At 55.0% G+C, this 57,671-nt stretch carries 44 protein-coding genes and 5 tRNA genes (2 of these 49 running past the window's edge); 16 read left to right on the forward strand and 33 right to left on the reverse strand.

Going from position 1 to position 57,671, the window contains the following annotated elements; all coding sequences use genetic code 11:
• A protein-coding gene (gene topA / locus GNX18_RS05820) for a type I DNA topoisomerase (protein WP_166216118.1) crosses the window boundary here: on the reverse strand, window positions 1-2,190 show its 5' portion. Its footprint begins 552 nt before the window's first position; only the first 2,190 of its 2,742 coding nucleotides appear in the window; it begins with the start codon at window positions 2,188-2,190; its stop codon lies beyond the left edge, outside the window.
• A gap of 293 nt (window positions 2,191-2,483) precedes the next feature.
• On the reverse strand, window positions 2,484-3,053 hold the full coding sequence (locus GNX18_RS05825) for a hypothetical protein (RefSeq protein ID WP_181954058.1): 570 nt from the start codon (window positions 3,051-3,053) through the stop codon (window positions 2,484-2,486).
• Between the two features lie 210 nt (window positions 3,054-3,263).
• On the opposite strand from GNX18_RS05825, the gene GNX18_RS05830 reads away from it, so the two are divergent.
• On the forward strand, window positions 3,264-3,713 hold the full coding sequence (locus tag GNX18_RS05830; protein WP_138234666.1) for a universal stress protein: 450 nt from the start codon (window positions 3,264-3,266) through the stop codon (window positions 3,711-3,713).
• 64 nt (window positions 3,714-3,777) lie between these two features.
• On the opposite strand, the gene GNX18_RS05835 is transcribed toward GNX18_RS05830, so the two are convergent.
• Window positions 3,778-5,682 (reverse strand): ATP-binding cassette domain-containing protein, encoded by a 1,905-nt coding sequence (locus GNX18_RS05835; RefSeq protein WP_166216121.1) that lies wholly within the window; start codon window positions 5,680-5,682, stop codon window positions 3,778-3,780.
• Between the two features lie 170 nt (window positions 5,683-5,852).
• On the opposite strand from GNX18_RS05835, the gene GNX18_RS05840 reads away from it, so the two are divergent.
• Window positions 5,853-7,877, forward strand: coding sequence for a transglycosylase SLT domain-containing protein (locus GNX18_RS05840; RefSeq protein ID WP_138234668.1), 2,025 nt, complete (start codon window positions 5,853-5,855; stop codon window positions 7,875-7,877).
• 86 nt (window positions 7,878-7,963) lie between these two features.
• Here GNX18_RS05840 and GNX18_RS05845 read toward each other — a convergent pair whose 3' ends face one another.
• Both GNX18_RS05845 and GNX18_RS05850 read right to left on the reverse strand, forming a co-directional pair.
• Window positions 7,964-8,218: a glutaredoxin family protein gene (locus tag GNX18_RS05845; RefSeq protein WP_138234806.1), complete on the reverse strand. Its 255-nt coding sequence runs from the start codon at window positions 8,216-8,218 to the stop codon at window positions 7,964-7,966.
• Between the two features lie 2 nt (window positions 8,219-8,220).
• Window positions 8,221-9,096, reverse strand: a complete 876-nt coding sequence (locus tag GNX18_RS05850) for an FHA domain-containing protein (protein WP_138234669.1) — start codon at window positions 9,094-9,096, stop codon at window positions 8,221-8,223.
• Between the two features lie 289 nt (window positions 9,097-9,385).
• On the opposite strand from GNX18_RS05850, the gene GNX18_RS05855 reads away from it, so the two are divergent.
• Both GNX18_RS05855 and GNX18_RS05860 read left to right on the forward strand, forming a co-directional pair.
• Window positions 9,386-10,384, forward strand: coding sequence for a PP2C family serine/threonine-protein phosphatase (locus GNX18_RS05855; protein ID WP_166216124.1), 999 nt, complete (start codon window positions 9,386-9,388; stop codon window positions 10,382-10,384).
• A gap of 21 nt (window positions 10,385-10,405) precedes the next feature.
• On the forward strand, window positions 10,406-12,760 hold the full coding sequence (locus tag GNX18_RS05860) for a bifunctional serine/threonine-protein kinase/formylglycine-generating enzyme family protein (RefSeq protein WP_166216138.1): 2,355 nt from the start codon (window positions 10,406-10,408) through the stop codon (window positions 12,758-12,760).
• Between the two features lie 22 nt (window positions 12,761-12,782).
• Here GNX18_RS05860 and rlmKL read toward each other — a convergent pair whose 3' ends face one another.
• Complete coding sequence (rlmKL, locus tag GNX18_RS05865; protein ID WP_166216140.1) at window positions 12,783-14,999, reverse strand: bifunctional 23S rRNA (guanine(2069)-N(7))-methyltransferase RlmK/23S rRNA (guanine(2445)-N(2))-methyltransferase RlmL; 2,217 nt, start codon at window positions 14,997-14,999, stop codon at window positions 12,783-12,785.
• Between the two features lie 359 nt (window positions 15,000-15,358).
• On the opposite strand from rlmKL, the gene rmf reads away from it, so the two are divergent.
• The gene (rmf, locus tag GNX18_RS05870; protein WP_138234673.1) at window positions 15,359-15,562 is read left to right on the forward strand and encodes a ribosome modulation factor; all 204 of its coding nucleotides are present in this window, start codon (window positions 15,359-15,361) and stop codon (window positions 15,560-15,562) included.
• A 133-nt stretch (window positions 15,563-15,695) separates the two neighbouring features.
• On the opposite strand, the gene GNX18_RS05875 is transcribed toward rmf, so the two are convergent.
• Both GNX18_RS05875 and GNX18_RS05880 read right to left on the reverse strand, forming a co-directional pair.
• Complete coding sequence (locus GNX18_RS05875) at window positions 15,696-16,736, reverse strand: quinone-dependent dihydroorotate dehydrogenase (RefSeq protein ID WP_166216143.1); 1,041 nt, start codon at window positions 16,734-16,736, stop codon at window positions 15,696-15,698.
• Between the two features lie 119 nt (window positions 16,737-16,855).
• Window positions 16,856-21,742, reverse strand: a complete 4,887-nt coding sequence (locus GNX18_RS05880) for an NAD-glutamate dehydrogenase (protein WP_166220398.1) — start codon at window positions 21,740-21,742, stop codon at window positions 16,856-16,858.
• Between the two features lie 276 nt (window positions 21,743-22,018).
• Between GNX18_RS05880 and GNX18_RS05885 the strand changes: the two genes are divergently transcribed.
• From GNX18_RS05885 to GNX18_RS05910, 6 genes are all read left to right on the forward strand, one after another.
• A complete protein-coding gene (locus GNX18_RS05885) occupies window positions 22,019-22,978 on the forward strand; it encodes a MoxR family ATPase (RefSeq protein ID WP_138234675.1) in 960 nt (319 codons plus the stop codon).
• Between the two features lie 12 nt (window positions 22,979-22,990).
• A complete protein-coding gene (locus GNX18_RS05890; RefSeq protein WP_138234676.1) occupies window positions 22,991-23,956 on the forward strand; it encodes a DUF58 domain-containing protein in 966 nt (321 codons plus the stop codon).
• A gap of 2 nt (window positions 23,957-23,958) precedes the next feature.
• Window positions 23,959-24,543: a DUF4381 domain-containing protein gene (locus tag GNX18_RS05895; RefSeq protein WP_240914343.1), complete on the forward strand. Its 585-nt coding sequence runs from the start codon at window positions 23,959-23,961 to the stop codon at window positions 24,541-24,543.
• On the forward strand, window positions 24,536-25,594 hold the full coding sequence (locus tag GNX18_RS05900; RefSeq protein ID WP_166216147.1) for a VWA domain-containing protein: 1,059 nt from the start codon (window positions 24,536-24,538) through the stop codon (window positions 25,592-25,594). The genes GNX18_RS05895 and GNX18_RS05900 overlap by 8 nt, the downstream gene beginning before the upstream one ends.
• Window positions 25,591-27,459, forward strand: coding sequence for a VWA domain-containing protein (locus GNX18_RS05905; RefSeq protein WP_166216149.1), 1,869 nt, complete (start codon window positions 25,591-25,593; stop codon window positions 27,457-27,459). The genes GNX18_RS05900 and GNX18_RS05905 overlap by 4 nt, the downstream gene beginning before the upstream one ends.
• Window positions 27,460-27,521: 62 nt before the next feature.
• Window positions 27,522-29,177, forward strand: a complete 1,656-nt coding sequence (locus GNX18_RS05910) for a BatD family protein (RefSeq protein ID WP_166216151.1) — start codon at window positions 27,522-27,524, stop codon at window positions 29,175-29,177.
• A 38-nt stretch (window positions 29,178-29,215) separates the two neighbouring features.
• Here GNX18_RS05910 and GNX18_RS05915 read toward each other — a convergent pair whose 3' ends face one another.
• Together GNX18_RS05915 and GNX18_RS05920 are read right to left on the reverse strand one after the other, a co-directional pair.
• Window positions 29,216-30,310: a glycosyltransferase family 1 protein gene (locus tag GNX18_RS05915; protein ID WP_166216153.1), complete on the reverse strand. Its 1,095-nt coding sequence runs from the start codon at window positions 30,308-30,310 to the stop codon at window positions 29,216-29,218.
• Complete coding sequence (locus tag GNX18_RS05920) at window positions 30,310-31,458, reverse strand: glycosyltransferase (protein WP_205828073.1); 1,149 nt, start codon at window positions 31,456-31,458, stop codon at window positions 30,310-30,312. Before GNX18_RS05920 ends, GNX18_RS05915 begins: the two co-directional genes overlap by 1 nt.
• A gap of 68 nt (window positions 31,459-31,526) precedes the next feature.
• On the opposite strand from GNX18_RS05920, the gene GNX18_RS05925 reads away from it, so the two are divergent.
• Window positions 31,527-32,774 (forward strand): glycosyltransferase, encoded by a 1,248-nt coding sequence (locus GNX18_RS05925; protein WP_166216155.1) that lies wholly within the window; start codon window positions 31,527-31,529, stop codon window positions 32,772-32,774.
• A gap of 76 nt (window positions 32,775-32,850) precedes the next feature.
• Here GNX18_RS05925 and GNX18_RS05930 read toward each other — a convergent pair whose 3' ends face one another.
• From GNX18_RS05930 to GNX18_RS06015, 18 genes are all read right to left on the reverse strand, one after another.
• Entirely contained in the window at window positions 32,851-33,594 is a 744-nt protein-coding gene (locus GNX18_RS05930; RefSeq protein ID WP_138234683.1) for an ABC transporter ATP-binding protein, read from the reverse strand.
• Window positions 33,595-33,606: 12 nt separating this feature from the next.
• Window positions 33,607-34,401, reverse strand: a complete 795-nt coding sequence (locus GNX18_RS05935; RefSeq protein WP_205828074.1) for an ABC transporter permease — start codon at window positions 34,399-34,401, stop codon at window positions 33,607-33,609.
• A 120-nt stretch (window positions 34,402-34,521) separates the two neighbouring features.
• Window positions 34,522-37,188 carry an LTA synthase family protein gene (locus GNX18_RS05940; RefSeq protein WP_166216157.1) on the reverse strand — a complete coding sequence of 889 codons (2,667 nt, stop codon included), beginning with the start codon at window positions 37,186-37,188 and terminating at the stop codon, window positions 34,522-34,524.
• Window positions 37,189-37,267: 79 nt separating this feature from the next.
• Window positions 37,268-39,007 (reverse strand): hypothetical protein, encoded by a 1,740-nt coding sequence (locus GNX18_RS05945; RefSeq protein WP_166216159.1) that lies wholly within the window; start codon window positions 39,005-39,007, stop codon window positions 37,268-37,270.
• Between the two features lies 1 nt (window position 39,008).
• On the reverse strand, window positions 39,009-41,174 hold the full coding sequence (locus tag GNX18_RS05950; RefSeq protein ID WP_166216161.1) for a glycosyltransferase: 2,166 nt from the start codon (window positions 41,172-41,174) through the stop codon (window positions 39,009-39,011).
• Window positions 41,164-42,534, reverse strand: a complete 1,371-nt coding sequence (locus GNX18_RS05955) for a glycosyltransferase family 4 protein (protein ID WP_166216163.1) — start codon at window positions 42,532-42,534, stop codon at window positions 41,164-41,166. The genes GNX18_RS05950 and GNX18_RS05955 overlap by 11 nt, the downstream gene beginning before the upstream one ends.
• 158 nt (window positions 42,535-42,692) lie before the next feature.
• Window positions 42,693-43,406 (reverse strand): glycosyltransferase family 2 protein, encoded by a 714-nt coding sequence (locus GNX18_RS05960; RefSeq protein ID WP_166216165.1) that lies wholly within the window; start codon window positions 43,404-43,406, stop codon window positions 42,693-42,695.
• Complete coding sequence (locus GNX18_RS05965) at window positions 43,403-44,278, reverse strand: NAD(+) kinase (RefSeq protein ID WP_166216167.1); 876 nt, start codon at window positions 44,276-44,278, stop codon at window positions 43,403-43,405. The genes GNX18_RS05960 and GNX18_RS05965 overlap by 4 nt, the downstream gene beginning before the upstream one ends.
• A gap of 245 nt (window positions 44,279-44,523) precedes the next feature.
• Entirely contained in the window at window positions 44,524-45,477 is a 954-nt protein-coding gene (locus GNX18_RS05970) for a 1-aminocyclopropane-1-carboxylate deaminase/D-cysteine desulfhydrase (RefSeq protein WP_166216169.1), read from the reverse strand.
• Between the two features lie 31 nt (window positions 45,478-45,508).
• Window positions 45,509-46,291 (reverse strand): RES family NAD+ phosphorylase, encoded by a 783-nt coding sequence (locus tag GNX18_RS05975; protein ID WP_166216171.1) that lies wholly within the window; start codon window positions 46,289-46,291, stop codon window positions 45,509-45,511.
• Window positions 46,288-46,650: an MbcA/ParS/Xre antitoxin family protein gene (locus GNX18_RS05980; protein WP_138234692.1), complete on the reverse strand. Its 363-nt coding sequence runs from the start codon at window positions 46,648-46,650 to the stop codon at window positions 46,288-46,290. Before GNX18_RS05980 ends, GNX18_RS05975 begins: the two co-directional genes overlap by 4 nt.
• Before the next feature lie 201 nt (window positions 46,651-46,851).
• Window positions 46,852-46,928, reverse strand: a tRNA-Asp gene (locus GNX18_RS05985).
• Window positions 46,929-46,977: 49 nt separating this feature from the next.
• Window positions 46,978-47,053, reverse strand: a tRNA-Val gene (locus GNX18_RS05990).
• 208 nt (window positions 47,054-47,261) lie between these two features.
• On the reverse strand, window positions 47,262-49,670 hold the full coding sequence (locus GNX18_RS05995; RefSeq protein WP_166216173.1) for a DUF6351 family protein: 2,409 nt from the start codon (window positions 49,668-49,670) through the stop codon (window positions 47,262-47,264).
• 339 nt (window positions 49,671-50,009) lie between these two features.
• Window positions 50,010-50,633, reverse strand: a complete 624-nt coding sequence (gene cysC / locus GNX18_RS06000; protein WP_138234694.1) for an adenylyl-sulfate kinase — start codon at window positions 50,631-50,633, stop codon at window positions 50,010-50,012.
• Between the two features lie 179 nt (window positions 50,634-50,812).
• Window positions 50,813-50,888: transfer RNA gene (locus GNX18_RS06005), tRNA-His, on the reverse strand.
• A gap of 210 nt (window positions 50,889-51,098) precedes the next feature.
• Window positions 51,099-51,175: transfer RNA gene (locus GNX18_RS06010), tRNA-Arg, on the reverse strand.
• A gap of 17 nt (window positions 51,176-51,192) precedes the next feature.
• Window positions 51,193-51,269: transfer RNA gene (locus GNX18_RS06015), tRNA-Pro, on the reverse strand.
• Between the two features lie 264 nt (window positions 51,270-51,533).
• Here GNX18_RS06015 and folD point away from each other — a divergent pair.
• Genes folD through GNX18_RS06030 form a run of 3 tightly spaced genes read left to right on the forward strand, consistent with a single transcriptional unit; the run spans window position 51,534 to window position 54,207 of the window.
• On the forward strand, window positions 51,534-52,379 hold the full coding sequence (gene folD / locus GNX18_RS06020) for a bifunctional methylenetetrahydrofolate dehydrogenase/methenyltetrahydrofolate cyclohydrolase FolD (protein WP_138234695.1): 846 nt from the start codon (window positions 51,534-51,536) through the stop codon (window positions 52,377-52,379).
• On the forward strand, window positions 52,372-53,112 hold the full coding sequence (rsuA, locus tag GNX18_RS06025) for a 16S rRNA pseudouridine(516) synthase RsuA (protein WP_240914257.1): 741 nt from the start codon (window positions 52,372-52,374) through the stop codon (window positions 53,110-53,112). The genes folD and rsuA overlap by 8 nt, the downstream gene beginning before the upstream one ends.
• Before the next feature lie 27 nt (window positions 53,113-53,139).
• Window positions 53,140-54,207 carry a methyltransferase gene (locus GNX18_RS06030; protein WP_166216177.1) on the forward strand — a complete coding sequence of 356 codons (1,068 nt, stop codon included), beginning with the start codon at window positions 53,140-53,142 and terminating at the stop codon, window positions 54,205-54,207.
• On the opposite strand, the gene GNX18_RS06035 is transcribed toward GNX18_RS06030, so the two are convergent.
• Together GNX18_RS06035 and GNX18_RS06040 are read right to left on the reverse strand one after the other, a co-directional pair.
• Complete coding sequence (locus GNX18_RS06035; RefSeq protein WP_138234697.1) at window positions 54,188-54,643, reverse strand: hypothetical protein; 456 nt, start codon at window positions 54,641-54,643, stop codon at window positions 54,188-54,190. The two genes, GNX18_RS06030 and GNX18_RS06035, sit on opposite strands and share 20 nt — an antisense overlap.
• Before the next feature lie 113 nt (window positions 54,644-54,756).
• A complete protein-coding gene (locus GNX18_RS06040; RefSeq protein ID WP_371808099.1) occupies window positions 54,757-55,272 on the reverse strand; it encodes a hypothetical protein in 516 nt (171 codons plus the stop codon).
• Here GNX18_RS06040 and GNX18_RS19815 point away from each other — a divergent pair.
• Window positions 55,213-55,353, forward strand: a complete 141-nt coding sequence (locus GNX18_RS19815; RefSeq protein WP_371808114.1) for a hypothetical protein — start codon at window positions 55,213-55,215, stop codon at window positions 55,351-55,353. The genes GNX18_RS06040 and GNX18_RS19815 overlap by 60 nt on opposite strands.
• 161 nt (window positions 55,354-55,514) lie before the next feature.
• Here GNX18_RS19815 and GNX18_RS06045 read toward each other — a convergent pair whose 3' ends face one another.
• The 3 genes from GNX18_RS06045 to GNX18_RS06055 form a co-directional block, all read right to left on the reverse strand.
• Window positions 55,515-55,985, reverse strand: a complete 471-nt coding sequence (locus GNX18_RS06045; RefSeq protein WP_138234699.1) for a GAF domain-containing protein — start codon at window positions 55,983-55,985, stop codon at window positions 55,515-55,517.
• A gap of 83 nt (window positions 55,986-56,068) precedes the next feature.
• Complete coding sequence (locus GNX18_RS06050) at window positions 56,069-56,515, reverse strand: hypothetical protein (protein WP_138234700.1); 447 nt, start codon at window positions 56,513-56,515, stop codon at window positions 56,069-56,071.
• 157 nt (window positions 56,516-56,672) lie between these two features.
• Window positions 56,673-57,671, reverse strand: partial view of an ATP-binding protein gene (locus GNX18_RS06055; RefSeq protein WP_166216184.1) — the final stretch only. It continues 2,637 nt past the right edge of the window; 999 of the gene's 3,636 nt are visible here — the last part of the coding sequence; its start codon lies beyond the right edge, outside the window; its stop codon occupies window positions 56,673-56,675.

Here is a 57,671-nt window from a genome sequence, read left to right on the forward strand (position 1 = left end):
CAACTGCATGTCGCTGCCGCACTTGTCGCACTCAATCAATGGGCCGTCATAACCCTTGATCTTGAACGTGCCCTTTTCCACCTCGAAGCCGTTGCAGTCCGGGTTGTTTCCGCAGATATGCAGCTTGCGCTGCTCGTCCACCAGATAACTGTCCATAGCGGTGCCGCATTTGGGGCACCGATGTTTGTCCCGCAGTTGACGGGTTTCGGCTTCGTCATCCTTATCCGCGTCGATAGCCTCTTCGCCGGACACCAGATTCATGGTGTTGGTGCAGCGCTCCTTTGGCGGTAACGCATAGCCGGAACACCCCAGGAAAACGCCGGTGGAACCGGTGCGAATCTGCATATGGCGGCCGCACTGACCGCACTTGATATCGGTATCCGTGGGCGCATTGCGTCGCATGCCACCGTCGGTATCCTGAGCTTGTTCCAGGCGCTTGCTGAAGTCCGTGTAGAACTCATCCAGAAGTGCCTTCCACCCTTTTTTCCCTTCAGCCACGGCATCCAGGGATTCTTCCAGGCTCGCGGTGAAACCGTAGTCCATCAGGTCGGTGAAGCTTTCACTCAGACGGTCGGTGACGATGTCGCCCATTTTTTCCGCGTAGAAACGGCGGTTTTCCAGGCGCACATAGCCGCGATCCTGAATGGTGGAAATAATCGACGCGTAGGTAGACGGCCGGCCGATACCGCGTTTTTCCAGCTCTTTTACCAGGGCTGCCTCGCTGAAGCGCGCCGGCGGCTTGGTGAAATGCTGTTTCGGATCCAGTTTCTTGAGATTGAGTTTTTCCCCAACCTTGATGTCCGGCAATGCCAGATCTTCGTCTTTCTTGCTCTGCGGCGGCGCCACTTTGAGAAAGCCGTCAAAACGGATAACCCGGCCGCGGGTGCGCAACTCAAAGTCTCCGGCACTCACCACCACAGACGTGGACGTGAACTGTGCAGGTGTCATCTGACATGCAACGAACTGTTGCCAGATCAAGGTGTAAAGGCGCTCAGCATCCCGCTCCATACCGGACAACATGTTGGGCTTGACCCGCACATCGGAAGGGCGAATGGCCTCGTGCGCTTCCTGGGCGCCCTCTTTGCTACTGTAGCGGTTCGGATTATCCGGAAGGTACTTCTCGCCGTAACTCTCGCCAATAAACTCCCGCACCGAGGCCACAGCCTCCGCACTCAGGTTGGTGGAGTCGGTACGCATATAGGTGATGTAGCCGGCTTCGTACAGACGCTGGGCCATCATCATGGTTTTCTTCACGCTAAAGCCGAGACGATTGCTCGCCGCCTGCTGCAGGGTGGAGGTGATAAAGGGGGCGCCCGGCTTCGAAGTGGTGGGCTTGTCTTCGCGCGCGGTAACTTCAAAGTTGCTGGACTGCAGTGCCTGCACTGCGGCCATGGCCTGTGTTTCGTTGACCGGGCGGAAATTCTCGCCGCCCTGCTTTTTGACTTCCAGACGCAGCGCGTCGGATTTGACCGTTTCGGTGTCCGCGAACAGCGTCCAGTACTCTTCGGGGATAAACGCGCGGATTTCCCGCTCGCGTTCAACCACCAGGCGCACCGCCACAGACTGCACACGACCGGCTGACAGGCCGCGGGCAACCTTTTCCCACAGCAATGGCGACACCATGTAACCCACGATGCGATCGAGGAAACGGCGGGCCTGCTGGGCGTTCACACGGTCGATATCCAGCGGGCCGGGGCTCTTGAATGCCTCCTGGATCGCGGACTTGGTGATCTCATTGAAAACCACACGGCGAAAGCGCTGTTCATTGCCGCCGATGGCCTCGCGCAAATGCCACGCAATGGCCTCCCCCTCGCGATCCAAGTCCGTCGCGAGATACACGGTGTCGGCGTTGGCGGCGAGCTTGCGCAGCTCGTCAACCACTTTTTCCTTACCAGGCAGGATCTCGTAGTGCGCTTCCCAATTGTGATCCGGGTCGATCCCCATACGCTTGATCAGCTGCTCATGGCTTTTCTTGCGCTTGTAGACCTCTTTGTCTTCTTTGGACAGCTTGCGGGTTTCCGCCGCCCGGCGGGCGCGCTCCTTGGCATCCACCGGCTGTTTGCTGGAGGCACCGGTAGGAAGATCCCGGATGTGACCGATACTGGACTTTACGATAAAGTCCTTGCCGAGATACTTGTTGATCGTTTTTGCCTTCGCCGGAGACTCGACAATGACCAGTGATTTACCCATAAGCTTCTGATTTTTAATAGAAAATTTACTGCTTTCGCACCTGCGGCGACAGCCGTTTACGGCGGTGCGCTGCGCGAATATATATGCTCCGCCCCCGGTGTGGTCAAGCAATCGTCACAATTTGGTGACCAAATTGACTGCTTTGCACGCAATTCTGACCCGCCATCCAGCAGATGGTTCTCCGTAGACTCCTGCTGTTTTCTCACGCGATACAAGGCATCACGCGCCTATTTCGTTTACTTTGCTCAGGGGACGGCCGCTAGATACATTAGTTCAGAAAAACACCGGGCACGTCAGGAATTGCGTCGCGAATCCGGGCTTTCACCACTATCGAGCGGTTTTCCGTCTGAGTTACCCCCGGGCTGTGGCAGGCGTATTGCTTCCTCTATTACCGGGCGCATTGCGCTCAGCGCATGCAGGATGGCATCCAGCCCCCTGTCACCGCTGCGCTCCTGCCACTGCACGCCGAGACCGGCGTCGTTCGCGAAAATCGCGGTGGCATCCGCCGGCAGCATGGAAACCAGTTCTTTAAGAGAGGGTTTGGCCACCTCGGGGGCCTCGCGCTTGTTGCGCCAGTCCCAAACGCCGTCGAAATTCAGATCATGGGGCATCCGTTGCAGTTCCAGCCCCCAACCGCTCTGCAGACGACGCGGGTTTCGCCACTGGGAGAAATAAACCGCGGCAGTGCCTTTCCCTTGTGATTCCGGCAGCGGCTGTATCTGTACCTTGAGTCCGGAGCTGGCGGCGCGCTGGCGTAAATCCGCCAGTTTTTTGTCACGGCTGCTGGGCTTTAACCACATCACCGGCCCGATCACCAGTGTGACAGCGAAGATGATAATGATGATTGGCAGCCAACTGGACATGAACACTCCCTGTGGAAAGGCAAAAAACAACTTGGGTCACAGTCTCCGCGCCCCTGATAGCGGCGGGATACCCCATTTCCGGCGCGCATTTTTCCCCGCAAGACCACCGCTGTGTCAAGCGTGTTTTTTTAAAGTAGACTCAATGAAGCAACCGGGCGCTCCATCAATCCACCTCGATGCGTCTGAAATTCACCAATTCGCGGAGGCCGCATGTCAGGCTACAAAAACATTCTGGTAGGACTGGACCTCTCTGAAGAATCCTCTCAAGTTCTGGACCGCGCCGCGCAAATTGCCACAGTAAGCAACGCGCAGCTGAGGCTGGCACACATCATTGAGCCGCTCACGTTTGCCTATGGCGGCGATATTCCGATGGACCTCTCCGAAGTGCAGGAACAGTTGCAGAACCAGGCAAAAGAACAGCTGCGACGGGCCGCGGCCAGCCTGAATATTCCCGCCGACCGGCAACATGTGGTACTCGGCCAGCCGGCTACGGAAATTCACCGGCTGGCCGAGGACACCGATTGTGATCTGATTGTCATTGGCAGTCACGGTCGCCACGGACTCGCACTGTTACTGGGCTCCACCGCCAATGGTGTACTGCACGGCGCCGGATGCGATGTGTTGGCAGTGCGGGTGCATCCGCCCGGCGACTCCAACTGAATCGCGAGATAGCTACCGGGGCGTTTCGCCCCAGCAGCAGTCTCCGCTAACATCCGCCGCGGCTCTACATACCGTCGAGTTCCGCCCAGCGTTCAAAGGCCGTTTCCAGCGCCTGCTGCAGCTCTGTCAGTTTTTGCAACCGGGCCTGCACCTGCTCGCTGTCCTGCTGATAAAAATCCGGCTGCCCGATCTCGGCTTCCAGCGCGGCAATTTCCGTTTCCAGGGTCTCAATCTGCGCCGGTAGTGCGTCCAGTTCGCGCTGCAGCTTATAACTGAGTTTTTTGCTCTTGGGCGCCGCGACCGCGCTCGTATCCGCGGTCTTTGCGGTTGCGGGTTTTTCCCCTGCCAACCCTGACGACTGCTCCCGCTTGCGCGACCTGAGCTGCTCCTCTGCGCTGAGAAAGCGCCCGCCCTGACGCACGAAATCCTGGTAACCACCAACGTATTCCCGCACCAGACCATTGCCCTCGAATGCAAGACAGCTCTCCACCACATTGTCGAGAAAAGCCCGGTCGTGGCTGACCAGCAGTACCGTGCCGGGGAAATCCAATAGCAGCTGCTCGAGCAACTCCAGGGTTTCCACATCCAGATCATTGGTAGGCTCATCCAGCACCAGGATATTTGCCGGCTGGCTGAACAGTTTCGCCAACAGCGCGCGGTTGCGCTCGCCACCACTCAGCGCACCCACCTTGGTGCGGGCCTTGAGGCCGGTGAACAGGAAGTCGCTCAGGTACGACATCACATGGCGGCTGCTGCCACCCACTTCAATGGTTTCCCGCCCCTCGGCAATGTTGTCAACCACGGTCTGATCCGGGTCGAGCGTATCCCGGCGCTGATCGAAATAAGCCACCTGCAACTTGGTGCCGAGGCGGACACTGCCGGCCTGTGCTTCCAGCTCGCCGAGTAACAGGCGGATCAATGTGCTCTTGCCGGCACCATTGGGGCCGATCAATCCCACCTTGTCACCCCGCATCAGCGTGAAGTCGAGATCGCGAATCAGTGGGACCAGCTCGCCGCGCTCATCGGCAAAGCCGAAGCTCACGCCTTTCAGTTCTGCCACCAGCTTGCCGGAGCGCTCGCCCGCATCCAGCGACATCTTCGCCACGCCCTGGCGCTCGCGGCGGGCCTGACGCTCGCGACGCAGCGCCTGCAGAGCGCGCACACGGCCCTCGTTGCGGGTGCGGCGGGCCTTGATGCCCTGACGGATCCACGCCTCTTCCTGGGCCAGCTTTTTGTCGAACAGGGCGTCGTTGCGGGCCTCCTCCTCCAATTGCTTTTCTTTCTCCTGCTGGTAGCGGTCGAAGGGGCAATTGAACACCCGCAGGATGCCGCGATCGAGATCCCATACCGACGTCGCCAGTCGCTGGGCCAGTGCGCGGTCGTGGCTCACGAACAGCAGCGCGCCGCGATAGGTGGCGAGAAAGGTTTCCAACCACTCCACCGCGGCAATATCCAGGTGGTTCGTGGGCTCGTCCAGAATCAGCAGATCCGGTTCGGTCACCAGCGCACGGGCAAGCGCGGCACGGCGCTGCCAGCCGCCGGAAAGATCCATGACGCGGGCATTTTCATCCAGGTCGAGGCGGTCGAGCACACTGTCGATTCGGGCGAGCAGTTCCCAACCGTGCGCACTGTCGATCTTCGCCTGCAGATCGGGATTCTGGTTGTCTCGGTACTCTGCCAGCCAACCGCCCACATCACCGAGCCCTTCGGCCACATATCGATAAACCGTGTGGTCGCAATCATCTGGCAACGCCTGTTCCAGCGTGGCCAGTACGGTACCGCTCTGGCGGATGATCTCGCCCTCGTCGGGATCTCCGTGACCGCCGATCAGGCGCAACAGGCTGGATTTTCCCTCGCCGTTGCGCCCCACCAGGCAGATCCGGTCTCCCCGCTCGATTTTGGCACTCACATGATCCGCCAGTACCTGCACGCCATAGCGTAAACAAACGCCATCCAACTGAAGCAACATAAATAAACACTACAATGGTTTTGGAGCATCTCAACAAATCAACGGCGCGAGCAGCGGTCGCGAAAGACCACTCGACCATAGAGATTTTCAGAGATACCCAGGTGAAAACGGACATTTTACGCTTTATTCTGCGCCCTTCGAATAAGCGATTTCTCAATCGGGTGTTCAGTATGTCGATTGGCAGTAAAGGACTCGCCATTATCCTCTTCAATCTGTTGGTGGGCGGCCTCGCCGCTGTGCCGCCGCTCGCGGGCGCAGAAGCATCTGCGGCTGGCAAGGCACAATCCAGCGGGGTCCGCGAGGCCGAAGCGGCTGTTGCCCAGCGCCAGAAGCTGCAGGATGCCCGTATGGCCATCGCCCACAATGACCAGCGCCGGCTGAAGCAACTTAAGAAAGAGCTGAAAGACTATCCGCTGCTGCCCTACATCGACTACTGGAACATCAGTAAGAATCTCTCACGCCTGCCCTATGACGACATCGACGCGTTTCTGGAGAAGTACGACGGCACTGCCGTTGGCGACTGGATGCGCATCCGCGTACTGCGTGAGTTGGGAGGGCGCGATCGCTTCCGCGATTACCTGAGATACTACCGCCCGGAATGGATCACCCGAACTCAGTTGCGCTGTTACTACGTCGATGCCTTGTCGCGCTATGGCGACAAAAAAGAAGCCTACGCCCTGATCGAAGAGCTCTGGACCGTCGGCGCGTCCCAACCAAAAGAGTGTGACCCGGCGTTCAACCGCTGGATTGCCGACGGTGGGCTCACCCAGGAACGCACCTGGAAACGCCACGCGCTTTCCATCAGCGCCGGCAATCTGGATCTGGCCGGCTATATTGCCCGCAAGCTGGACAAAGACCGTGCCCGCCGCGCGGAGTTGATGCGCGAGGTCTACCGCAAGCCCGAACTGATCCTGAATTACGACCGTTTTACCCGCAAAGAACCGGAATACCGCGACATTGTATCCATCGGCCTGCGCCGGCTGGCGACGCAGAATGCGCAAAAGGCCGAGTCCGCGTGGCAGCGGTACAGCGCAAGCTATCTCTTTTCCGAGGAGGAAAGCGACGATTTCCTGCGCTACCTGGCATTGCAGTTCGCCCGCCAGGACGATCAGGAAGGCCTCAAAGCGTTGATCAAATCCAGCCCCGGGTTTTTTGACCTGCGCACCTCCGAGTGGCTGATACGCCAGTCGCTGCGGGAAATGGACTGGGCGCAGGTGGAGTTCTGGATCGACCGCCTGCCCGCCGACGAGCAGAATCTGGACCGCTGGCTTTACTGGAAAGCCAGGGCCATCAACGAGCAGAATACGAAAAATGACCCCGCGCGACGGGCCCAGGCCGACAAGCTCCTGCAGAAGGCCGCCGCCGAGCGCAGTTATTACGGGTTCCTCGCGTCGGATACCCTCCAGCGTGAATACAGCTTTGTCGACCGCCCGGTGCCGATTACCCCCAAGCAGGTGGACGAAGTGGCTGCGCGCCCGGGTATGCAGCGCGCGCGGGAGCTCCAGGCGATCGGCGAGTTCTACCACGCGCGCAGGGAGTGGGATTACGCCACGGAAAAAATGACGCCTGAGGAGTTGATGACCGCAGGGAAAATCGCCAGCGCCTGGGGCTGGTATCACAAATCGATCCAGTCGATTCTGGCCGCGAATTACCTGGATGATCTCGAACTGCGCTTCCCGCTGGCGTTTACCGATATCGTCAGCGATGTGGCAAGTAACATGGGCAAGAAGACCGCACTGGATTCCTATCTGGTGCTGGCAGTGGCGCGCCAGGAGAGCCATTTCAGCCATGATGCAAAATCCCACGCCGGCGCCATGGGCCTGATGCAGCTCCTGCCCTCCACCGCCGCCGCGACCGCGCGTAAGGCCGGGGTACCCTACCGGCGCAGCTGGGACCTGCTGAACCCCAGTACGAATATCACTCTCGGCGCCTACTACCTCAACTCGCTGCTGAACCGCTTCGACAACAACCGGTTCCTCGCCGCCGCGGCCTACAATGCGGGGCCGACACGGGTTGCAGGCTGGCTCAAAGACACAGGAAAGAAGCTGCCATTCGACGTGTGGATTGAAACCATTCCCTACAGCGAGACCCGCAAGTACGTGCAGAACGTACTCTCGTACTCGGTCATTTATGCCTATCGCAGCGGAGACAAGGCGCCATTACTGACTAAAACTGAGGCGGAATCCCGACTGTAGCGGGTGTTGGGCGCACGGTGAATACGCAGGAAAGCGTCGGTGCGCCCTGCTGCCAGCGTCCCATTTTTAACGTGCTGGATAAACGCTCATGACAGCCGGGCCGAAAGCCAGGACGCCAGTTCGCTGGTGGTAAATGGCCAGCACAGGACGTCCTCGACCTCGCCGAGCCCCACCACGGGAATACTCCAGCCAAAGAGCCGCGTCAGCTCCTCGTCATCGGCAATGTCCACCGGCTGCAGACGCAGATCAAACTTTTCCAGCAGCGGCCAGATCTCCGGCTTTGCCTTTTCACACAGGCTGCAGCCGAGGGTGGTATAAAAAAACAGCGCGCGTTGCGACACGTTCAAATCATCCCCTGGCTTTGGGCCCAGAAATAGCCGCCGGCGGCGGCCGCCGCCAACAGCGTGCAAATCCAGATCCAAACGTACCCCCGGACACCGGTGACGTCGCTGGAGCCCAGAGACGAGACCGGCGGAAACTCAGAGTGCGGCGGCACTGATGTCGTCGAGCGCGTGCGCGCCCTGTCAATGGCCTGCGCTAACGCGGCGCTCTGACGCGCCGCTTCCGGCAGCGGAACGGCCTGCCGCACCGTGGTTTTGTCGATATCGTCGGCGGGGCCCACCACGCTGAAACTGAGACTGTCAAAGCGCAACTCATCACCGCGGCGCACGCGGGATTCGGTGATCCGCTGATTATTGAGGAAGGTGCCGTTGGCAGAGCCCAGATCCACCACAAACAGCAGCCCCTCGCGTACTTCGAGGCGCGCGTGCCGACGGGACAAGTGGGACATTGCGAAGGTCAGGTCACATTCATCCGAGCGCCCCACCACGGATCTCTCGCGCACCGGGAACACCCGCCCGACGATGGCGGGATGATTGGCGCGCAGCGCCCAGGAAACATTCGCGTTCGTGCCAGCAGCCTTGAGCCGGGTGATCTTAGGATCGACCACCGCGAGATTCCGTTCACCCAGTTGCACCCGGTCGTTGCGATGCAGCCGGCAACTGCCGTCGATCAATTTCCCATTGACGGATATCTGACCGTTTCCAGCCAGATTGCGCAGCTCCAGCTCTTCCCCATCGACAAGAATCTCCGCGTGGAGTTTTGCTACCGAAGCGTCCGTCAGTGTCAGATCACACTGGCTGCCCCGGCCGATTGTGACCTTGGGTGCCACCAGCCATACACTTTGACTGGCATCTTTGACATCACAAAGTTTCAGCATTGTCCAGGCTTCCTCGAATGCGTAGAACGGCGTACATTTTTCAACCAAGGCCGCTAGCGAACCAATTAAGAATCTATCGACCAACAGATCGCGCGTCGGCGGAGACGCAACTACGGGTATCTGAGAACCCCGCTGCGGGAAGTTTATCACGGCCAATTTCATTGGCCTGTGAATCGGTTTGCAGCTTACAATGCCGGCAGGCTCTAGTATGGAAGTGTCGAAAGCCGCAAGGATTTGCGCGGTTTTGCACTTGCGACAATAACGACAGGTAACAGGTAGTTGTATACCAGTGAGTGAAGCCAAGGTAGATGCCAACGTCGGTACCAGCGGAAATACCGGTGGTAAAGAACCTGCCAGCGAGGTAAGCCGCCCCGCCGCCCGCGCAACGGTGCGCAGTGCCGGCGCAACCCACCCGGGCTATCGCCGTGAGCAGAATGAGGATGCCTTCTGGGGCGACGAGTCTCGAGGTATCTGGGTCGTGGCCGATGGCCTCGGCGGCCACCACGCGGGAGAAATTGCCAGCCAGACCGTGGTGGAAGAAATCCAGCGCTCCTCCGCCACCGACCGGCACTACGAACAGGCCCTGCGCCGCGCTCATGCGTTGCTCGCCGGGGAAGAGACAAACTCAACCGCCATGGGAACCACCGCCGTGGTGGTGGCGGAAGACGGGAATTACTTTCATATCTATTGGGTCGGCGACAGCCGCGCCTATCTGTGGACGCCGCCGGCCACTGATGCCGACAATCAAGACGACACCAAAACACCTCACGGCACGCTCAAGCAGCTGACCATAGATCACTCCTACGTGCAGATGCTGGTGGATTCGGGAGCCATCAACCAGGAAGAGGCTGCGAGCCACCCCAATCGTCACGTGATCACACGCTGTATCGGCGGCTCTGCAAATCCGACACTTGAGATCGACCGCGCATCATTTGCCTGGAACCCCGGACAAAAATTGCTACTGTGCAGTGACGGCCTGAGTAATGATGTCGGCCTGGAAGAAATCTGTCAGATCCTGGCAAACACACCGGATAACCAACGCGCCAGCGAACTATTGGTCGCCGCGGCGCTGGATGCCGGTGGACGCGACAACATCACCGTTCAAGTCATCAACTCGCCGGATTCAGCGACGGCAAACAACGAAAACCTGAACTCCCGCACACTGCCCCAGCCACTTGCATCCCGGCAATTGTTTTCGTCTCCCGGCACACTGGTTGCCAGGATCGCCACCCTTGCGATTATTTTTTCACTGGGTATTTACGCAGCCTGGCAGCTGCTGAACGGTTAACGGAACTGGGGACGGGCGCGAATGGAAGTTGTCAGCAGCGGTGTCGCCTCGCTGGAAATTCCCGGCTATCAGATCCTGAAGAAGATCAATCAGGGAGGCATGTCCACAGTCTACCTCGCCACCCAGCGCAGCATGGGTCGCCAGGTGGCGCTCAAGGTCATGTCGCCTGTACTGAACGCCGATCCAATTTTCAGTGAGCGCTTTCAGCGGGAAGCCAATATCGTTGGCCAGCTCTCCCACCCCAATATCGTTGCCATCCACGATATCGGCCGCTATCGCAGCCTCAACTATATCGCCATGGATTACCTGCCCGGTGGCTCGGTAGCGGATGCCCTCACCCGCGGCGCCATCGAACCTCTGGAAGCCCTGCATATCACTCGCCAGATTGCCATGGCGCTGGATCACGCAAGCAACAAGGGCTACGTGCACCGGGACCTGAAACCGGAAAATATCCTGTTCCGTGAAGACGGCTCCGCCGTGCTTACGGATTTCGGCGTCGCCCGCGCTGTGGCCCGCACCACACGCATGACCAGCACCGGTATGGTGGTGGGCACCCCCCACTATATGAGCCCGGAGCAGGCGCGCGGTGCCGCCGTAGACGGTCGCGCAGACCTCTACAGCCTTGGCGTGGTGCTCTACGAGATGCTCACCAGTGCCGTGCCCTATCAGGCGGAAGAAGCGGTGGCCATCGCCATCAAACACCTGACCGATCCGATACCGCGTTTGCCCGCCCGACACTCACTGTACCAGGGCCTGATCGACCGGTTCCTCGCCAAAGATCCGGATCAGCGCTATCAGCGTGGCCTGGATGTAGTGGATGCGATAGATCAGCTGCTGGCGGCGCTGGAAGGTAAGCCCCCCGGCAATGCCACCAAACTCAACAACACCTCCGTGCGTGTTTCCAGCCTGTTGCGGGCGCTGTTAATGACACTCTACGGTACCCTGTGCGACCGGCTCAGTGCCGCCTGGGCACGCTGGCGAGACAAGCCACTGCACCAACAGAACCCCCGGGCGGAGCAGCAGACCATCATGCGCTTCCAGCAGGTGCTGCAGCAGAACACGCCCAGCAAGCGCCGCTCCTGGCGCCTGGCGACGGTTATTGGCGCTGCCGCGGTGGTGACGCTGATCATCTGGGGCAAAAATCCCCAGTGGTCCGCAACAACCACCTCCCGCACGGCGACGGAATCAGTGGAAAGCGTGGCGCACTCACCGGCCGACACAGCGCTGGCCATTCAAGAGAATTCACCCGCGACCGAGACATCGGCGAATCTGATACAACCGGCGTTGCGCGAGGAAACAGGTACACCCATCTCCGCGTCACCGCCGATTACCAAGCCGGGGGTGCCTACAGAGAATATTGCTGACAGTATTCCGGTTCCGGTGTCCAAACCCGAGCCCACCAGTGCACCGGTGTCCAAACAAGCACCCGCGACCTTTTCGCTGTTGGTTTCCGTCAAGCCGGACGATGCGCGTATTCGCATCATGAACATCGTTCCGAGATATACACCAGGCATCGCTTTGGAGCCGGGACGCTACGATATTGAGGTAAGCAAGCCAGGCTACAGCACCGTGCGCCGCTGGATCGAGATCAGTACTGCCGATATCAATCTGGCGGTTGAATTGGAGCGCAAATACTTCCCAGGCAGGACTTTTCAATCACCACTGCGGTCCGGTGGTCGTGGACCGGAGATGGTCGTAATCTCTCCCGGCAGTTTCACCATGGGTAACAATCAGCGCCCGTTCACCAGTCCCGAACATAAGATATCCATCAATAAACCCTATGCCATCGGCGCCCAAGAGATTACGTTCAACGATTACGACCGCTTCGCCAAGGCCAGCGGGCGCGCCCTGCCCAGTGATGAAAATTGGGGCCGGGGAACACGGCCGGTAGTGAATATCAGCTGGCAGGATGCACAGCGCTACGCCAGCTGGCTGAGCGAGGAGAGTGGTCAGAAATATCGACTGGCCAGCGAGGCGGAATGGGAATATGCAGCGCGCGCCGGTACCACCACTCCCTTCTGGTGGGGGGACGGTAGTGCGAAAGGGAAAGCCAATTGCCGCCGCGGCTGTGCCAGTGAGTTCAACACCCTGTTCACCACCTCTACGGCACCGGTGGGCAACTACAAGGCCAACGAGTTCGGTTTGTACGATACCGCGGGCAATGTGGGGGAATGGGTACAGGACTGTTTCCTCGGCGACTTCACCAATCACCGCGGCGATGCGCGCCCTGTACAGCTGAAAAACTGCGAGCTGCGCGTTGTACGCGGCGGCTCTATGCGCGAGCCGCTGCGCAATATCAGCTCCGACTACCGCACCGGTCTCAGCGAGCAGGCCAGCTCAAAAGAAGTGGGCTTCCGACTCGTGATGGAGCTGTAACCCAGCTCCGTCCTGTTTCGGGTTACTTCGCCTGAATTTCCCACACATTGTGGATTTTCGGATTGCGTTGGAAATCCTTGTCCAGCAGTCTGGACGACAGGTTTTCCACCGCGAACTCATCCAGCAAGTTCTCATCCATCTTGAAACTGCGCAGGTTGTTGGAAAACAGCAAGGTGCCACCTGGACGCAGAAGCGCCATGCACTGGCGGATCAAATCGACATGGTCCCGCTGAATATCGAGCACGCCCTGCATTTTCGCCGAATTGGAAAACGTAGGTGGGTCGAGAAAAATCACATCGTAATGGCCGCGCCGGTTCTGCTGCGCGGCCTGTAGCCACTGTAGGCAATCTGCCTCGACGAGCTGGTGGCGATAAGGGTCCAGGCGGTTCTGGCGAAAATTGCGCTGCGCCCAGGCCTGGTATGTTTTGGATAAATCAACGCTGGTGCTTTCCGGGCAACCGCCGAGTGCCGCTTGCACAGTCGCAGTGGCGGTATAGCAGAACAGGTTGAGCAGTTTTTTGCCGTTGGTAATCTGTCGCAAGTATTGACGTACCGGACGGTGATCCAGAAACAGCCCGGTATCCAGGTAATCCCACAGGTTGATTTCCAGCTGCGCACCGTATTCGTCAACCCAGAATTCCGCGTTGGACTCTCTCCGCGCATTGGTTTCGTTGCGCTTTTGGTACTGGCTGCCGCTCTCCTTGTGGCTGTGGCGACGGCGCTCCTTGATCGACACATGGCGCGCGGACAGATCCAGTACCTCCCGGGTCGCACGCACCAGGTCGCTCAGGCGGCGGCGCGCCTTTTCCTCGGAAATACTTGCCGGCGCTCGATACTCCTGAATGTGGGCGTATGTCTGCCCTTCAAGCGACCGATAAATATCAATGGCCGCCGAATACTCCGGCAGATCTGCATCGTACAGACGGTAACAGCTAATGCCACTCTTCTGCGCCCACTTGCCCGTAGTGCGCAGGTTTTTCTGCAACCGGTTGGCCACCATTTGCGCCTCTTCGGAGAGTTGCGCGCGGGGTTTTCCACCATGTTGCTCGCCACCCTGCTCACCTTCACTCTGCTGGTGGATATCAAACAACAGCAACTGGCTGGGGATACTGCCGTTGAACAGTTTGTACTGCTTGTGCGATCGCAGCGCCATGGAGTGACAGAGTTCCGGGTTACCGGTGAACACGGCGGCCTTCCAGCCGCCGAACTCCTGCTTCAGCTGACGCCCCAGTTCTGCGTAGGTTTCACGCAGCGCCTCCTGCTCGCCGAGACGCTCGCCATAGGGCGGATTGGTAATCACCAGACCCGGCTGTACTTCGCGGTGGCTCGGCGCCTTGAACGCAGCAACCGGTCGACAGCTGACGCGCACATGTTTCTCCAAACCGGCGCGGGCAATATTCGATTCCGCTGCAAACAGCACTTTGGCATCTGCATCGTAGCCGCGAATTTCCGGCAGGGTTCTCGCCAGGCCGTCCGCGCGTCGCTGCAGCGCCTCTTCACGTAATGGCAGCCACAGGTCATTTTGGTGGTTCAGCCAGCGCTCGAATGCAAATCCTTCGCGCATGATGCCTGGCGCCACATCGGCGGCCATCAGTGCCCCCTCCACCAGAAAAGTGCCGGAGCCACACATGGGGTCAAGCAAGGCGCCCCCCTGCCCGGCAATCTGCGGCCAGCCTGCGCGCATCAACAGCGCAGCGGCGAGGTTTTCTTTCAGCGGCGCAGCACCAATGTGAGTGCGGTACCCTCTGCGGTGCAGGCTGTCGCCGCACAGGTCGATAGCAATTTCGAGGCTGTCCCGGTGCAGGCGTAGCATAGCGGTCAGATCGGGGTCCCGCTTGTCCACATCCGGGCGCGCACCGGTGGCGGAGCGAAGGCGATCGACAATGGCATCCTTCGCCTTCTGCCCACCGAATTGGCTGTTGCGGATTTCTCGGTTAGTGCCGGAAAACTGCACCCAGAGTACACCGGTAGGGCTGATGTGCTCCTCCCAGGGAATGTCGACCACAGCCTGATACAGCGCTTCCGCGTCTGCGACCCGTGCCAAACCCAGATTCAGTAATACACGGTTGGCAAGACGGCTCCATAGGCAGATGCGGTACGCCATCGCCAGGTCGCTGTTAAACCGCACGGCAGCCGGCTGCTCCCGCTCCACCTCGGCGCCGAGGGTGCGAAGCTCGTCGGCGAGCAGATTTTCGAGCCCTTTTGGGCAAGTGGCGGTGAAAGAAAACTGAGCAGTCAAAGGTTCGATCTCGGTCAATCAGTGGATGGGGATTCTGGCAATAACAATCGCGGTGTTTTAGCCAGTCCGCGTTCGGCAGGCCGCAAGCATACCGGAAACCAGGATGGCATTCTCCCTATAACGACGCGATGTACGGGCCACCGGAGTCGCTAGTACGTTTTTGTCTAGGAAATACCGTTTTTATAAAGGTTAGGTCGCACCGGTACACACCCCTCAGGTTGGCTGCAACTCTTCTAGCAAGGCAGATTCCACAATAAGCTGGATTCTGTAAAAGGGGGAAAATTTGATTCGGAATCAAGATTGGGAGATCGGACCAGGAAGGTCAGAAACCGCTAAAAATTGCCAGAGGTATCGCATCTATGAAACGCCAAAAACGTAATCCCAACGATAGAGCTTTTCACAAAGGTTACGTTGCTGCCATGGAGGGCAGAAACCACGACAGTTGTCCGCACGAAAACGGATCCTTACATCAGGAATGGGTAAACGGATGGCGACAGGGTCGGCAGGATTACTGGAGTGGATTCGGGCGTGCGGCGCAGGCTCAGCGTTTAGCCAACATGTAATTGGCCGCCTAGTATTTTTCAGAGCCGCTTTCAAACACCCTTAAACATCACTGGCCAGCAAACACCCTTGGCCAGTGCCACTGAAAATCCCGGGCAGCCTAAAGAATGGTTGCCCGGGATTGTTACAGGTGCTTCAACCGGAAACCACCCGTCCCTTGTGCAGCTCGGCGATGGCTGCAGCCGCCTCGCGAATCACCTCTGGTCCACGGTAGATGAAACCCGAGTAAATCTGCACCGCGGTAGCCCCCGCACGGATCTTGTCCGCGGCGGATTCACCGTCAAAAATCCCACCAACGCCGATGATAGGAATTTCACCTTTGAGTTCCGCTGATAAAGTGCGGACTACTTCGGTGGATCGCTCGGTCAGCGGGCGACCACTCAAACCACCCTCTTCGGCGCCGTGCTCAAGATGCGCAACCGACGATTTGTCGATGGTGGTGTTGGTAGCAATAACGCCGTCGATGTTATGTGAGCGCAGGGTTCTGGCCACCTGGGCGATGGCGTCACTATCCATGTCCGGGGCGATTTTCACAGCCAGTGGCACATAGCGCCCGTGCTGTGAGGCCAACTGCTGCTGCTTCTCCTTGAGCGCGCTCAAAAGCCGGCTCAGGCTGTCACCAAATTGCAGATCCCGCAGCCCCTTGGTGTTCGGTGACGACACATTCGCGGTGATGTAATCCGCGTGGGTATACACCTTCTCCATACACAGACAGTAATCATCCGCGGCCTTCTCCACTGGGGTATCGAAATTTTTGCCGACGTTGATTCCCAGGACCCCGGAGTAACGACGCCGCTTTACCTGTTCCAGCAGGTAATCCACGCCCAGGTTGTTGAACCCCATGCGATTGATGATGGCCTCGGCCTCCGGAAGGCGGAACAGGCGCGGCTGCGGGTTGCCGGGTTGTGGCCGCGGCGTGACCGTGCCCACTTCCACAAAGCCAAACCCCAGCGCACCAAGGCCGTTAAAGGCCTGAGCATTCTTGTCGAGGCCCGCGGCCAATCCTACCGGATTTGGCAGGGTCAACCCCATCAGCTCCACCGGGTCGTCCGGAACCGGCTTGGCAAACAGCGACATGAGCCCGAGGCGCTCGGCGGCACCGATGGCATCGAGGGAAAGGTGATGAGACCGCTCCGGGTCCAGCGCAAACAGAGCTTTGCGCAGATGCTGGTACATGGGCTTCCTTTTATAGCAATCCAAACGATGAGAGCCCGCCCACGGAGTGATCTCTGTGGGCGGGCTCGCGTATTGTACGGATTTCCGGCGGAAATTTCCGGCCGGAAATAGCGGTACGTTTAGACCGTCAGGGATTCCTGATCGGCGGTGGCGTTGGCCAGGTACATCAGCTCGCGCAGGGCGACGGTGAACATGGCGAAGTCGCCCAGCGGTGAGGACTTCAGCTCCTTGACCAGATTCTCCCAGCGCTGGATCGGCTGGGCCATGATATCCACCCAGCGCGCGACGGCACTGTCGATATCCAGCCCGTCATCGCCGGCCAGGCGCAGGATGTGAATGGCGAGTTTGGAGATCTGGCTGTCGAGATCGTCCATGCTGGTCTCCCGCGCCTGCGACTGCCAGAAGCTCTCCGCCGGCAGTTCGATGATCTGGTTGCCGAACCAGTAGAGCCCCAGTTTGTCGGCCAGCGCGAAGTAAATTTTTGCCACCTCTTCCACCGGGCGGTCACTGGCACGGGCCGACTGGGAAATACCCAGTGCGGAGAACAGGTAGGTGGGGGATGCAGCCAGCATCGCCAGGTTGTCCGGAACACCCGCCTCAAGGAACTGATCATGGCGACGCTGCCATTCATGCAACGGTTCACCGCTCAGCACTTCCGGCAAGGCGCGGATAACCCGCTGCACGGGCTCCAGGAACAGTTCGCGCTCTTGTGCCGGGTCCAGGTCAGCGCGGCGGTTGCGCACAAACCAGCGGGTCGCACGGCGCACACGGCCGATCATGGAGTTCATCAACTGCATCTGCAGCTCCGCCGGCACCTTGTAATCCAGCGCCGCAACGCCCTCCTGGAACTCCGGCATCAGGTACACATCTCGCGCACTAATATAGGCTGCCGCGATGGTGTCGATATCCGCACCGGTCGCGCCGCTGATGCGGTGATAGAAGGTGATCCCCATACTGTTGACCAGTTCATTAGCCACCTGGGTGGAGACAATTTCCCGGCGCAACTGGTGGTCGTACACCAGCCCTTTGTAGCGCGCGACCAGCGCCGGCGGAAAAGCGGACTCGACCGCCTCCTGCACCCGCGCATTGTCGATGATGCGCGCATGCAAGAGCTCCTCTTTCAGCTTCACCTTTACATAAGAGATCAGTACGGCGAGTTCAGGGCGGGTAAGATACAGGCCCTTGTTCTGGCGGTCATTCAGGGTATCGTTGTCTGGAATGAATTCCAGTGCACGGCGGAGGCGGCCCTCCGCTTCCAGCGAGTTGATGGTGCGGCGATATTCGTCGAACCGATCGCCCACCTGGTATTCCGCCACGCTCAGCGCGCGGGTCTGGTTGTAGTTGTTGTCCAGAACTAGCTCCGCCACCGACTCGGTCATTTCGCCGAGCAGCTGGTTGCGCTGCTTGTCGGTGAGATCCCCATTGGCGACCACTTTGTCCAGCAGGATCTTGATGTTCACTTCGTGGTCGGAACAGTCCACACCGCCGGCGTTGTCGATAAAGTCGGTGTTACAGCGACCGCCGTTCAGGGAGAACTCGATGCGTCCACGCTGGGTCATACCCAGATTGCCGCCTTCACCAAATACCTTGCAGCGCAGCTGGTTGCCATTGACCCGCAGGTTGTCGTTGGACTTATCGCCCACCTGCGCGTTGCTCTCGCTGGTCGCCTTAACGTATGTACCTATACCCCCGTTCCAGATCAGGTCCACAGGTGCTTTCAGCATCGCACTGATCAGCTCATTGGGCGTCAACTGGTCTTCCTTGATATCAAACGCCTGCTGCATTTCCGGGGTAATTTTTACCGACTTGGCGCGGCGCTCGAAAATACCGCCACCCTTGGAAATGAGACTGCGGTTGTAGTCCGCCCAGCTGGAACGCGGCAGCTCGAACAAACGCTTGCGCTCGATAAAGCTGCTGGTGGCATCCGGAGTCGGGTCGACAAAAATGTGCAGGTGGTTGAAAGCCCCTTTCAGGCAAATATGTTCGGAAAGCAGCATACCGTTGCCGAACACGTCGCCCGCCATATCGCCGATACCAATCACAGAAAAGTTTTCCGCCTGGACATTGATACCCATTTCGCGGAAGTGGCGCTGCACGGAAACCCAGGCGCCGCGCGCGGTAATACCCATTTTCTTGTGGTCGTAGCCGTTACTGCCACCGGACGCGAAGGCATCCCCCAGCCAAAAGTCGTACTCGGCGGCGATACCGTTGGCGATATCCGAGAAGGTCGCGGTGCCCTTGTCCGCGGCGACCACCAGATAGGGATCGTCCTCATCGCGACGGATCACGCGCTCCGGCGGAATTACCTCACCATCTTTCAGGTTGTCGGTAACGTCCAACAGGCCGCGGATGAAGGTCTTGTAGCACCTGATGCCGGCTTCGATAAACGCCTCGCGGCTGTTATCTGCCGGCGGACGACGCACCACGAAACCACCCTTGGCGCCACTGGGAACGATCACCGCATTCTTCACAGCCTGCGCTTTCACCAGACCCAGCACTTCGGTACGGAAATCCTCCAGGCGATCGGACCAGCGCAACCCGCCGCGGGCCACCTTGCCGCCGCGCAGGTGCACGCCTTCCACTTGCGGCGAGTAAACAAAGATTTCGAACTCCGGGCGCGGCTCGGGAATATTCGGGATATTGCGCGGGCTGAACTTAATGGAGATGTAATCCTTCGGTTGGTCGTGATCGTCCAGCTGGAAGAAGTTAGTGCGCAGGGTTGCGCGGATAAGATCCAGATAGCGGCGGATGACCTGATCTTCGTTCAGGTTGTCGACGGCATCCAGACCTTCGTGGATCTTCTTGATCAGGCGCTCCACCCGCGACTGGTCCTGGCGATCCGCGCTGTTGATACGCGGGTCGAACATGGCGCGGAACAGCGCCACCAGGTTGCGGGTGATTTCCACATGGTTCGCCAGTGTGGCGGCAATGTAGGACTGGCTCGCGCTGAACTTGGTCTGCTTCAGGTAGCGAGCATAGGCGCGCAGCATAGTAACTTCGCGCCAGTTGAGACGCGCCGCCAGCACCAGGCGGTTAAAGGAATCGCTCTCGGCAACGCCGTCCCAGATCGCTGCAAATGCATCCTGGAACAGGGCGCGGGACGCCTGCGCGTCGATGCGCGTCGGCAGGCCGAATTCCAGATGGAATTCGTGCATCCACACATCCTGTTGCCCCTGTGGGCGGATGGTATAGGGGAATTCGCCCATTACCCGCAGGCCGAGATTCTCCAACACCGGAATCACATCGGATAGCGTCAGGCCGCTCCCCAGATTGAACACCTTGAAACGCAGGCTGCCTGGCTCGGCGCCGATCGGCTGATAGAAGCTCATGGCGACGCGGCTGTCGCCACTCAGTTCGCGGATAAAGTTCACGTCCTGTACGGCAATGCGTGGCTCGAAATCCTCGCGGTAACCCGCTGGGAAAGCCTGGCCAAACGTGCTGATCAGTCGGCTGCCCTCTTCCTCACCGTGGGTTTCAATCAGAGCTCTTTGGAAAACATCTTCCCAACTGCGGGTAATATCCACGATTTGCGCCTCCAGTCGCGCTACATCAAATTCTACGGGCTCATTGGGGTCGACCCGGAATACCAGATGTACGCGGGCGAGGATGGACTCGGAAAAATAGGTGGTGAAATCGGAATCCAGCGCGTGCACCGAGCGGGCGATACGGTTGCTGATTTTCTCCCGCACCTCGCTGTTGAACTGGTCGCGCGGGACATACACCATGGCGGAGACGAACTTGCCAAAGGGGTCTTTGCGCATGAACAGCTTCAGACGCGCGCGCTCGTTCATCGCCAGCACCCCAAGGGTGGTTTCAAACAGCTCTTTGGTGCTGCTCTGAAACAGTTCGTCCCGGGGAAAGGTATCGAGAATCCGCTTCAGCGCCTTGCCGTCGTGACTGTGAGGCGCAAGGCCGCTCTGTTCCATCACTGAGGCCAGCTTGCGGCGGATGATAGGGATCTTCGCCGGGCTTTCGGTGTACACCGGCGAGGTGTAAAGCCCCATGAATGCGGACTCACCGATGACCTCGCCATTGGCGTCGTAGCGTTTGATACTCACGTAGTCCGAATAGGCCGCTCGATGCACTCGGGATTTCACCGAAGACTTGGCAAAGGTGAGAAAGTTCGGCCCTTGGTAGAAGCGCTGCTTGCCCTCGTTGAAGGCGTATTCCGGTGTCGGCTCCGCAGGCTGCTGTAGGTTCTTGAAAATCCCCAGGCGGCGATTTTCCACCTCGCACAGGATTTTCTTGTCACCCTCCTGACTGAATTCGTACTCGCGATAACCGAGGAAAGTGAAGTTGCCATCGCGCATCCACTGCAGGAAAGCTGCGGCCTCTTCCAGATGGGCATCATTATCCGCAACACTGGCGTGCAACTGGTCTTCCATGGCTGCACAAGTGTCCAGCATAGGCACATAGTCGTCCACGACCAGTTCCACATCGCCGAGGATCTCGCGAATGGCGCGGGCCAGATCCGACGCATGGGACGCAGAGGTATCGAGGTTGATTTCAAGGTAAATCAGCGCCTCGCTGGAGACGCCGGGATCGCCCGCGGCTTCGTCTTCCAGCTTGCGCCCCACAGGCAAAAGCTGGTGCAGGCGGCCATCGTCGCCCCGTTGCAATCGCATCACGGTACTTTTGATGGAGTGGATGACGGTATTGCGACGGTTGATCTCCATGCGCACCGAATCCACCAGAAACGGCATGTCCCGTTGCAGCACACACACCACGGTGTGGGAACATTCCCAGCCCTGCTCCTCAAGGCGCGGGTTGAACACCCGGATCTTGGGTTCGCCGGCGGCGCGCTGTTGGATGAAGTCCCAGCAGGTATAGATGCATCCATATACATCCACCAGGCGCCGCCCGGAGAGGTCCTCCAGCGGGTACTGGTTCAGAAACTGCTCCGCAAAGGCCGTCACCGGCTCTGCCTTGTCCCCCAGCTTCTCGCGGATGAATCCGCTGACCTGCGCCAGCAGTTCTTCCCGGCTATCGGTAATGACCGTCGCCATATTCACGTGCTTCCTCCCGTCGCCGCGATCACCATCGCGGGCAAGAATGCTAAATTTGCTGCATTAACGTAGAACAAAACGTCAGTTTTGTTGTCTACTTTGCCGCCTTGAGGTCGCCCAAGCGAGCATAGCGGTTGCCTCGCAGCGCATCGCCGCTAAAATCAACCGGCCCGCGAAAACCGGACAAGTGGCTATATATAGAGATGCTCTAATGATAGTTAGCCCCTCATCCCGGGCAGCGTATTGAAACAGGAAATTGGCAAAAGAAGTGACGATATGGACACACGCGAGCAGATAAAAATTCTGGGTGAATGGCTGGAACAGCAGATTATTGGCCAGGCAACTTTGGTCAATCGGATTCTCATCGGATTGCTCGCCGACGGACACCTTCTGGTAGAAGGCGCACCGGGTCTTGCTAAGACCAAAGCCATCAAGACGCTGGCGGATGCCATCGAGGGTGACTTTCACCGGGTGCAGTTCACGCCGGATCTTTTGCCGGCGGATATTACCGGCACAGATATCTACCGCCCGGAAACCGGAGAATTCCATTTCCAACCCGGCCCCGTATTCCATAATTTGATTCTCGCCGATGAAATCAACCGCGCCCCGGCGAAGGTGCAGTCCGCGCTGCTGGAGGCCATGGCGGAGCGGCAAGTCAGTGTGGGTCGCAAAACCTATGCGCTGCCCAGTCTTTTTCTGGTGATGGCCACCCAGAACCCCATTGAGCAAGAAGGCACCTATCCACTGCCAGAAGCCCAACTCGACCGTTTTCTGATGCAGGTCAATCTCTCGTATCCCGACGCGGAATCGGAGAGAAAAATTCTGCAACTGGCCCGTGCCGAGGCAAGCCTTGGGGAAAGCCATCCCAAAGCGGTGGTCAGTCAGGACACCATCTTCGCCGCCCGCAAAGAGATCCTCGACCTGACAATGGTGGAGGCGGTGGAGACCTATATCGTGCAACTGGTTATCGCCACCCGGGAGCCCCAACGCTACGACGCGGAACTAGCCTCCTGGCTCGATTTCGGTGCCAGCCCCCGTGCCACCATCGCACTGGACCGCTGCGCGCGCGCCTATGCCTGGCTCGCCGGGCGCGACTATGTAACCCCGGACGATGTGATGGCAATCGCACCAGACGTGCTGCGCCATCGCTTGCTGCTGAGTTTTGAAGCGGAAGCCGCCGGCGCCAACGCCGACCAGGTCATACGCCGCCTGCTGCAACAGGTACCGGCGATCTAGGGTCTGAAGGAAGTGCAGAAAGCGATCAACCACAGCGAACTGAACCTGCGCGGCGCCTACCCGGAAGTGGCGCCGCTGGTGCGATTGCGCCATATCGCCCGCCAGCTGCGCCTGTTCAAGCCGCGTCTTAATCGCAGCGACCAGGCCGGCAATCTTCTGACCCGCTATCGCGGTCGCGGCATGAATTTTGAGGAAGTACGTTACTACCAGCCCGGCGACGACGTGCGCTCCATCGACTGGCGCGTAACCGCACGCACAGGCAAGACCCACACCAAACTGTTTCAGGAAGAGCGCGAGCGCCCGGTGGTGATCCTGCTGGACCTGCGCTCGCCGATGTTTTTCGGCAGCCAGAATGCGTTCAAGTCCGTGGCTGCTTGCAGTATCGCCTCGGCACTGTGTTGGGCTGGCTTGCAACACGGCGACCGCATCGGCGCCCTGCTGTTTTCGGACCGAGATGTAGACACGGTGCGCCCGCGCCGCAGTCACCACGCCGTGCTCGCCGCAATCCATGGCATGGTCGAGACCGCCTGCGCATTGCAGAGCCCGATCGCCAGCGGCGGCAGCCAGCGGCTCAGCGTTCTGCTGGAAGAAGCCCGTCGCATCGCCCGCCCCGGCAGCGCCCTGTTTCTGATCAGCGACTGCCACGATCTCGACGAAAGCTGCGAGCAACCACTCTATCTGCTCACCCGCCACGCCGACATGCAGGTACTGCGTATTACCGATCCCCTTGAGCAGCAATTGCCTGATCAGGCGCTGACCATCAGCGATGGCCGGCAGCGCACCTTCCTTGGCAAATCCAGCCGTGGGCTGCGCCAGCAGTTTGCCCAGGACCAGGCGCGGGCGCGCGAACAAACCGCGCAACTCTGCCGCCGTCTGCATTTGCCGCTGCTGGATTTCGACAATACCCAGCCCGTGGTCCCGGTTCTACTCAACCGCTACGGTGAGCGCACAGCGACCAATGGCCGGAGGCCGGCGTGACCATGTTGCCGCTGTCACCGAAGCAGGCCGCACCTGCGCCAGCCAATCCAATGCCCCCGGAAATGCAGGAGTTGTTGGCGCAACTGAGAGATATTCACGAACCGACCCCCATCGGCTGGTGGCCGCTGGCACCCGGCTGGTGGATTCTGGCTGGCGCGCTAGTAGCGCTGCTGTTTGCCGCCATTCTGCTCGCCATTCGCCTGCGCCAGAGGCGCCGTCGCAATCTCTACCGGAGCGAAGGCGTGCGACTGTTGCAAGCGCTAGACCTCAATGCCCCCCGCGCGATCGAGGACATTAACGTACTGTTGAAACGGGTAGCTGTAGTGACCTTTGGTCGCAAAGCCGTTGGCCCGCTCACCGGACAAAACTGGATCCGTTTCCTAGAGAATTCCTCCGAAGTGCCAATGCCGGAGACGGCGCGCGCGGTGCTCATTGAGAACCTGTACAGCGGCGCCGACGGCGACCTGCAGGCGCTCGAGAAGCTGCGGGAATTCGCCATCAGCTGGGTGCGCAAACACCAGTCCGAGTCTGTGCGTCCGGCAGCAGACGTTAAACCGACGAAAAACCAGGAGGCCGGCGTTGTTTGAATTCGCTCTCCCCTGGCTCTTTTTACTACTGCCACTGCCCCTGCTCGCCCGCCGCCTGCTTCCCAAGAGTGAGCCGCTTAACAGCGCGCTGAAAGTCCCTTACTACCAGCAGCTCCCGCGCAAAAGTGGCGGCGCGAGCGACAACTATTTCAATCTTTTTCTGCTCTGGCTCATCTGGTCACTGTTGATTACTGCCGCGGCGCGCCCTCAGTGGTATGGCGAACCCATTACCCAGACCAGTAGCGCCCGCGACCTACTGATCGCCGTGGACATATCCGGCAGCATGGAAACCCCGGATATGATCCTGAATGGCAACCCCGCCATGCGTATCACCGCGGTAAAGAATGTCGTGGGCGACTTTGTGCTGCGCCGCAAAGGCGACCGTCTCGGCCTGGTGCTGTTCGGCACCCGCGCCTATTTGCAGGCACCACTCACCTTCGATCGTGAGACCGTCGACACCCTGCTCGCGGAAGCGCAGATTGGTTTTGCCGGACAGGGCACCGCGATTGGCGATGCCATCGGCCTCTCCGTGAAACGCCTCACCCAGCGCCCGGCAGATCAGCGGGTGCTGATTCTGCTGACCGATGGCGCCAATACTGCCGGTGAAGTCGAGCCGTTAAAAGCAGCGGAACTGGCAAAACAGGCTGGGGTAAAGGTGTATACCATCGGCGTCGGCGCGGAAGAAATGGTGCAACCCGGTTTGCTCGGCTCCCGCTTTGGTGCGCGCCGGGTCAACCCGTCCCGCGACCTCGATAGTGAAACCCTGCAAGCAATTGCCGACAAGACTGGCGGCCACTATTTTCGCGCGCACAATCCCGAGGAACTGGCAAAAATTTATACCGAGTTGGACCGCCTGGAACCGGTCGAACAGGAAGCGGAAACCTACCGCCCACTGCGCTCTCTGTATGTATGGCCGCTGGGATTGGCACTGTTGCTGGCTGCACTCTGGGCCGCAGCACCGCTATTGGCGACCGCGCTCTCCAACCTGCCAGCGCGCAGATCTGCGGCAGAAAGTGCCCACAGTCACCGCAATGGGGGACTCAAGGTATGAATTTCGTGAGCGATCTCGGTCAGTTCCATTTCCTGCGTCCCGCCCTACTGTGGCTGATCCTGCCCGCCGCCCTCGCCTGCTGGGCACTGGCGCGCACCGTATTCGCCGCCGGCGGTCTGCAAAAGCTGATTGACCCAAACCTGTTGCCCCACTTGTTGATGCGCGGCGGGGAAAAGCGCCCGTGGTTGTTTACCCTGATTTTTGCCCTGCTGACCTGCGCCATCATTGCCCTCGCCGGCCCCAGCTGGCGCAAGCTGCCAACCCCGGTATACAGCAACCAGGATGCCCTGGTAATCCTGCTGGATCTGTCGCCTTCGATGATGGCAACAGACCTCGCCCCAGATCGCCTTACCCGCGCACGCCTTAAAATTCTGGACATCCTCAAACAGCGCAAAGACGGACTCACTGCGCTCGTGGCCTACGCTGGTGAAGCCCATGTGGTGACACCGCTGACCGACGACACCGACACCATTGCCAACCTGGTGCCCTCCTTATCGCCACAAATCATGCCGGTACCCGGCAGCAATATCGAAATGGCGGTGGACGCCGGACTCAGACTGATCCGCGACGGCGCCAATGGCAGCGGGCGCCTGCTTGCCGTCACCGATGGCATCGACAAGGCTGCCATTGGCACCATTAAAGACTCGCTCAGCGGCAGCAATGTCAGCCTGTCGATTCTCGCGGTCGGCAGTGGTGACGGCAGCCCCATTCCCAAAAGCAATGGCAGCGGATTTGTCACCGACGACAGCGGTGCGATCATCATCACCAACTTTGATCGCCGCGAACTCACTCGCCTCGCTCGCAGCACCGGCGGTGAATTTGCCCAGATTACTGTGGACGATAGCGATATTGCCCGCGTGCTTCCCGAAAACAGCACGCCAGAGCAGGCCGAACTAACCGAGCGCGAATTCGACCAGTGGTACGAAGAAGGCCCCTGGCTGGTTTTACTGTTACTGCCCTTCACCTTGCTGCTGTTTCGCAGGGGCACTCTCGCCTGTGCACTTCCGCTGACGCTGGCGATGACCGCATTTTCCAGTAATGACGCGAGCGCTGCCGATCTCGAGAGCCTGTGGCAAACCCCTAACCAGCAGGGCCGCGAGCTGCTGGAACAGGGGGATGCCGCGGGTGCGGCGAAGCAATTTGAAAACTCCCAATGGCGCGGCACTGCGCAGTACCGCGCCGGCAAATTCGATGCCGCCGCAAAAAATTTCGCCCAGAGCAATGATCCCCAGGGGCTCTACAACCTCGGCAACAGCCTTACCCAGCAAGGGCGCTTTGATGAGGCGATCAGCGCCTTCGACCAGGCCATTCAGCAAAGCCCTGAATTTGCCGATGCCATCCACAATCGGGAAATTGCCGAGCAGCTCAAGAAACTGCAGCAACAGCAGCAGTCACAGAGCGGACAATCCGGCGAACAACAGCAGAACGACCAGCAGCAGGGCCAGAATCAGCAAAACCAGCAGGGCCAACAGCAGGATCAGCAGCAAAACCAGCAACAGGGCGACGAGTCCCAGCAACAGAGTGCCGGGCAGAATACACAGGACCAGCAGCCTTCCAACCAGGAGCAATCCCCCTCCGGTCAGGAAGAGCAGGAACAGTCCGACAGCAAACAGCAACAGGCCCAGAACGGCGAACAGCAGGAAGAAAACGAGCAGGAACAGTCTGCTCAAGCCCAACCAAGCGACCAGGAAAGCCCGCTCGACCCGGAAACGCAGCAGGCCCTCGACCAATGGCTGCGCCAGATCCCTGACGATCCCGCCGGCCTAATGCGCGAGAAATTCAAATACGAAAGCCTGCAACGCCGCCGCGCTTATCGCAGCGGCGAATGGCAGCCCCCGGAAAACGGAGCCACCCAGCGATGGTAACCAACTCCACAAATAACTCTTGCACGAATATCTCTTGTAGGAGCCTGCCTGCAGGCGAACCCATGCCCAAAATGATTCAACTGCTGACAGCCATCCTGCTGCTAGTGCTGTCCTTCGTCGCCAACGCCCAGGACCTGACCGCCAGCGTCGACCGCAACGAACTCGCCATCAACGAGACCTTCACACTCACCCTGCGCTACAGCGGATCGCAAAGTGGCGGCCAACCGGACTTCAACCTGCTGGAACAGGACTTCGAAGTCCTCTCACGCCAGCAATCCAACCAGTACCGTGTATTTAACGGACGAGCGGAGAGCTTCGTCGAGTGGACTGTCGTCCTGGCGCCGTTGAAGGAAGGCAAATTGTTCGTCCCGTCCCTGCATCTCCACGGCCAGGTGTCAGATGCCATCCCCATCACCGTCAACAAGGCTGGCGAATCCCCCAGCGGTAACAGTCGCCAGGCGTTTCTCGAAGTCGAACTGGATAAAGACAAACTCTTTGTCCAGGAACAGCTGCTCGTCAAGGTCCGCCTCTACACCACCGTAGGCCTCCACGACATCGCCACCGACCCACTGCAGATCCCCGGCGCCCATGTCGAAAAGGTAGATGAACAGCGCTATGAACGCAGAATCCAGGGCGTAGGCCACGCCGTCTACGAACTGACTTACGCCGTTTTCCCGGAAAGCTCCGGCGAACTGCAGATCCCGGCACTGAACTATGTTGCCGTGACAGGCAGAAGAGACCCCTTCTCCCTGTTCAACCGCAATGCTCAACGTATCCGTCTGCGCTCGGAAGCTAAAACTGTAAAAGTAGAACCCAAACCGGACAGCTACAGCGGCAGCCACTGGTTACCGGCCGCGAGCCTCGGCCTGGTGCAGAGCTGGAGCAAAGATCCGGAAGAATTCAAGGTTGGGGAACCCATTACCCGGATCATCACCTTGCGCGCCGAAGGGCTGCGTGCGGCGCAACTGCCACCGCTGCCAACGCTCAATATCGAAGGGCTAAAGGTGTACCCCGACCAGGCACAAAAAGAAGACCAAGCCGGAGCGAACGGGATCACCGGTACACGTATCGAAACTACCGCCATCGTCGCAACCAAGCCAGGGCAATATCAATTGCCGCCCATAACGATCACTTGGTGGGATAGCAAGAATGGGCAGCAGCGTGCGACTCAGTTGCCGGCATTTCGCTTCAATGTATCTGGGGCACCCATTTTGGATTCCAGCACCCCAGGCACTAGCACCCCTGTAACCCCGGAAAGGCCTAGCGCCACTGAAGTGAAACCAGGTTTCTGGCAAAAATTAGCAATAGCGGCAATCGCTTCACACTTTTTATGGGTCATTTATTTCTTTTACTCAAAAAGAAATAAAAATATGGAGGCACCCACCAGAGTAATAAGAAAAACGAAGAATCACGGAGATGAAGAGAAACTCATCAAGCTGATAAACACAGGGAGTCCACAAGAAATTCAGGTCGCCCTTCGGCAATGGGTTGACCGACGCTGGCCGGATACTGGAACTACGAGCCTGGAGAGCGCGGCAAACAGGCTAAACATCGGCGAGCTATCAGATGCCATTCAAATATTGAATGATGCAACATACAAAACTCCTGCAAAACCCCTTAATCGACAGCAACTACAATTGCTAGCTGGGAGGCTCCTGCACCTTAGGGATGAGGACAGGCCAGCATCAAACACACTACCCGGCCTGTTTAATGGGTGATCTGGGTTTCTCTTTACCTATTCAGCAGCCACTGCTGGCTATCGTTTGGAAGCAAGCAGTGATTCAATAAGTGATAACGTCTGTTCGCCCGCGTGATCCCAGCTAAATAGTTTCGCCCTAGTCTGGGCACGCTGTTGAAATTCCTCGACCAGAGCGCTATTACTCGTCAGCTCCACTAGTGCCGCGGCCATATCCTCGGCACATTCAGGGTCGACCAGTAACCCAGCATCGCCGGCAACTTCCTTCATGGCTCCACGATTTGAGGTCATTACTGGCGTGCCCTGACTAAAAGCCTCGACAATGGGTAGCCCGAAGCCCTCATAGAGTGAAGGCATAAGTAGCGCCCTTGCGTTACGGTACAGAGCGGGCAACTGATCGTCATGAATGTAGCCAAGCAACTCGACACAATCCCCAAGCCCCTCCTGAGCAATAAGGCTCTCCAATTCGGGAAGCCCCCAGCCTTTGCCACCACAGATTTTTAAAGGTAACGGACGAGTAAGTCTGGATTGATAGATACGATATGCGCGCAAAAGTGCTGGAAGATTTTTCCTCGGCTCAATAGTGCCGACGAAAAGAAAATAATTTCCATCGCAACGGGGTCCCTCCGCCGCCTCTAAAAAAGGGGCCTCGTAAATCGTGCGAATCTTGCCAGCAGTACCTGGAAACGAGTTTCGCACTTCATTCGCCGTACTGTCGGACACCGCAATCACAGCGTCTGCGAACTTAAGGGATGGGGGCATCAAGACACGCTCTATTTGCCGCCCCAGCCGAGACATGGTCTGAGGGAATCGCTGCCACACTAAGTCATGAATTGTTACCAGCTTGGGTAGCGACTTTCCCAAACACAGCGGAAGATGATGGCGCGGAGACCAAAATAAGTCGACTTGATCCTTGCCTACCCAAAGAGGGAAAACAACTTGGGCATACAAAGATCCCAATCCCGCGTGCTGCATACTGCCACAGCGCACCGTCACATTGGGCAGCCCCTCAAATTCATGTAGAAGTGGTTGATGACTATACAGGTACCAGTGGTGCTCACTGTCCAGTAGGCGCCTCATAATGGCATGCGTATATCTTCCGATCCCAGTAGTAGGAATTGAGAGCGGACGCGCATCTACAGCAATTCGGGCCATTACGTCGCCAGCCCTCTCTCCTCAAGCACCTGTGTGTAAAGCTTTTGATACGCTGCCGCCATTCGCTCACCGGTAAATAATGACTCGTAGCGCAGCCGGCCGGCCTGCCCCATCTGCTCTGCCTTAACCGGATCATTCCACAGGTCATCCATAGCCTCGCGAAGCGCATCGGGATTTGCGGGAAGAATCACGTGCCCCGTCTCTCCATCGGCATTAACGTAGCTAGTACCCGTGCCAATTTCACAGGAAATTAGGGGTTTTCCATACATTAGACCCTCGATTAACGTTACCCCGAAAGCCTCTGACCGCAAATGGGAAGGAAAGACCACTGCCCGGCACAGCTTCATGAGCGCCGCCTTTTCTAAATCACTGATATAACCTGTGAAAACGATACTGTCCGCTCCCAGCTCATCAGCCAATACCTTAAGTTTCGCTTGCTCAGGCCCTTTACCCGCGATAACCACCCGGTATGGTCTCCCGACAGACGCTCTAATAAGATATTCCAATCCTTTGTAATACCGCAGAACGCCGACAAATAACATGAAATCTTTACCGAAGCGTGCCTCCATGTTTAACAAGTCATTATCGGCAGGTACTGGATACTCTTGCTCAGAAATCCCTAGAGGGATTACCTCAACCTTACTTCGAAAGTCGGCCAATACAGGGCTACTATCCATATAGTTTTGTGAAGTTGCGACTATGCGGTCAGCGCGGGACAAAAATATTTTCATCAGAGGATAATAGAGTAAGCTGAGAGCGCGTTGACGCACGATGTCCGAATGATAGGTAATGATTAGCGGACGAGACCTCCCCGCCAACAAGTAAGTCACATCGCCAAACGGCCAAGGAAAATGGAAGTGCAATAACTTGGCCTTTAACCGGAACAGCCTCCTCACCAAGCCGGGCCCAATACAACAGGACGCAACCGACACCCAGCGCCGCTCTGCCAACACCGGAAGTTTCCCATCAAGCATCCTTTGCCCAGGCTCCTTTGCGAGAGTCAATACACCGCTGCCGTGCGTATTTTGTGCGAGTTCAAGAACAACTTGCTCAAGCCCACCCTTTGACTCAGGGTAAAAAGTTCTGTAACAGTGAAGGATTCGAAGTTCGGAACGCAAAGAAAGTTCTCTTTCAGGAAGACTCAACACGCAATGATAACCTATTGTTTTAAAAAGCAATAATGTATATTTGCGCCTTCAGCACTATCGGGGTCAACATGAAGATTCTCTTCGTTACCATGCAATTTGGTCCAGGATACAATCAAGGGACTGAACGCTACATCCGCAACCTTGGAAAAGAACTCATAGCATATGGCTGCGAAGTCTCTGTAGCCGGGGGAGACCCCGAAGGAAGAGGTCACAGCGGAGGTGTATGGAATAGTATCCCATACAAAACCTTATCAACGCTTGGATGGACTGCCGTCAAAGGTGCACCAATAGAAGCATATATTGAACTATTAAAGCAAGAAAAGCCTGACATACTCCATTTGGTTAATCCAGGTCATATTGGAGTAAACATAGTATATGCCGCGCGCGCATTGAACATACCCTACATCATATCAGTTACTGATTTCTGGTGGCTCTGCCCAAAACAAACCCTCACATTGAGTGACGGCAACCTTTGCCATGGTTTTACAGAAGAATTTACTTGCTTAAAGTGTATTGCCAAAACACATCGCAACCCTACTATCAACTTCGCAGCAAAAACAGAGATTGGAGCCCATCTCACTGCACAACTTATTAAAAGCAAAAATATAGAATCTGGCGAAAGCACGCTCTGGGATAATAGAAAGCAAACTTTACACGATATCCTTAAAGAAGCTCACGCAGTCATATGTCTATCCAAAACCGGCCAAAGCTTATTAGAAGAGTATTTTAAACTACAGAACTGCAAATATCTTCCTGCAGGGCTATCTGCCCAATGGTTCGAGCCGAAAACAACCGCTAGCGTAACGGGCGATACATTTAGCATTGGTTTCCTAGGCGCACTATCACCTCACAAGGGCCTTCACATAATTACACAAGCATTAAAAGCCCTTAATAACGAAAAGATTCACTTAATAGTCGCAGGCAAAAAAGCTCTACCTACTTATGCAGACAGGGAACTTCAAAGATACAAAAAGACGACATACTTAGGAGAAATTCAAGAAGAGGAAACGACGCCCCTCATGGACAAGCTAGACCTTCTGGTTTTGCCGTCATTGTGGCCAGAAAACCAGCCGCAAGTACTGTTAGAGGCAGGGGCAAGGAACATTCCAGTGATTGCAAGCGACATCCCCGGTTGCGCTGAACTTTTAGACCAAGCGGCACTATTCCCAATGGGAAATCATGAGGCTCTCAGCAAACTTATTGAGGCAATAACTAACAAAAAAATTGTTGCTCCAAAGCCCGATGTCGCAGCAAGCGCCAAAGACATTGCAAGAGAAATAATCAAAGAATACATATCAATGGTAAAAAAAACGTAATCTTTCCACGCGGCCACAGGTAGCTAAAAAAGATCAAACAAACACTGTTTACCATAGGCCGCCTCTACCCCTCCTGTTATCCCCCAAAATATGCGCTACAAACGTCGCTAGCACTCCCATCCATTCTGATACGGCCGTGTTCAAGCCAAATTGCCCGATTACACATATTCAAAATCAAGTCTTTTGAATGGCTAGCAATAACAACAATCTTACTCGAGGACACAAGTTCAGACATACGGGATTCAGCCTTTTGCTTGAAACCTTCATCACCTACGGACAGCCACTCATCCATAATCAATATATCGGGGCGAACAATCGTAGAGACCGAGAAAGCCAAACGCAGATGCATACCCGAGGAATACGTACGAACGGGCATATCAATAAAATCACCAAGTTCTGCAAAGTCGATTATATTATCGAGTGCAGCGTCAATCTTCCTGCGTGACAACCCCAGCAATGCTCCCCTGATATATATATTTTCCCTACCAGTTGCTTCCTGATCTATACCAAGAGAAATATCAATAAGCGAGCCGACGGCCCCTCGGATTGAAACCTCACCTTCTGTAGGAGAATAGACACCACTCAACACTCGAAGCAAGGTGCTCTTTCCTGCTCCATTATGTCCAACCAAACCAACACACTCGCCTTCACTGAACTCAAAGCTCAAATCCTCAAGCGCCCTGACAATTACCCGCCCCTGGCCATCCGCCGAAATCTGACCACCCGTTGCAACTTGCATCAAGCGCTTCTTAAGAGATCGTCCCCCCGCGTTATAAATAGGAAAGTCAACAGACGCGTTTTTAAAGTCAATAACAGTCATTCTCAAGCAACCTTAAAGCCAATAGGGCAAACGTTTTCTATATCGGCCGTAGAAGAAAATAGCAACAACCCAACCAGAGACTGCCAAAAAGATCGACACAAGCCAATTGTCAAAAGATGGCACCTGTCCTAATAGCGGAGACCTAACTACTTCAATCAAATGAAAGACGGGATTGAAATCCAATATGAAACTACCAGCCCTCTCGGGCAAAAGCTTCGGCATCCAAATAATCGGAGTTAAATAGAAAAGAACCTGCAAAGCGCTCGATACAATCTGCGGCAAATCTCTGTATCTCGCGCAGACGACACCAAGCATCAAGGCCAACCAAGCCAGATTAACCAACAACAAAAGAAAGCCCGGGACGACAAAGATAACATTCGCATTAAAGCTGCCCCCCAGAACTAACAAAACAACAGGAAAAATAATAATATTGTGAAACAATATTATACAGTTTCTCCAAATCATTCTTAGGGTATGCACAAACAGTGGGATCGGCAACTGCTTGATAATTCCCTGCGCAGAAACGAATTCTGAACACCCCTCCGTCACTACAGACGATATAAATGTCCACAAAATTATTCCGGCGGCCAAAAATGGTAAAAACTCAACCATAGGGGAATTAAAAAGTTTGCCAAACACCAAGCCGATTGTCCCGATCATAATCCCCATGCTAATGGTCAACCAAAATGGGCCGAGCGCCGACCTACGATAGCGCTGCCGCACATCCTGCCAGCCCAGAGCTCCCACCAAGGAGATCCGCTTAAACGCGCTAGCGATATCGGTTAATGTTCCAGTACTAAACTGCATAAACCACATCTTCAATAATATAAAAACCAAACATTCCCTTAAGAAGAAGCACCGCCGAGCAGCCTGTCGTCATGGTACTAACTCTTGGAAATACCCAAAGGCTCACCAAAATTTCAGCCATCAAGAATTAACGCGATCAACACCCACCGAAAACCAATCACACCAGGACACTTCATTCCCCTTATCTACGATAATCTCAAGTAGCTGGTGACTTTCAGTGCTAAGCGTAACAAGTTCATTGAATTTTCGATCAATAGCCCCCTCGAAAACATTTTTTCCATCTAGCTTAATGGTTAAGCCAACCAACCCAGCTTCACGTCCAGGCTCATTAAGGACGCGACAATGAGCGGCCAAAGGATCTATTCGAGGAGTCAAAGTAAGAGACTTGGACCCAGAAACATCAACTTTCATTTTGGCCGACACACTCTCACTAGGATGCATAAATATCTGATGATCCGGATGAACACGAAATGGACCGTAACCGATCTCCTCATATACCACCCTACCTAATAGCCAATCAAGCGCTTCGCGTCGTCCGGAAGAGCTAGACGCGCCTTCGGGGTAGAGTTCTTTAAGTGATTTTAAATCACCCGCGAAGAAATCACGGTGGAAGCGTGGCTCTACCTCAAAGGAAAGATCAACATCCTCCTGCCTCTGTTCGCATTGAGGAGAATCGCACTGCAATTGAACGATCTTAATGTTTACAGAGGGGCAGTTTTCACCAAGCCCATAAGCTTCAAATTTAAAATCTTTCAAGCCAGCTGTACTAAACGTTGCCAACCTAAACGCGCCACGTTGCATTGGCGCGCGATATATTTCACGACCACCACCTTTAACAGAAATCCCTGCGGCCGCTTGATCCGTCACCTCGTGCTCAGCGCAACTACTCAACATAGCGCGATCCAAGTAGGAGCGAATCGAAATCTTCCGCACACCTCCAGCCCCCCTAAAGGTAGAGAACTGCATATCACTATCAAGCTTGACTACGCTATCCGAAGAAAACGCAGCTCCGCCAACATGAAAGCGCTTGAGAGTGTCAGCAATTTTTTCTGGACGGGATATAATTGTGCGAACGCTCGAATCAATCTCGGCGCCCGTCGTCATATTCAGGATAGATAGTTGTTCATACTGCTGCTTTATTTTTAATTTTTCTTCTGCGGAAATCTCGCTATCAGCCTGAACTACCCCCATAACTGCATTCGCGAGAAAAAAATCCGGCATCGGTAAGCTTGCCGATCGAAAAACAAGACCAGGAATTAAATATGAACTTGTTTTTTCCGGCAGATCGATTGTAGAAAAATTGGACCAAAATCTATATGGGGGCAATTGCTCTTCTGGCTTTAATCCATTTTTAAAGCAAAGCGATTTATACACACTCGGCAATGCAGGCATATGGTCCCCAAAGAAAACTACCAACGTTGGCCGTTCCCGACGCCTAAGCGCATCAATCAGGTATCCGTAAGCAGAGTCAGCATCTCGAGCTCGCGCCAAGTAATCGGTGAAAATTTTTGCTGCTTCAGGATTCAACATATCTGGGACAGGCAAGCTCTCACTGGTATTTCCCGTCGCCGCACCCCAGGGCCCGTGATTATCCATGGTAATCGCTTCCACAAATGTGGGGCCATTCGCAGAATCCAACTGCGATAGCACTGCCTTGACTAGAGACAGGTCACTCACATGCCCCCTAATGGATTCGTCTCGATCGGATAAAAATGCGTTAATATCCAGAAAGGTTTGAAACCCCAAACGCCCCATTGCTGTATTTCGGTTCCAAAAACCACCCTTATTCGGGTGTATCGCAACAGTGTTATATCCCTGCTCTGCTAACACTCGCGGTATTGCCGTAATATTTTTTTTCAGCAAGTCATAGTAGGCAAACATCGAATGAGGGAAGGCGCTGATTGGCACTCCCGACAATGACTCAAATTCACTCTGCAGTGTCCGCCCACCAAAAACCGGCACCTCTAGCTCCCCTCCGCGCGGGCTCCCGAGGCTAGAAATATTCGGCAAAACCGGTGTTTCAGGCATGCCACAAAGCTTGCCTGGCATAAACAAGGACTCACTCTGAACCATCACGATATCGGGTCGAAAATCTAGTCTAACCGATAGTCGCTCGAGCGATGTTCGGGCCGCGATGACACGAGGCTCGGCCCAAAACTGCTCGGCCATGGCAATATCGGGCACGATCTCAATACTCTCTTGAGTCATCTTTCCGAGAAGCACATTTCCAATAATACCCACCTTTGCAGCACCACCGCTCTGCTGAAAGGCTTCCCACCCAAGATCCGGAATAATAGAGGGCGCTCGGTAAGATCCCACAAATACCAATAGACCGCTCCCGACTAAAGCAACAAAAGCGCGCAATAATCCTGAGGATTTAGCCACTCCCGATAGGAAATAAGATACAAGGATGAGAGTCAGCAAGAATGCAAACAAGAAAACAGTAAATGTCAGCGGAACGAAGCCAATTACTAACTCAGGACTCTCGACTATCGAGGACACAACTGAGAAGTCAGCGTACACCAAACTTTCACCCAGGAACTCAGCTTTTACTTTCCCGGCGTAATGAAAAACAGTTACCAGCAAGACAGCGATGAGCAGGCCAATAGCCATTCGCCCGATAAGAGACCACACCAAAAACAAAATGGCTGCCGGAAACAGAAGATTTAGCAACTGAGCAGTGAAGGGCGATCCTAATGAAAGGTATGGATCAGAGGTAACAATAAAGCCCCACAAAAGACCCAACAATAACAAACAAGCGAGGGAATTTCGAACTAACAATGTCACACCACACCCTTAAAATACACGTTCAATCGAAACTAACCCAGTGAATAACTTTAAACCAAAGAGTCAATACTAAATTTATCTATCTCCGATAATTTTTGAGAGTTTGCCCGACTAACGAGCGAACCTTTGGCGGTACACGCAACTTTTGAGCTATCCGCCGCAATGCTTCAAACAGCCCGATCTCGCCAGCGGCATCAAACCGAGCAGTCCTGTAGTAGCGCACCAATACGCGCATAGGTCGCGTCAATTGCCAAGAAGTACTTTGGTATAGAAGGCGCAGCTGGGATTCTACAATTTCTTGAGAAATCAAATACTGAGCAGATTCATACTGGAGTCGAACATTCTCTTGCCTAACGCGCTCTAGCTCTACACGAAGCCAATTGTTATCCGATTGAATCCCATGAAATTCATGCCCTAACGCGGTTATGCGCTTAACCATTCCATACACTCGATCACGAAGGCTGTCATTCTCACTCTCTAACTCAAGAACCTTCACCGCAGAGAAATAAGATTCTTTCCTTTCAACTTCCAAGAGTTCGTCAAGATACAATTTCTGGCGCCATGCGAAATCCAAGCGCTCACTTAACGACGGCTCTCCCTGATACCGAAAATTAAGATGAACGCAATCACGAGCAGGCAAAGGGAAGCCAATTAAACTACGTTCCTGTGTTAGTCCAGCCAAGACGCCTTTCAGACTCTCCAACCAATCCGATCGAACCTTTAGTTTTTCTGTGTGGTCCGGGACTTTTGGGGACATTAAAAATTCAGTGAAAGAATTACAAACAATCCCTAACGCTTCCCGCTTCTCGCGATAGAATGAATTCTCGCCGCGCAACCAACACGGAATACCGCAAAGCTGCATCCACAAAGTAACGTGATAAGAGCATGAATACGCAAATTCACCAATCAACGGCGTTGATAGCTCGCAGGCGCCGGGGTGGTCTAAAAGGTTTACCAATTGAATCAGACGGACGTCTGAATAATTAAATCCCGCGCCCAAACGCTTAACGGATTCGAGTGAATCTAAAACCTCCTCTCTTGGATCACGATATGCCTGTAACAACGTTAAGGGGGCGCCCTCCGCAAACCTGCTCGACATTGCCGACAAATCAGCTTTGATATTTTTCAGGGCAGCGTCATTTCCCGTATAACCTGATGTATTAAGATGAAGCAACACACCCGGCCCAACTTGAACCGGCAAAAGCTCCCTCAACTCCAGCAAAGGCTCAACGGCGTCATCGAAAGAAAACGCCACTTCAACCCCCGCTGAACGAAGGAGATCCACAGATCTTTGATCACGAACTCCAACGAGTCGCGGCTTGAATCTCTGAATATGAGCGACCACTGTCTCAACATAATCTTCAGAAATTTGCTGCCCCGAGATAACATAAGTCGGGTTTTCTAGGCGTCCCAGTACTGCCTCTGCCACACCGAGTACATAATCACCCCAGAGTTCATTAAGAAAACCACCACCATATAGTTGAAAATACGCGACATTGATTATCGAGGTTACCTGCTCTAACCCCAAAGATATACTGCAATCATCTTTTAGAGGCGCTTCACTCACAAAAAGAAGACAGTCTACCCCATATGATTTTTGGGTTTTCCTTATATCACCAAATTTCGATATGGTAGCGATTGATTGAACAGCTATAACCGCCAAGCTTGAATTATCACGTACGACCGAGATCGCGCCCGCATGCTGAAGCACATCACCGAAATTGCCGTATCCAAAATCACCACCAGCAAGAAATGCCTTTTGGCGAGACCCACTTAAGAGCTCCACTTTTTCCCTAGGCGCATAAAAATAGAGTTCCATATTATGCAACACTCACAGCCAACTCAGACTCTAAAACTTTTCCCCTTTGCTTGAGCTCAAATATATCCACCAGAGCCTCCATATATACGCTCGAGCAGTGCCTGTTCTTAACGAGCTCCCGTCCTCGCGCAGCGTTGTCCGAGGCCCCTTGCCAATGGGCGTACAATTCGCTTATTGCTTCCAAGTAATTTTCGACCAACTTAGCACTACTTCCTGCATTTTCTACCAGGCGGCCCGTTTTGCCACTCACCACCAACTCGCCAATACCACCTACATTTGGAGCAATGACAGGAAGACCGACGGACATCGCCTCTAGCAAAACGTTCGGCAAACCATCGAATGAACTGGTATATACAAAGGCATCGTACTTCTCGATGGGCAACTCATAAAAAGCACTAAAGCTTCCTTTATACTCAATCGAGGTACCTTCAACATCAAAAAACTGCGATGAATCAACCCCTTCCTCGATAGAGCCGAACACATCTATTTGCAAGACATGCTTAGTCATGTTAAGCATACGAGAAATTTCCACCAGTAAGTCCGGACGCTTTTCAGGCGCGATTCGAGATGCCCATAACAGTCGAAACTTTGGTTTTTCGAGACTCACCTGAAACTCAGGTGGGCTGCAACTCGCATATAATGTGTGGTACTTCGACTGTAGATTCCCCAGAACGGCTTCATCCATATGTGCAATAGCGTCACAATCACTGACTACTTTCCAGAAACTTTCTAGATGTTTTCGCATTATCCTAACGCCCCATGGGCCACGCGCTACCTCGTCCTTCCATTTGTAGTAACCATCTGAGAAGCGATAATACACAGGCCTGAAAGCCTCAGAAAGAACCCCCGAATAAGCATCATAAAAATTGTGCACAAAAGGAGACGATTTGAGATGAAGTCTCGCCTTTGGCTCACTCACTGCAAGCAAAGCACGCACCAACAACGCAGCCCTCTCACTCTCGTCGTAAGAAGGAAACGCATTAAATAAATCAATAAAAACTGCTTTTCTGGGCAATCTAGCCACCCATTCATGTACTTTCGAAGATTGGCCAGTTACAACTAATATCCTGGCATCTGCCTCGCACTGAGAAATTCCATTTAGGATCTCCAATATATATTTTTCAGCGCCACCGGGTCGCAACCAAGGCAGGAGCACCACATCAGAAAAAGAGTGAGGCCCCAGTAAAGAAAACAAAGCCCCAAGCTGCATCCCCCAGTGGTCTTCTCGCCAAGGAACCGGACTGTAACTACTTGCCTTTTCAACAGATGCAAGCTCCACCTCTGGCTCTAGCCGAACCGCATCCAACAGGAAACCTTGAAGTTTCTCAGACCGCATGAATAACTCAGTGTTATTTTCGGCCAATATCTGCTTCCGTGTTTTAAAGAACTCGTGGGACACCTCAGTCATTAGGACATGCTCATGCACTAACGCACAGAAGGACTCTCGCTCAAACAGGCTGTTATGAGGTATCAACTTGGAGGAGATAGAGTTGGCCTGTTTTAGTAGGCTACCCTCCCGCTGTCGGTAAAAGAAAGCCGTATCTTTCGCAACGAGAAATTCATAGCCACTTGCCAGAAGCCGACAATTAAGATCCCAATCTTCGTAGGCAAACCCCTTTGTCAGCTGCAAGTCTTGATACTGCAAATCATCAAAAACGGATCGCGCGACAAATATCCGGGAGACATATGGATGCTGCAGTGCAAAATCTGCAGGTGTCAACCACTTGGAATCGACATATCGCACTACGTGATACTGTTCACCAAAGGCGCAAAGGTACTCAACAAAAACAACAGTTTTACCACTCTTATGCGACTTCGCAGTTCGCAATAACTCCACGATACAATTGGACGAAACCAGGTCATCAGCATCGGATGTCCAAATATACTCACCCGAGGCTTGTGATATACCGGCGTTTCTAGCAAGCCCTAAAGAACCCGCATCGACATCGACTACCTTTACCTCGTCGCAGATAGAAAGATCAACACTAAAAAAAACATCGCACGTTAACTTATCTGATCTGTCAAAAACCGCCACGAGCTCACAAGAAATATTATTCATCTTAGCCTGAACAACACACTCTTTAATCGACTCTAGAGTGGGTCGCAAATACAATGACTCGCGGTGCATATTCAAAACAATACTTACGTCGATTTTTTTATTTTTCATTTTCACGCTCTGTAACACCTTCACACAGATGTTTTTTCTCAGCAGCCTGCGCCCACTGCACCATCCGATTACGCCCCCAGAGGTTTGCAAAAACCTCATCCAACTTGCATTCAAAAGCTCGCCAGGAGTGATTTTGGAGAACCCGTAGCCTTGCACATTCAGCTTTTTTGCTAGACACAACTATGTTTGACAAACACTGAGTGATAGCTTCTGCATAAGCCGTCGGGTCGCTATGGTTATCAACCAGAAACCCCGTAACTTCATCAACAAGGTCAGTAATTCCACCTACATTTGAGGTAACTATAACCATGCCCGATGCTGCAGCTTCCACCAATATATTGGGTAGCCCGTCCCATGCGGATGTATTTAGCAGCACCCTATAATCTTCTGCAACAGCCTGAAAGCTCGAGTAAGGCGAAAATACGGTGATATTCTTTTGAGACTCAAAATGGCTTAATTTATTTCTTCCACTCACAACAGCCTGTCCGTATACATGAAACTCCACATCCGGCAAGAGCTTAGCCACCTCCAGAAGAAGCTCCGGTCTCTTTTGAGGATCAAATCTTCCTGACCATATTACTTTTCGGTTTCCTTCCGACCTACTGATGGGTAACTTCAACAGGCTTTCGTCAGTGGGAACCTTCACCACTTCAAATGCTGCCAAAGGAAGTCCGTATGCCGCGCATATCTGCTCCGGGTAGCTACAATTATCAGTCAGGATTTTACGGATATATGGAGCCGACTCCCGCAAGAATTCGCGGCCATAGCCAACTGGACAGCCATCCTTATCGTAGTCATCACAATAAAGTGAGACATATACATCCGAAATTGCTGCCAGCGTTTTCCCGCTATTCTTAATGCAGCTCCATGCGAGCCGCGAATTAATATTATGAACACAGCGTGGCTCCAACTGGATTAACAAGCGCATCAGTACGGACTCTTGCTCAATAGGCGAAAGCCAAGAGGCCTCCTTTCCAAACTGCAAGATATCAATCTCTTTTGGAACCTTATCGAGCCAAGCAGAATGAGTTACCTCTGTTAAAATTAACAAAACTCTAACTCTACGCTTGGATAAATAACGAAGGTGGCACAAGGTCACCAAATCAGCACCACCCATTTTTACCCAGGGCGCAATCAAAATGTAATCGTATCCCTCCCTGTGCGCCACTAGATTCATGAGCTTCCGGTAAACACGGCCTCCCGCAGGGTGGATCGCAAGTGGAGCAAATTCAAGACCATGACTCTGGATGATATTAGGATTAATTTCATACTCAAGGCTTGCCAATGACAGCATTTCTTCACGAAGCCAAGCCGGGATACCTTTTCTCTTTTCTGCTGTATAGTGTACCGGCCAACCCATGGCTTGTGCCGAGTCATCGCTGCCAATGAACAGCGCGCGCCTTAAACGGTGCAAGCAGGCGACAGTGCGATAGGAAAGGGTGCCGGGCAAACGCCTAATAACAGGCCTCAAGAAGTGTCGATATATCGCCAAGGATAATTTGTACAGCAATCTAAACATCATATTTCACAATGGAAGAAATTTGTTTTTCTGATATAAACCCTATTCTGCAACTGTTCACTCAAGAGCGAAGAGTGCTTCCTTCTGTAAAAACCACTAGTCTGGGGAACAACTTTATGGATGTAACCCGCCTTTATGGTGCAGCAATTCCAGTGCCAGTCTTCATGACCAAACCCCTGCTGGCGATGATTACTTTCCGCATACTCAATACTTGCGAAGACTTCCTTGTGCGCAACTACCCAAGAAGTCCAATAGTTAGATAGAAGCAGCCCATCGGGATCAAAACCAGCGTCTTCTTGGTCTATTTGCCAAGCGTAGGAATTATATTTCCCGAAATTAACCACAATTTCTGGATGGCAAACAATATGTTTCCCTTTCCGTTTAATTAGTTCCTTTGCTGCATACAACCAATTTTCGGAGTACAAATCGTCGCCGTCGAGTATCGCCACAAATTCACCATCCGCCGCCGAGATACCTCTATTCCTCGAAAAACCCAAGTCTCCATAATTGACATTTAGCAGCACGTCATTCGGCCGCACACACGGATGAGATTCAACAATTTTTTTTGTCATTGCATCGACCGAGTCAAGCACAACGACTAACTGCACAGGTTCTTCAAATTTTTCACAATATTTTCTACAGCGGAGAATTGAATTTAGTGTAATCTGAGCGAGAGTTCGCTCATTATGAAAGGTTACGACTACGGAAATCATAAAACTAAATTCCATGCCAATTTCGATCGGCAGATTTCGTAAAAGTTGTGATCAATCGGGTGTATCAAGGTGAGCCTGTGCGGCTTCTTATGGATTCGAATTACGTCTCCAGGCTCTGTCACTACCTGCTCGTGACCATCGCAAGTCACATATGAATGTGTAGCGTTATGCTCACCAATGATAACTTTGAACTCACTGCTACCCTCGACAACAATAGGGCGACTACTCAAAGTGTGTGGATTTAGGGGCACAACAACGATCGCATCTAATTTGGGATGCATAATAGGGCCGCCACCAGATAACGCGTAGGCGGTTGAGCCGGTAGGTGTCGAAACAATCAGACCGTCTGATCGCTGCGTATAAACAAATTGGCCATCAATAAAAAGGTCAAATTCGATCATGCGAATGTATTCACCAGGGTGAATAACCACATCATTTAATGATGAGCCTTTACCAACAAGCTTACCATTGCGAGTCACTGACATGTCGAGTAAAAAACGGCTTTCCGCCATATATTTTCCCGAAAGCACATCGCCCACTTTTTGCTCGATTTCGTCAGGGGTAATATCTGTAAGGAACCCGAGACGACCGCGATTTATACCGAGAAGGGGAACACTGAACTTCGCCAGGGAGCGAGCAGCTGCCAGGAGGCTGCCATCGCCACCAACAACAATTACGAGATCGCAGAGTTCTCCGAGCTTGTCTTTGCTAGATACTCGAGCCGTGTGATTAGATACGTCATTGGCTGTATTTTTTTCGAGCACGACTGAATAGCCCTCACGCTCCAGAAACGCCATGAGGCGCTTGAGCGAAAGGACTGCGCTGTCACTTTCTGTGCGACCGATAAGGCCAATATTCTGAAATTCTGACACCGCTCCCCCAGGTGCCCGAATTTGGGCCAATGCAGTACTGTGTTTATTGATTAGCTGTAAAACTGACCACTTTCTAGACAGGGCCGTCAACAAGTGGTTAATAAGCAATCAAATTTATATTCGATGACGGGCAATTATGCCTGAGCAAAAACAGTGAGTCGAACACCTCGGCCAAGCAAAAGTGACCGTTCAATCAACACTCAATCTGATTGAATTTCAATCAGACCAGTATCTCAGCCTCCCTCTCAGTCAACCAGCCCGCGCCTCCCCTGTAATCCGCCAGTATGCAATAAAAGGATCCGGGGCAGTTCGTCGAGCCAGCGCGTGAATCTTTTTCTTTCAGGTCGATCAATGGCCTTTGCGCCAGCCCATACTAGTTTTGCGGTATAGACATGATCAAGTCCCAGTCCCCCAATGAACTCGCATTCTTTCTGGGTCCTCAGCAATGCTGCGTTGTACTTGCCATAACCACCATGATGGGCGTCTTCGATCAGGTTGATTCGCAGCTCTCGACCATCGGCTGCGGCCCTCATCTCTACCGATTTGCGGATACTGTCTGCGGCCTTCAGCACCGGGACTCCAGTTAGGCTGGTTCTGTCAGGTATGCGGGCCGCAAGTGCGCCGAGCGTAAGCCCCGTGCCACAGGCAACCCAACATTCATCAAACGCTACCGGGCTCGTTTCCCTGATGATATCGGCCAGTAGCGCAACCCCTTTGGCACCAAGGTCATTCGCGCCTCCCTCCGGTATATACCAGTATCTCTCTTGTGCGATGCCAATCTGGGTAAGGAAGTGCGATTCGTTACGCTCGCGGTAGAGCTTTCGGGGTACAAAGTGCAATGACATGCCAAAGCGCACAGCATCCTGCAACATGGCACTCAGCACCGGCGGCCGCTCTCCGCGAATAACTCCGACGGTTCGGAATCCGAACCTCTGCCCCGCAGCCGCAGTCGCATGTATATGATTTGACCAGGCTCCACCGCAGGTGATGATGGTGTCTTTACCCTGGGCGCGGGCTTCCAGGAGGTTGTAGATCAATTTGTAGGCTTTGTTACCGGAAATCAGTGGGTCGATGAGGTCGTCGCGGCGTATCCAGAGGTCTATGCCGGGGAATAGGTCTGAGCGGATCTGCTGATAGGGTACATTGCGGGCGGCTTCGATGAAGGCGTCGAGGCTGAGCTCGGTGAGGTAGCGGATCATTCTTTGCTTGTCGTCCTACTTGCTCGGCGCTTTATGCGGGCTGGGGCAGCTGACCGGATTGCAGGAACGATGCGCGCTCAAAGTGTTTGGACTCCACACTGCTGCCAGACTTCACCAGGAAGGAAACACCATGCTGGTCAGACTCTGCGGTAACTTCCGCTTCCATTGTAGGTGGTCGGCGCAGCAGGGCTCCGGGGTCGAACAGGGCGACGTTGATACCTTCCCCGCCGTTGACCGGCAGCTGAGCTAACCCGGTGCACAATGCTCTGGCAGATGGGGTTTCCAGGCCCTGCACCCCGCACTCCCGCATCTGTGCACCAAGCTGCTGGCAGAATCCATATTCGGTGGGGTGGGTAAGTGACGGCCAGTGCTCTCGCCAGCTCTCAGCCTGAAGCCGCACACCCGGGTCTGCGCAGTACTTCGCGGCGAAAATCTGGTGGTAGCTTGTGACCGGAGCGGTGGGCGCTTGTTGCATGTCGTTCAAAAACAGCAGCCGATAATAAGCCGCTTCTGCGAGGACTGTCGCTAGGGTTTTACTGCCATAAAAGATACCGCGCTCTGCAATGCCGCCAAAGCGTGAGCCCCACGGAAGTGGCGGATAGCGAAAGGGAGTGGCCAGCAGGTAGTGAAGGTGCTCACTGCCGAGAAGCCGCTGTGGCTTGCTCTGTTCCAGCAGGTTCTCGAGTACTTCCTGCTTTTGCAGACTGTCGACCAGGCTCCGGGTGGCGATTTCTTCCTGCGACTCAATGATGCGGTACAGGCGACCAATCAGACGCGTGGCGGATTGTCGGATCCTGTCGCGGAGATCGATCAAACCTTGCCTCGCATGGCATCCAGATAAGAAACGATACGCACCAGCCCTTCAATACGGCATGCGAGTTCCCGCGGAACCCCGTTGAGGGCTCGATTGGCCGTGGCGAACCAGGTTCTGGCCCCCTCTTCCCCTCCCATAAGTACAAATGCTGAGCGATAGGCCCGAATCAGTAGCAGGGCCAGCTGACCCTCAGCGCTTTGGGGGGCAAGACCGCTGCGACGGCGCAGAGTGCGGTCATCCAGGTGGATGATTTCACTGAGCTCTTTCTTCTTCAGGCCGAGATGGTCCGCAGTGTTGAGCGTGGCCTCAAGAAGGACCTGGTCTTCTGAAACTTGAGGGGGATAGGCAGGGTTAGCCATTTTGCCTCCGGAATGGGTTTAGAGGACATATGACCAAATATTATGCCAGGATAGGACAAAGTGCAACCTTTCGGGCTGAATGCAAAGAGTGGTGGAGCCGAGCTGTGCTCGAAACCTCGAAGTTAGGAATCGGAACGTGACGGTTCTGCAGGCGTAGATACGAAAAAGGCCCCGCTCTTTCAAGCGGGGCCTTCATGTAAATGGCGGACCGGACGGGACTCGAACCCGCGACCTCCGGCGTGACAGGCCGGCATTCTAACCAACTGAACTACCGGTCCGCGGTAGCCTGATCTATTACCTGCAGGCAGGCTTCTGCAAATCAGGATTTGGTGGGTGGTACAGGGGTCGAACCTGTGACCTACGCCTTGTAAGGGCGCCGCTCTACCAACTGAGCTAACCACCCACTTGGATTCTGAGAAGACCTTACTCCAGATCTCCTGAGACATCCTCGCGACTCCGGGTCATCCCCCGAGAGCGAGGCGCATCATACCGGACTGCATTGTTGTGTCAACAAAAAATGCGCCAAAATTCCCCGGGCATCTTTGCTGTATCTTTTTTAACCACAGCCACGTTTTCTATTCTCTGTGCGCAATTGATCTGTCGATTTCCATTCAGTCTGTACCTATTTCTCGCCCATCGTCAGACACCGGCACAGGTATGACGTCTTCTTGAGGCGCCTCAGTATCCCGGGCGATCTCCTCTCGCAACGGACGATAATCTGCACTGATTACATGCCCCGCTATGATGACATTGCCACCCTGATCGAAAAGGCGCTCTTTTGGGCGCCCGACATCTGGTGCATTGAAGTTGCAAACGCCATCCGGGAAGACTCTACGCATGTCTTCGATATGCTCCACGACCGCGGCAGACGCCGCGCCGTAGGTATTTTTGGCAATGGCGCGCTCAAGAGGCTGAAGCTCACATTTAAAAATGTCACCGGTGATGGGCCCGCCAGCCACCTGGCGAGGCGTACTGTAAATAGGATATTTCCGCATACACGCCCCCTCCGGTTTGTTGTTCCAGGAGCCGTCCCACACACTCGGCCCCGCGGCCATCACATTGCCATTTTTATCAAAGCAGCGATCGGTGGCCTCAACTGGTTTGTTACCCGCCACACCCATTTCGGGGTGCTCGATAATTCTTTGCATCCAGTGGTCGATGATATCCAACGCCTCATCGACAGGATCGTACTTCTTGTGACTCATCCAGATCAGCTGATTATCCGAGTGCCCACGGGCACGGCGGATTCGCTCACGACTGGAAAAGGAAGCGAGGCTGTGGTGCATATCCAGTTCGCCCTCGAGATAATGCCGCACGTCAACAATCGGGATTTCCACATCGCCAAGAAAAACATGCCCAGAACGATAGATTCCCTCAATGGCTTCAACACTCGCCACACTTCGAGGCGCAGGGTTATCCAGACTGCCGAGATTCATATTGTGCTCACTCCATACCGACAGCTCGACAGGGAACACATCGCCATTCATGAACCAGAGTTTTTCACCGCCCTGCTCGGTGGGCGCCTTCCATCCACCGATGGTTGCGTTCATACGCAGAAATTCATCGATGCTGATTTCGCCTTTCTTCAGCGCCTCCAGGCCGTACTGGATCCCCTGATTATCCCAGGCACTGTTGGCGTAGCCATCCGGTCCTGCGCCGTAAAAATCGCGCAAATCTTCCCAATGGGTCCAGTGAGTGTTCCTAGCGACCGTATCGGCAAAACTTTGGCTAAAGTGCACAAAGTTAGGGTTGTTTACCAGTGGCACAAGCCCACGCCACCCCTGAACGCACTCCGATGCACCTTCCGCGGTATTGCGGTAACGGCCGTCAAAAAGTGCCGCAACGTTTTCCAGAGCCTTGAACCGATGATCAAATTCCTTCTGTGAAGCCAGACCGATAACCACTTCGCGCTCGGTAACATCCTTCCAGCGAGGATTATCGGCAGCGACCACGTCAAAAAAATATTCCAGCGGTTCGCAGTCGAACACATAAGTGGTCTGGCTCACCATATCCGGATAGGAGTAGAGGGGAAGTGCGGCATCGAGAACACCGGGGGCGTTCTGGGCCAGCAGATACTGCTGGATGGCACCACCGGAGCCACCGATTCCCACGGTATACATGGGCTCGTCATACAGCGCGATAAATTGCTTTTTAAGGCGCCGAGCAGTGTCTTCCGCAAGCCAGATATTGTAGTGATTACTGGTCTGGTTTGCCGTGGAGTAGACTACCGCGTAGCCTCGGGCGAGCTGATCTTCTCGGCGTTCGATAATCGCTTTCCGGCTCATATTGCCCTGACGGCGCCCAACGCCCACACCGCCGCGAAATTGATATATCAGGCGCTTGTTCCAGTTGCTGATTGTCGGCTTGTCCGCCGTCTCGCTGTCACCACGCAGTGCTGCAATCGCATAGAAAAAACGATTGATTGTTCCCGTCTCCAGGCGCACGACAAAGTCTGTGGTTTTGCCATTAACAGTTACTTGATCGATGTCATTGTTCGCGTTTTCCAATGGATGGAAAGCGCCGTCCTGCGTACTGCGGTAGTAATAAGAGACGGACGTCGCGTGACTGCAATCCCGGCTGTACCCGATGACTTCATTCGTCTGGTTGCCAGTATCATCCAGCGCAAACACGGGTATACCTTCACCATTGTGGTTATCGACCAGTGGCTGGGCGTTCGTAACGGTATTTTCGCCGCAAAGGAAAGGATACGTGGAAGGGCCAGAGAACAGGGTTTCTACCGGACCTGATTCGCCAATTGCAATCGGGAACGGGAAATATTCGGCTGGGCGACCACTTTTACGCGGATGCTCACCGGCATAGGCTGGTTTTGGAGCGTGATCCAGGGCGCCTTGGGGCACACCGACGACGGGTGCCTTAGGAACACCGGGAATTCTGGGCAGCTTTTCATACACAAACCAACCACCGAATCCCAACAACACAAAAAATGAAATTGCGACGGCCTTTATCATCCGCCGAGTGCCGAACCGCCGCGCGGAGAAATTCCGTTCGCTCCAAGCCATATACGCCTCCGTACACCTTTTCGTCTTCCCTGTGCCAGCGCAGCGCGCAATCACACTGCATCAACCTGTCAGATCAAGCAATCGAGGTGGCACAGCAACAGTATATGTGGCGCCGGGAAAAGCGTCGGAGACTTGGCGGAGTAGTAAACTCGAAGAAAATGAGAAAGGAATACGCAGAAAGTGCGTCGTGCGGGTCGTTCTAAAATTTAGAACGCAGAAAGCGGCTATTAGAAGAATGAAATCCGGATATTGTGAGCAAATCGCACCATTTTTTGCCCCAAAAGCAGGGGCTGGCAGCACGCCGAAAAATTAAACGGCGGGCCGCCAATCCAAAGGGCGTCAGACGATAATGCCGCGCGCCTGTAGAGACTTGATCACCGCATCCACTTCGTCTTCCAGAGTCATCTGGTCTGTGCGCAGATGCAACTCCGGGTTTGCCGGAGCCTCATAGGGATCGTCGATACCGGTAAAGCCGCGAATTTCCCCTGCACGGGCCTTTTTGTACAGGCCTTTGGGGTCGCGCTCTTCCGCCGCTTCCAGCGAGCAATCGATAAAGACCTCCATAAACGGCAGGTCGCCCTCTTCATGCACCTTGCGCACCATGGCGCGGTCTTCTGCGTAGGGGCTGATAAAGCTGCTCAGTACAACCACGCCGGTGTCCGCAAACAGCTTGGAGATTTCACCCACACGGCGGATATTTTCCTGGCGATCCTCCGCGGAGAAGCCCAGGTTTGAATTGATGCCAAGACGGATATTATCGCCATCCAAGCGATAGCTCAGCACACCGCGAGCGGCAAGCGCTTTCTCTACCGCAACCGCTACGGTGCTTTTGCCGGAGCCGGACAGGCCGGTGAACCACAAAGTGACCCCTTTATGCCCCAGCATCGCAGCACGGTCACCACGGGTTACTTCCCCATCGTGCCAGTGAACATTGGTTGCCTTGCGCTCAACTACTTCCGTCACATTCTTCCCCTAACTACCAAAGTGGCTGGATTCGGTCAATTCCACGACCGAAATTACAAAACTGGCGCACATTATCCTAGATCGCCCTAACCCAGGTAAAGGCAACCCATAGAACAATAAAAGCCTAAAACCAAAAAACCCGGCATAAAGCCGGGTTCATGGGACCAACAGGTCAAATATGGGGTGGCCGACGGGGATCGAACCCGCGACCTCAGGAGCCACAATCCTGTGCTCTACCAACTGAGCTACGGCCACCATTGATAAAGTTTTAATTGATGTCCTGTGGCGACACCAACGTCCTGTCCTGGCATAAAGCCCGGCAGGGCCAGAACAATTGTTTGCAAAGCTCAGCTTTGCGATTGTTCTGGCGCCAGTCAGCGGTGCTGACTGGCCGGAATAGTCCTGCGACTTGAGGCCAGCAGCGGACAATCACAAATCCACCAAGCTCGCAGCCACCATAAATAATGGCACGCCCGGCAGGACTCGAACCTGCGACCATCCGCTTAGAAGGCGGATGCTCTATCCAGCTGAGCTACGGGCGCAAGAAAACCCGGAAATCTGGTCGGGGCAGAGGGATTCGAACCCCCGACATCCTGCTCCCAAAGCAGGCGCGCTACCAGACTGCGCTATGCCCCGATTCCCTATGGGGTTGCCCCCGTTCGAGAGCGCGCATATTACTTGCGACCCCCGGGGGTGTCAACGCCGCTAACCTATTATTTTTAAAGTAGTTTAACCTTTCCTCTATCCGCACCCGGCCGCACGGTCATCGGCCGCGACTGGATGGGGAAATTGTTCGCCGCCTGTGCGAAAATAGCGCCCTTTCATAAAGCTTCCACACAACCTCCAAGTAGAGCCTGCCGTTCTCTGACGCCAGCTCTTCGATCAAGTTGAGATATTTCTATGTCTGCACTGGTTCTGGACGGCAAGGCCCTTGCCCAGAAAACCGAAGAAGAACTCTCTTCCCGCGTAGCCGCACTGAAAGAAAAAAGCGGCGGCCAAACGCCGATCCTCGCCACCATTCTGGTGGGGGACGATCCCGCTTCGGCGACCTACGTAAAGATGAAGGGCAATGCCTGTCGCCGTATTGGCATGGATTCCCTGCAGGTAGAGCTGCCCTCTTCCACCACCACTGACGAGTTGCTGGCAAAAATCGAAGAGCTGAATGCCAACCCGAATGTACATGGCATCCTTCTGCAGCATCCGGTACCGGAGCAAATTGATGAGCGCGCCTGTTTCGATGCAATCGCGCTGGAAAAAGACGTCGACGGCGTGACCTGTCTGGGCTTTGGCCGCATGGCCATGGGTGAAGAGGCCTATGGGTGTGCGACGCCCAAGGGCATTATGCGTCTGCTCGAAGCCTACAATATCGAGTTTGAAGGCAAGCACGCGGTGGTTGTCGGCCGCAGCCCGATTCTCGGCAAGCCTATGGCGGCCATGCTACTGAACGCCAATGCCACCGTTACCATCTGCCACTCCCGCACCAAGGACCTGGCGGACCATATTCGCCGCGCCGATATCATTGTTGGCGCCGTGGGCCGCCCGGAATTTATCAAGGCCGAATGGATCAAAGATGGCGCCGTGGTGGTGGATGCCGGCTACCACCCGGGTGGCGTTGGCGATATCGAACTCGGCCCGCTGGTGGATCGCGTCGCCGCTTACACCCCGGTTCCCGGTGGCGTTGGTCCCATGACCATCAATACCCTGATCTATCAGTCCGTTGATTCCGGCGAGAAGAAGATTGGCTGAAGGTAAATCCCTGCGCCTCGACAAGGCCATCAGCCAGGTCACGGACCTGTCGCGGGCGGAAGTAAAGCGGGCGGCGAAACAACAGAGGATCACCGTCAATGGCGTGACGGTGACCGACCCGTCCGCCAAAATCCTCGACACCGACGAGCTCTGCCTGGACGGCGATCTGCTCACGGAGGCCGGCCCGCGCTACTTCATGCTGAACAAACCACTGGGTTACGTCTGCGCCACCAAAGATGGTGAGCACCCCACCGTGCTCGACCTGCTGGACGAACCCAACAAACACAATCTGCATATTGCGGGCCGCCTGGATATTGATACTACTGGCCTGGTACTGATCACAGACGACGGCCAGTGGTCCCACCGGATCACATCCCCACGTCATCACTGCACCAAGACCTACTATGCGCATCTGGCCGATCCCATTGATGAAAGCGCAATCGACAAGTTTGCCAAGGGTATCTGGCTGAACAACGAAAAGAAGCGCACCAAGCCCGCGGAACTGGAAATTCTCTACCGCAATGAGGTCCGCATCACCATCAGCGAGGGCCGCTATCATCAGGTCAAGCGCATGTTCGGCGCACTCGGCAATCGGGTACTGGAACTGCACCGCGAACGCATCGGCGATATCGTGCTGGATGAAGAACTCACCGAGGGAGAATATCGCCTGCTCAGCACTGAGGAAATCGCCAGTGTCATCAGACCAGACTCCAGCGAGCCCGAAGCGGACTGATTGCGGCGATAAACAGATATCTGGATTATGCAAACCCTGCTCTCTCAACTTCTTCGCGACAGCGACGAATACACCCTCTGGATTGCGGACGAAAACAGCAAAGCGCTGCTGTCTGCCGGCATCCACTTTGCCGGCAGCCTGCTCAGCAACCGCTGGGATATTGTCAGCGCGGCAGAAGCGATCGACATTCCCGCACGCTTCTGTGATTTTGAATTGGGCGGTGAGGGCAAGAAATACACCCGAATCATTTATCCAGTGTCGAAGGAAAAGGCTGCGGTACACCATGTTATCAACGCTGCAGTGGAAACATTGCAGGACGGCGGCGAACTGCTGCTTCTCGGCGAAAAGTCCAGCGGTATCAAAACCTATGCGCAAAAGGCCGCAGCAAGACTTGGCAGCCCCAAGCAACTGCAGAAACATGGCAATGATTATCTGAGCACCAGTGTTTCTCATACAGGAAAAGCCGGCGCGCCCCTGGAAGATACCGACTATACGCGCCTGCGCCAGCCGGAAGGCTTGGAGGGTCTCTGGTCCAAGCCGGGATTGTTTGGCTGGAATAAAACTGATGTTGGCAGCGCCTTGCTGGTGAGGGAACTACCCCAATGCCTGCCGGCAGACAACACCGCGGATTTTCGTGTCGTCGATCTCGGTTGCGGGTACGGCTACCTGAGCACTCAGTTGGCCAGTTTACTTCCCTCGCGGGAGAAACTTTATATTCAGGCGACGGACAACAACGCGGCGGCAATTCTCGCCTGTGGGAAAAATTTTCAGGCGCGAAATATTCACGGCACGGTAACTGCCGGCGATGCGGGATCGGAAATCAGAACCGGCACCGCGCAACTGGTGATCTGCAACCCGCCGTTTCATCAGGGATTCCAGGTGGAAGGTGATCTCACCGACCGCTTTCTGCAACAAGCGGCGCGCATACTGTGCCCCGAAGGCACTGCGCTTTTTGTGGTCAATGAATTCATACCCATCGGCAGGAAGGCCGAGAGACTGTTCCAGAAGGTGGAACTGCTGAACAAGGAGCAGGGTTTCTGCGTTTATCGACTGACCAAATCCAATATAGAGACCGTCAAATATCGCGCAAATTAAACAGGTTGGTAGACAGAGTATGCTCTTCCAGCTGCTCGAGCTCCAACAAACGCTCCAACGCGTGCTTGGCGCTTGGCGTATCCGCGATCAGCAACAGATCCCGGTACTGATCCGCCAGATAGACCTCAATGTCCATCGCCACCTTGCCAATGGCTTCCACATCCGTGATATCGGTATTTCTTAAACGCTGCAACAGCTCTGGCTCACGCCCCTCCGGGGCAAACTGGACCCAGGTATGCAGTGCGCCCTCACCGATGTCCTCACGGAAATTCTCAAGTGTATGCGTCATCGACAATTCACGCCGCTTGAGCTGGTCCAACAATAAAACCGCCCGCGCATTCGCAGCCACTAATTCGAATTCTTCATATAGCCGACTCAGTTTCAGGTGGAACTCCCTCCCCTCCTGAATCACATCTTCCAAGGTCTTGTAGCGCATCAACTGATCCCGGGAAAACAACTGCCTAAAATCAGTATAGACTCACGGATCATTCAGGCGCCAATCCGGTTTATGTCTTGGGTGCGCGCTGTCCGCTACCGTACCGGGCGCTATCACCGAAGTTTGCGCAAGCGGGCGTCCAGTCTGCGCGAGGGGTTGGAGGGATTGATCTGCGCTGGTGCCCCATCAGCCAGAACTGAGCGGCAAAGCGGCCCCCTGCTGAATATACCAATACTGTTTTCATAGCCGGGAAGATCGGCAGAATAAGCGCTCACCATGTGCGCGCGCATCGCTGGAGCACGCCAGCCGCTCTCCAGCAGCTCCTGGCGACTGCCAAAGTTGCTGACTACCAATCCATCAGGAGCAAGCAGTTTCAATAGCTGGCGGCTCCAGCGGAGATCCGCAGTAATGGCCCGCTCCGCCACACCGTCGCAATGACCAAACAAATCATCCACGATCAAGTCGAAAGATTCGGAATTACTAGCAGCAAGCTCGGCAACAAATTGTCTGGCATCGGCACAAATGAGATTGGCTTCGCGCACCCCGAAAAACTTTTGCGCAATGCTCAAATGATGGCGATCAATATCCACGCCAACTATCTGATCCGGCGCCACAAAGTGTTGCAACAAGCGGATCAGCGCACCGCCGCCGACGCCGAGAATCAATACCCGCCGCAGCTCTTGTCGCGGCCGAAAAAATGCCGGCAGTAACAGCAACTCCCACAGAGAACCCTTGAGCGGATCATTCGGATTCCACTGAGAGTGAAACACACCGTTACTGTAGAGCCGCACCGTAGCCCCGTGAGTCCTGACCTCGTAACGGGTAATCCCAACCTGCTTCCGCCAGATCAGCGCCATCCCCGAGCCTTTATCTATTCTGTCGGCAGGTCGGAGTGCCGCAGAAGCGTTTGCGCAAACGCCTCAATACCGGCGAGATCCTGCTCGGTAAACCGGGCCACCTGCGGGCTGTCGATATCCAGCACGCCGATGCAGCGATCGCCGTTGTACAACGGCACCACGACTTCCGATGCAGAAACAGCATCACAGGCGATATGTCCCGGGAACTGATGGACATCTTCCACCAGCTGCGACTGACCCATCTTGACTGCAGTACCGCACACGCCCGCACCTACCGGGATACGCGTACAGGCCGGTTTGCCCTGAAATGGCCCCAGTCGCAGCTCATCACCGCACAGGAAATAAAACCCGGCCCAGTTAATGTCCGGGAGCTCCAGAAACAACAGCGCGCTGGCATTGGCCGTGTTCGCCAGCCAGTCGCGCTCACCTGACAACAGCCCGGAGAGCTGGTCACATAAGGATTGATAGAATGCGGTTACCGTCATAACAGATTCCAGACATTTAAAACTAAAAGCCCGCTTGGTTAAGCGGGCCTGTTTGTAAAGACTTGTCGCGATTTGTCGGTCGACTACCGATAAGGATCAGCCACCGCTTCGGTTCCGTCAGCACCAAGGGATTCACGCGCCTCTGCATCCACCGTAGGCCTGGACCATTCGGCGTCATCCCCAGACTCACCGCGGCCGCGAATGGCGGGGCCAGGAGCGGTCACATCACCAGCTACCAGGCTCGCCGCAGCGCCAGACGACTGGCCACTTGCCGACACCGGTTTGGCGGGCTCGTTATTCAGCACCCGGGCGGCGATATTGTTCAGACTCGGGCGGCGGCGTTCGGCAACCTTCACCGCTTCAAGCTCCGCGTTCAGCCGATTGATTTCGGCCTGCATGTCTCCCACTTTGGCCTGCAGATCGGTGATCTGGGACAACACGCCTTTAACCTTGCGACTTTCCTGTTCATATAGCACTGCAGCACCGCCGAAAGCCACCACGAAGACCAACAAAATCGAAAACTGACGCATCCCAGCCTCCCCTGCTCAAGCGCGAATGTATGTTTAGATGTGCCGTTAATGGCCCGCCGAATACTAGCGGAAGTGGAGATATCTTCCGCGAACTGGCGCGTAAAACGCAAGTTCAATAAATGACTGGCTGGGCCGCTACGATTTCATCAGATCCGATTCAGCCTTCCACGGTCTCCAGCATGTCCAGAAACTCCAGACTCGCCTGCTGGCGGATGGTGCGGCGGTGGTTAGCCCAGAGTGCGGCAATCTTTTCCTGATTGCACACCTTGCGGTCAACATACACACGGGTTTTGAGCTCACCGATGGGTTTAGGGCTCGGGCATTTACTGAACACGAACTGGTTGGAAATCAGGTCCATAAATGGGCCGGATTTACTGCTGGGCATGATGAACAGTAATTGCAGCCCCAGGGTTTCCGTCAGATAGCGGATCACCTCCCGCGAGCGGGATTCGTCCATTTTCGAGAAGGCCTCATCCACCAGTACCATTTTCAGGTGGCTGCTGCCGTCATTAAAACGGAATACGGACGTGACCGCCGCGGAGCGGATGATGTAGGCCGGGGTTTCCAGCTGACCGCCTGAGCCGGTGCCGTACTGGCTCAGCGCAATAGGCTCTTTGCCCTCCGGTTCCTTGTAGATTTCGTAATTGCGATAGTTGCGGTAATCACTGATGCGGTCCAGTTCGCGGCGGGCGAGTTGTTCATCTTCACTCAATAACATATTCAGCAGGCGATCGCGCACCTGCTGGTGCTTGGGGGCGAGATCTGCATCAAACAGGCTCTGCTCCTCGCCCAGGTTCGGCAATTCGATCACCGCCTTGAAGAAGTTCCAGTACTCCTTGAATTCCGGCACCCAGCGGTAGTCGAACCGGAAGCGCTCGCGGTCGGCACCGAAACGGTGATGTTCCAGCTCCTGGTTCAGATCGTCCAGCACCCGCTTACCGTCGTTGATCGATTGATAAATCGCATGGCACAAATGCGTGACGAAGGTGGTGTTGAACGATTTTTTCAGACCCAGCAATTGCTCATGGCGGTCCACCAGTAGATTGTTCTTCAGGCGGTTGCGCAGTGCAGTAACCTGCTCCACCAGCTGGCACACCAGCTTGAACTGGCCCTCGCTGTGACCGGCGGCAAAATCCGGATCGAAAGACAAAGTGTC

The organism is Microbulbifer sp. SH-1 (genome assembly GCF_011326135.1).
GTDB classification, from domain to species: domain Bacteria; phylum Pseudomonadota; class Gammaproteobacteria; order Pseudomonadales; family Cellvibrionaceae; genus Microbulbifer; species Microbulbifer harenosus.

What these genes read in the sequence shown, in the direction of transcription:
- GNX18_RS05825 (WP_181954058.1), bottom strand. Translation starts at nt 3,053, where the DNA reads ATGTCCAGTTGGCTGCCAATCATCATTATCATCTTCGCTGTCACACTG.
- GNX18_RS05830 (WP_138234666.1), top strand. Translation starts at nt 3,264, where the DNA reads ATGTCAGGCTACAAAAACATTCTGGTAGGACTGGACCTCTCTGAAGAA.
- GNX18_RS05835 (WP_166216121.1), bottom strand. Translation starts at nt 5,682, where the DNA reads ATGTTGCTTCAGTTGGATGGCGTTTGTTTACGCTATGGCGTGCAGGTA.
- GNX18_RS05840 (WP_138234668.1), top strand. Translation starts at nt 5,853, where the DNA reads ATGTCGATTGGCAGTAAAGGACTCGCCATTATCCTCTTCAATCTGTTG.
- GNX18_RS05850 (WP_138234669.1), bottom strand. Translation starts at nt 9,096, where the DNA reads ATGCTGAAACTTTGTGATGTCAAAGATGCCAGTCAAAGTGTATGGCTG.
- GNX18_RS05860 (WP_166216138.1), top strand. Translation starts at nt 10,406, where the DNA reads ATGGAAGTTGTCAGCAGCGGTGTCGCCTCGCTGGAAATTCCCGGCTAT.
- rmf (WP_138234673.1), top strand. Translation starts at nt 15,359, where the DNA reads ATGAAACGCCAAAAACGTAATCCCAACGATAGAGCTTTTCACAAAGGT.
- GNX18_RS05875 (WP_166216143.1), bottom strand. Translation starts at nt 16,736, where the DNA reads ATGTACCAGCATCTGCGCAAAGCTCTGTTTGCGCTGGACCCGGAGCGG.
- GNX18_RS05880 (WP_166220398.1), bottom strand. Translation starts at nt 21,742, where the DNA reads ATGGCGACGGTCATTACCGATAGCCGGGAAGAACTGCTGGCGCAGGTC.
- GNX18_RS05885 (WP_138234675.1), top strand. Translation starts at nt 22,019, where the DNA reads ATGGACACACGCGAGCAGATAAAAATTCTGGGTGAATGGCTGGAACAG.
- GNX18_RS05895 (WP_240914343.1), top strand. Translation starts at nt 23,959, where the DNA reads ATGTTGCCGCTGTCACCGAAGCAGGCCGCACCTGCGCCAGCCAATCCA.
- GNX18_RS05905 (WP_166216149.1), top strand. Translation starts at nt 25,591, where the DNA reads ATGAATTTCGTGAGCGATCTCGGTCAGTTCCATTTCCTGCGTCCCGCC.
- GNX18_RS05910 (WP_166216151.1), top strand. Translation starts at nt 27,522, where the DNA reads ATGCCCAAAATGATTCAACTGCTGACAGCCATCCTGCTGCTAGTGCTG.
- GNX18_RS05915 (WP_166216153.1), bottom strand. Translation starts at nt 30,310, where the DNA reads ATGGCCCGAATTGCTGTAGATGCGCGTCCGCTCTCAATTCCTACTACT.
- GNX18_RS05925 (WP_166216155.1), top strand. Translation starts at nt 31,527, where the DNA reads ATGAAGATTCTCTTCGTTACCATGCAATTTGGTCCAGGATACAATCAA.
- GNX18_RS05930 (WP_138234683.1), bottom strand. Translation starts at nt 33,594, where the DNA reads ATGACTGTTATTGACTTTAAAAACGCGTCTGTTGACTTTCCTATTTAT.
- GNX18_RS05935 (WP_205828074.1), bottom strand. Translation starts at nt 34,401, where the DNA reads ATGCAGTTTAGTACTGGAACATTAACCGATATCGCTAGCGCGTTTAAG.
- GNX18_RS05945 (WP_166216159.1), bottom strand. Translation starts at nt 39,007, where the DNA reads ATGGAACTCTATTTTTATGCGCCTAGGGAAAAAGTGGAGCTCTTAAGT.
- GNX18_RS05950 (WP_166216161.1), bottom strand. Translation starts at nt 41,174, where the DNA reads ATGAAAAATAAAAAAATCGACGTAAGTATTGTTTTGAATATGCACCGC.
- GNX18_RS05955 (WP_166216163.1), bottom strand. Translation starts at nt 42,534, where the DNA reads ATGGGTTGGCCGGTACACTATACAGCAGAAAAGAGAAAAGGTATCCCG.
- GNX18_RS05960 (WP_166216165.1), bottom strand. Translation starts at nt 43,406, where the DNA reads ATGATTTCCGTAGTCGTAACCTTTCATAATGAGCGAACTCTCGCTCAG.
- GNX18_RS05970 (WP_166216169.1), bottom strand. Translation starts at nt 45,477, where the DNA reads ATGATCCGCTACCTCACCGAGCTCAGCCTCGACGCCTTCATCGAAGCC.
- GNX18_RS05980 (WP_138234692.1), bottom strand. Translation starts at nt 46,650, where the DNA reads ATGGCTAACCCTGCCTATCCCCCTCAAGTTTCAGAAGACCAGGTCCTT.
- GNX18_RS05995 (WP_166216173.1), bottom strand. Translation starts at nt 49,670, where the DNA reads ATGGCTTGGAGCGAACGGAATTTCTCCGCGCGGCGGTTCGGCACTCGG.
- folD (WP_138234695.1), top strand. Translation starts at nt 51,534, where the DNA reads ATGTCTGCACTGGTTCTGGACGGCAAGGCCCTTGCCCAGAAAACCGAA.
- GNX18_RS06030 (WP_166216177.1), top strand. Translation starts at nt 53,140, where the DNA reads ATGCAAACCCTGCTCTCTCAACTTCTTCGCGACAGCGACGAATACACC.
- GNX18_RS06035 (WP_138234697.1), bottom strand. Translation starts at nt 54,643, where the DNA reads ATGCGCTACAAGACCTTGGAAGATGTGATTCAGGAGGGGAGGGAGTTC.
- GNX18_RS19815 (WP_371808114.1), top strand. Translation starts at nt 55,213, where the DNA reads ATGATGGCGATCAATATCCACGCCAACTATCTGATCCGGCGCCACAAA.
- GNX18_RS06045 (WP_138234699.1), bottom strand. Translation starts at nt 55,985, where the DNA reads ATGACGGTAACCGCATTCTATCAATCCTTATGTGACCAGCTCTCCGGG.
- GNX18_RS06050 (WP_138234700.1), bottom strand. Translation starts at nt 56,515, where the DNA reads ATGCGTCAGTTTTCGATTTTGTTGGTCTTCGTGGTGGCTTTCGGCGGT.